The organism is Maribacter sp. (assembly GCF_016744255.1).
Classification (GTDB): Bacteria; Bacteroidota; Bacteroidia; order Flavobacteriales; family Flavobacteriaceae; genus Maribacter_B.
Genome location: NZ_JADGES010000002.1, coordinates 1 through 57,671 on the forward strand (window position 1 = coordinate 1; position 57,671 = coordinate 57,671).

At 33.4% G+C, this 57,671-nt stretch carries 55 protein-coding genes (1 of these 55 running past the window's edge); 9 read left to right on the plus strand and 46 right to left on the minus strand.

Going from position 1 to position 57,671, the window contains the following annotated elements; all coding sequences use genetic code 11:
* Nucleotides 1-72: 72 nt before the first annotated feature.
* From QZZ51_RS00585 to QZZ51_RS00665, 17 genes are all read right to left on the minus strand, one after another.
* A complete protein-coding gene (locus QZZ51_RS00585) occupies nt 73-393 on the minus strand; it encodes an ATP-binding cassette domain-containing protein (protein ID WP_291864443.1) in 321 nt (106 codons plus the stop codon).
* 432 nt (nt 394-825) lie between these two features.
* Nucleotides 826-2,115 (minus strand): AMP-binding protein, encoded by a 1,290-nt coding sequence (locus QZZ51_RS00590; protein WP_291864445.1) that lies wholly within the window; start codon nt 2,113-2,115, stop codon nt 826-828.
* Nucleotides 2,112-3,854: a C45 family peptidase gene (locus tag QZZ51_RS00595; RefSeq protein WP_291864447.1), complete on the minus strand. Its 1,743-nt coding sequence runs from the start codon at nt 3,852-3,854 to the stop codon at nt 2,112-2,114. The genes QZZ51_RS00590 and QZZ51_RS00595 overlap by 4 nt, the downstream gene beginning before the upstream one ends.
* A complete protein-coding gene (locus QZZ51_RS00600; RefSeq protein ID WP_291864449.1) occupies nt 3,854-5,398 on the minus strand; it encodes an NAD(P)-binding protein in 1,545 nt (514 codons plus the stop codon). Before QZZ51_RS00600 ends, QZZ51_RS00595 begins: the two co-directional genes overlap by 1 nt.
* On the minus strand, nt 5,395-9,081 hold the full coding sequence (locus tag QZZ51_RS00605; RefSeq protein WP_291864451.1) for a 1-acyl-sn-glycerol-3-phosphate acyltransferase: 3,687 nt from the start codon (nt 9,079-9,081) through the stop codon (nt 5,395-5,397). The genes QZZ51_RS00600 and QZZ51_RS00605 overlap by 4 nt, the downstream gene beginning before the upstream one ends.
* Complete coding sequence (locus QZZ51_RS00610) at nt 9,074-10,270, minus strand: DUF2062 domain-containing protein (RefSeq protein ID WP_291864677.1); 1,197 nt, start codon at nt 10,268-10,270, stop codon at nt 9,074-9,076. The genes QZZ51_RS00605 and QZZ51_RS00610 overlap by 8 nt, the downstream gene beginning before the upstream one ends.
* Before the next feature lie 76 nt (nt 10,271-10,346).
* Nucleotides 10,347-10,832: a hypothetical protein gene (locus QZZ51_RS00615; RefSeq protein WP_291864453.1), complete on the minus strand. Its 486-nt coding sequence runs from the start codon at nt 10,830-10,832 to the stop codon at nt 10,347-10,349.
* A 1-nt stretch (nt 10,833) separates the two neighbouring features.
* Nucleotides 10,834-11,202, minus strand: coding sequence for a 3-hydroxyacyl-ACP dehydratase (locus QZZ51_RS00620; RefSeq protein WP_291864455.1), 369 nt, complete (start codon nt 11,200-11,202; stop codon nt 10,834-10,836).
* Between the two features lie 3 nt (nt 11,203-11,205).
* A complete protein-coding gene (locus QZZ51_RS00625) occupies nt 11,206-11,793 on the minus strand; it encodes a porin family protein (protein ID WP_291864457.1) in 588 nt (195 codons plus the stop codon).
* A gap of 1 nt (nt 11,794) precedes the next feature.
* On the minus strand, nt 11,795-12,403 hold the full coding sequence (locus QZZ51_RS00630; RefSeq protein ID WP_291864459.1) for a hypothetical protein: 609 nt from the start codon (nt 12,401-12,403) through the stop codon (nt 11,795-11,797).
* A complete protein-coding gene (locus tag QZZ51_RS00635) occupies nt 12,384-13,007 on the minus strand; it encodes an outer membrane lipoprotein carrier protein LolA (protein WP_291864461.1) in 624 nt (207 codons plus the stop codon). Before QZZ51_RS00635 ends, QZZ51_RS00630 begins: the two co-directional genes overlap by 20 nt.
* A complete protein-coding gene (locus QZZ51_RS00640; protein ID WP_291864464.1) occupies nt 13,000-13,776 on the minus strand; it encodes a polysaccharide deacetylase family protein in 777 nt (258 codons plus the stop codon). The genes QZZ51_RS00635 and QZZ51_RS00640 overlap by 8 nt, the downstream gene beginning before the upstream one ends.
* Nucleotides 13,770-14,834 (minus strand): beta-ketoacyl synthase chain length factor, encoded by a 1,065-nt coding sequence (locus QZZ51_RS00645; protein WP_291864466.1) that lies wholly within the window; start codon nt 14,832-14,834, stop codon nt 13,770-13,772. Before QZZ51_RS00645 ends, QZZ51_RS00640 begins: the two co-directional genes overlap by 7 nt.
* Nucleotides 14,834-16,030 carry a beta-ketoacyl-[acyl-carrier-protein] synthase family protein gene (locus tag QZZ51_RS00650; RefSeq protein WP_291864469.1) on the minus strand — a complete coding sequence of 399 codons (1,197 nt, stop codon included), beginning with the start codon at nt 16,028-16,030 and terminating at the stop codon, nt 14,834-14,836. The genes QZZ51_RS00645 and QZZ51_RS00650 overlap by 1 nt, the downstream gene beginning before the upstream one ends.
* A gap of 52 nt (nt 16,031-16,082) precedes the next feature.
* Nucleotides 16,083-16,340, minus strand: a complete 258-nt coding sequence (locus QZZ51_RS00655) for a phosphopantetheine-binding protein (protein ID WP_291864472.1) — start codon at nt 16,338-16,340, stop codon at nt 16,083-16,085.
* A 5-nt stretch (nt 16,341-16,345) separates the two neighbouring features.
* On the minus strand, nt 16,346-16,963 hold the full coding sequence (locus QZZ51_RS00660) for a 3-oxoacyl-ACP synthase (RefSeq protein ID WP_291864474.1): 618 nt from the start codon (nt 16,961-16,963) through the stop codon (nt 16,346-16,348).
* Nucleotides 16,964-18,016 carry a methyltransferase gene (locus QZZ51_RS00665; protein ID WP_366511930.1) on the minus strand — a complete coding sequence of 351 codons (1,053 nt, stop codon included), beginning with the start codon at nt 18,014-18,016 and terminating at the stop codon, nt 16,964-16,966.
* On the opposite strand from QZZ51_RS00665, the gene QZZ51_RS16610 reads away from it, so the two are divergent.
* Entirely contained in the window at nt 17,998-18,045 is a 48-nt protein-coding gene (locus QZZ51_RS16610) for a hypothetical protein (protein WP_366511931.1), read from the plus strand. The genes QZZ51_RS00665 and QZZ51_RS16610 overlap by 19 nt on opposite strands.
* Nucleotides 18,046-18,055: 10 nt before the next feature.
* Here the strand turns inward: QZZ51_RS16610 and QZZ51_RS00670 are convergent, their stop codons facing one another.
* Genes QZZ51_RS00670 through QZZ51_RS00745 form a run of 16 tightly spaced genes read right to left on the minus strand, consistent with a single transcriptional unit; the run spans nt 18,056 to nt 31,802 of the window.
* The gene (locus tag QZZ51_RS00670; protein WP_291864479.1) at nt 18,056-19,198 is read right to left on the minus strand and encodes a beta-ketoacyl synthase; all 1,143 of its coding nucleotides are present in this window, start codon (nt 19,196-19,198) and stop codon (nt 18,056-18,058) included.
* Entirely contained in the window at nt 19,191-19,640 is a 450-nt protein-coding gene (locus QZZ51_RS00675) for an acyl-CoA thioesterase (protein WP_291864481.1), read from the minus strand. The genes QZZ51_RS00670 and QZZ51_RS00675 overlap by 8 nt, the downstream gene beginning before the upstream one ends.
* Entirely contained in the window at nt 19,618-20,886 is a 1,269-nt protein-coding gene (locus QZZ51_RS00680; RefSeq protein ID WP_291864483.1) for an ABC transporter permease, read from the minus strand. Before QZZ51_RS00680 ends, QZZ51_RS00675 begins: the two co-directional genes overlap by 23 nt.
* Entirely contained in the window at nt 20,879-21,622 is a 744-nt protein-coding gene (locus QZZ51_RS00685; RefSeq protein ID WP_291864485.1) for an ABC transporter ATP-binding protein, read from the minus strand. The genes QZZ51_RS00680 and QZZ51_RS00685 overlap by 8 nt, the downstream gene beginning before the upstream one ends.
* A gap of 12 nt (nt 21,623-21,634) precedes the next feature.
* Nucleotides 21,635-22,630: a BtrH N-terminal domain-containing protein gene (locus QZZ51_RS00690; RefSeq protein ID WP_291864488.1), complete on the minus strand. Its 996-nt coding sequence runs from the start codon at nt 22,628-22,630 to the stop codon at nt 21,635-21,637.
* A 5-nt stretch (nt 22,631-22,635) separates the two neighbouring features.
* Nucleotides 22,636-23,037 (minus strand): hypothetical protein, encoded by a 402-nt coding sequence (locus QZZ51_RS00695; RefSeq protein WP_291864492.1) that lies wholly within the window; start codon nt 23,035-23,037, stop codon nt 22,636-22,638.
* Between the two features lie 2 nt (nt 23,038-23,039).
* The gene (locus tag QZZ51_RS00700; protein ID WP_291864494.1) at nt 23,040-23,489 is read right to left on the minus strand and encodes an ABC transporter permease; all 450 of its coding nucleotides are present in this window, start codon (nt 23,487-23,489) and stop codon (nt 23,040-23,042) included.
* Nucleotides 23,490-23,496: 7 nt separating this feature from the next.
* Entirely contained in the window at nt 23,497-23,934 is a 438-nt protein-coding gene (locus QZZ51_RS00705; protein ID WP_291864497.1) for a hypothetical protein, read from the minus strand.
* On the minus strand, nt 23,935-25,068 hold the full coding sequence (locus tag QZZ51_RS00710) for a beta-ketoacyl-ACP synthase III (protein ID WP_291864499.1): 1,134 nt from the start codon (nt 25,066-25,068) through the stop codon (nt 23,935-23,937).
* Nucleotides 25,065-25,994: a dialkylrecorsinol condensing enzyme DarA gene (locus QZZ51_RS00715; RefSeq protein ID WP_291864502.1), complete on the minus strand. Its 930-nt coding sequence runs from the start codon at nt 25,992-25,994 to the stop codon at nt 25,065-25,067. The genes QZZ51_RS00710 and QZZ51_RS00715 overlap by 4 nt, the downstream gene beginning before the upstream one ends.
* The gene (locus tag QZZ51_RS00720) at nt 25,991-26,878 is read right to left on the minus strand and encodes a lipid A biosynthesis acyltransferase (protein ID WP_291864505.1); all 888 of its coding nucleotides are present in this window, start codon (nt 26,876-26,878) and stop codon (nt 25,991-25,993) included. The genes QZZ51_RS00715 and QZZ51_RS00720 overlap by 4 nt, the downstream gene beginning before the upstream one ends.
* Before the next feature lie 7 nt (nt 26,879-26,885).
* The gene (locus QZZ51_RS00725; RefSeq protein ID WP_291864507.1) at nt 26,886-27,128 is read right to left on the minus strand and encodes an acyl carrier protein; all 243 of its coding nucleotides are present in this window, start codon (nt 27,126-27,128) and stop codon (nt 26,886-26,888) included.
* A gap of 3 nt (nt 27,129-27,131) precedes the next feature.
* Nucleotides 27,132-28,352, minus strand: a complete 1,221-nt coding sequence (locus QZZ51_RS00730) for a beta-ketoacyl-[acyl-carrier-protein] synthase family protein (RefSeq protein WP_291864680.1) — start codon at nt 28,350-28,352, stop codon at nt 27,132-27,134.
* Nucleotides 28,353-28,364: 12 nt separating this feature from the next.
* Nucleotides 28,365-29,117 (minus strand): 3-oxoacyl-ACP reductase FabG, encoded by a 753-nt coding sequence (gene fabG / locus QZZ51_RS00735; RefSeq protein WP_291864509.1) that lies wholly within the window; start codon nt 29,115-29,117, stop codon nt 28,365-28,367.
* A 21-nt stretch (nt 29,118-29,138) separates the two neighbouring features.
* Nucleotides 29,139-30,269 carry a WG repeat-containing protein gene (locus QZZ51_RS00740; RefSeq protein ID WP_291864512.1) on the minus strand — a complete coding sequence of 377 codons (1,131 nt, stop codon included), beginning with the start codon at nt 30,267-30,269 and terminating at the stop codon, nt 29,139-29,141.
* 6 nt (nt 30,270-30,275) lie between these two features.
* The gene (locus tag QZZ51_RS00745; protein WP_291864515.1) at nt 30,276-31,802 is read right to left on the minus strand and encodes an aromatic amino acid ammonia-lyase; all 1,527 of its coding nucleotides are present in this window, start codon (nt 31,800-31,802) and stop codon (nt 30,276-30,278) included.
* A gap of 104 nt (nt 31,803-31,906) precedes the next feature.
* On the opposite strand from QZZ51_RS00745, the gene QZZ51_RS00750 reads away from it, so the two are divergent.
* On the plus strand, nt 31,907-33,151 hold the full coding sequence (locus QZZ51_RS00750; protein WP_291864517.1) for an NAD(P)/FAD-dependent oxidoreductase: 1,245 nt from the start codon (nt 31,907-31,909) through the stop codon (nt 33,149-33,151).
* A 51-nt stretch (nt 33,152-33,202) separates the two neighbouring features.
* Here the strand turns inward: QZZ51_RS00750 and QZZ51_RS00755 are convergent, their stop codons facing one another.
* The 7 genes from QZZ51_RS00755 to metG all read right to left on the minus strand — a co-directional run bounded on the left by QZZ51_RS00755 (nt 33,203) and on the right by metG (nt 41,153).
* Nucleotides 33,203-33,808, minus strand: a complete 606-nt coding sequence (locus tag QZZ51_RS00755) for a hypothetical protein (protein WP_291864519.1) — start codon at nt 33,806-33,808, stop codon at nt 33,203-33,205.
* Between the two features lie 84 nt (nt 33,809-33,892).
* Nucleotides 33,893-34,732 carry a phosphatase PAP2 family protein gene (locus QZZ51_RS00760; RefSeq protein WP_291864522.1) on the minus strand — a complete coding sequence of 280 codons (840 nt, stop codon included), beginning with the start codon at nt 34,730-34,732 and terminating at the stop codon, nt 33,893-33,895.
* Between the two features lie 39 nt (nt 34,733-34,771).
* The gene (locus QZZ51_RS00765) at nt 34,772-36,889 is read right to left on the minus strand and encodes a Tex family protein (RefSeq protein WP_291864524.1); all 2,118 of its coding nucleotides are present in this window, start codon (nt 36,887-36,889) and stop codon (nt 34,772-34,774) included.
* Nucleotides 36,890-36,972: 83 nt separating this feature from the next.
* Nucleotides 36,973-37,674, minus strand: a complete 702-nt coding sequence (locus tag QZZ51_RS00770; protein WP_291864527.1) for an OmpA family protein — start codon at nt 37,672-37,674, stop codon at nt 36,973-36,975.
* A gap of 28 nt (nt 37,675-37,702) precedes the next feature.
* The gene (locus QZZ51_RS00775) at nt 37,703-38,173 is read right to left on the minus strand and encodes a lipocalin family protein (RefSeq protein ID WP_291864530.1); all 471 of its coding nucleotides are present in this window, start codon (nt 38,171-38,173) and stop codon (nt 37,703-37,705) included.
* A gap of 364 nt (nt 38,174-38,537) precedes the next feature.
* Complete coding sequence (locus QZZ51_RS00780; RefSeq protein ID WP_291864533.1) at nt 38,538-39,056, minus strand: ferritin; 519 nt, start codon at nt 39,054-39,056, stop codon at nt 38,538-38,540.
* 30 nt (nt 39,057-39,086) lie between these two features.
* Nucleotides 39,087-41,153, minus strand: a complete 2,067-nt coding sequence (gene metG / locus QZZ51_RS00785; protein WP_291864535.1) for a methionine--tRNA ligase — start codon at nt 41,151-41,153, stop codon at nt 39,087-39,089.
* Nucleotides 41,154-41,331: 178 nt separating this feature from the next.
* Between metG and QZZ51_RS00790 the strand changes: the two genes are divergently transcribed.
* A complete protein-coding gene (locus QZZ51_RS00790; protein ID WP_291864538.1) occupies nt 41,332-41,508 on the plus strand; it encodes a hypothetical protein in 177 nt (58 codons plus the stop codon).
* A 64-nt stretch (nt 41,509-41,572) separates the two neighbouring features.
* Here the strand turns inward: QZZ51_RS00790 and QZZ51_RS00795 are convergent, their stop codons facing one another.
* Together QZZ51_RS00795 and QZZ51_RS00800 are read right to left on the minus strand one after the other, a co-directional pair.
* Nucleotides 41,573-43,312 carry a DUF1501 domain-containing protein gene (locus QZZ51_RS00795; protein ID WP_291864541.1) on the minus strand — a complete coding sequence of 580 codons (1,740 nt, stop codon included), beginning with the start codon at nt 43,310-43,312 and terminating at the stop codon, nt 41,573-41,575.
* Between the two features lie 11 nt (nt 43,313-43,323).
* A complete protein-coding gene (locus tag QZZ51_RS00800; protein ID WP_291864542.1) occupies nt 43,324-44,826 on the minus strand; it encodes a DUF1800 domain-containing protein in 1,503 nt (500 codons plus the stop codon).
* 180 nt (nt 44,827-45,006) lie between these two features.
* Here QZZ51_RS00800 and QZZ51_RS00805 point away from each other — a divergent pair, with 180 nt between their 5' ends.
* Together QZZ51_RS00805 and QZZ51_RS00810 are read left to right on the plus strand one after the other, a co-directional pair.
* A complete protein-coding gene (locus QZZ51_RS00805) occupies nt 45,007-45,366 on the plus strand; it encodes a YraN family protein (protein ID WP_291864544.1) in 360 nt (119 codons plus the stop codon).
* A gap of 52 nt (nt 45,367-45,418) precedes the next feature.
* Nucleotides 45,419-46,078, plus strand: a complete 660-nt coding sequence (locus tag QZZ51_RS00810) for an aspartate kinase (protein WP_291864547.1) — start codon at nt 45,419-45,421, stop codon at nt 46,076-46,078.
* On the opposite strand, the gene QZZ51_RS00815 is transcribed toward QZZ51_RS00810, so the two are convergent.
* Nucleotides 46,079-47,401 carry a thioredoxin family protein gene (locus tag QZZ51_RS00815; protein WP_291864550.1) on the minus strand — a complete coding sequence of 441 codons (1,323 nt, stop codon included), beginning with the start codon at nt 47,399-47,401 and terminating at the stop codon, nt 46,079-46,081. It lies immediately after the preceding gene.
* Nucleotides 47,402-47,475: 74 nt separating this feature from the next.
* Nucleotides 47,476-50,838, minus strand: coding sequence for a transcription-repair coupling factor (mfd, locus tag QZZ51_RS00820; RefSeq protein WP_291864552.1), 3,363 nt, complete (start codon nt 50,836-50,838; stop codon nt 47,476-47,478).
* Nucleotides 50,839-51,009: 171 nt separating this feature from the next.
* Here mfd and QZZ51_RS00825 point away from each other — a divergent pair, with 171 nt between their 5' ends.
* On the plus strand, nt 51,010-51,441 hold the full coding sequence (locus tag QZZ51_RS00825) for a TerB family tellurite resistance protein (protein ID WP_291864554.1): 432 nt from the start codon (nt 51,010-51,012) through the stop codon (nt 51,439-51,441).
* Between the two features lie 52 nt (nt 51,442-51,493).
* Here the strand turns inward: QZZ51_RS00825 and fbp are convergent, their stop codons facing one another.
* Complete coding sequence (gene fbp, locus QZZ51_RS00830) at nt 51,494-52,501, minus strand: class 1 fructose-bisphosphatase (protein WP_291864557.1); 1,008 nt, start codon at nt 52,499-52,501, stop codon at nt 51,494-51,496.
* Between the two features lie 197 nt (nt 52,502-52,698).
* Here fbp and QZZ51_RS00835 point away from each other — a divergent pair, with 197 nt between their 5' ends.
* The 3 genes from QZZ51_RS00835 (at nt 52,699) to QZZ51_RS00845 (ending at nt 56,379) form a co-directional block, all read left to right on the plus strand.
* Nucleotides 52,699-53,181 (plus strand): GNAT family N-acetyltransferase, encoded by a 483-nt coding sequence (locus QZZ51_RS00835; protein ID WP_291864559.1) that lies wholly within the window; start codon nt 52,699-52,701, stop codon nt 53,179-53,181.
* A gap of 41 nt (nt 53,182-53,222) precedes the next feature.
* A complete protein-coding gene (locus tag QZZ51_RS00840; RefSeq protein ID WP_291864562.1) occupies nt 53,223-54,473 on the plus strand; it encodes an aspartate kinase in 1,251 nt (416 codons plus the stop codon).
* An 85-nt stretch (nt 54,474-54,558) separates the two neighbouring features.
* On the plus strand, nt 54,559-56,379 hold the full coding sequence (locus tag QZZ51_RS00845) for a lysophospholipid acyltransferase family protein (RefSeq protein ID WP_291864564.1): 1,821 nt from the start codon (nt 54,559-54,561) through the stop codon (nt 56,377-56,379).
* A 556-nt stretch (nt 56,380-56,935) separates the two neighbouring features.
* Here the strand turns inward: QZZ51_RS00845 and QZZ51_RS00850 are convergent.
* Nucleotides 56,936-57,671 carry the 3' portion of a glycoside hydrolase family 71/99-like protein gene (locus tag QZZ51_RS00850; RefSeq protein ID WP_291864567.1) on the minus strand. Its footprint extends 632 nt past the window's final position, so the window shows 736 of its 1,368 coding nt (coding positions 633-1,368); the start codon falls outside the window, past its right edge; its stop codon occupies nt 56,936-56,938.

The following is a 57,671-nucleotide window of genomic DNA, read 5'->3' on the forward strand; positions in this document are numbered from 1 at the left end:
TGTGGAAATGCACCCCAAAACTAAATATATTCATGTCGGTTATTTTAACATAATTTACGAAATATTTATCAATTATGAGTATTTACGGACAATCAATAAAAGATTAATCAGGAATTTTATTTTTACGTTTTTAGGTAAAAAATTCTCTTGTGGCAGATAATTTAGAATACTTCTTCCTTGTGAAATATTTTGAATGACTTTCTTTCCAACTCTAACAAACCTAGAATCTGCATTTTCTACCCCAAAAATAATTTTTAACAAGGTAGACTTACCACAACCATTTCTTCCCAACAATCCTTTTATTTCTCCTATTCCACAAGAAATAAAAACATCACTTAACAAGACTTTATTATCAAATGACTTGGTTATACTATCTACGTGTAATCTTTTCATAGTAGTAAGAGAATAATAATATTAAAAACTCCAACTCCCATCGTAGAAAACCACAATATTGTTTTACTAAACCCTAAGTTATAGTAATAATAATATTCCTGCTGGCACTGAAAATCATAAACATAGAAATGTACTAATGGAGCTGCTACTAAATAGCAAATTGCAATATTCAATAAAGTCCCTCCAAATAAAATTCCAATAGGAATCGAAATTAAGAGCGTACCCAAAAATATCTTTTTTTGAAATAGTAGTATGTTTTTTATAAATCTCAGAACAACATTTTACATCTTGAGAATTACAATATGTAACTTCAATCCTTTAAAAATAGATTAAATAACGTGCGATTACGCATAAAGAAATGCTAATTCTTTTGTCAAATTTAAGATTACGAAAATATGGTTGTAAAAAATATATCTATCAATTTTTTAATAATTACCCTCTTCTATCTATAACTGTAACAGGTTTTCTTCCCAACATAGAAGCTCTTAGTTTTTGAATCTCTGCATTATCGCAATATTTAATTCTTGGAGCTACTCTAAGTTTAGATCTAAAGTGATCTCTAATTTCGTTTTCTAGCTCTTTAGATTCGTCTTTAGAGGCTATTTTAATAAGAATTTCATCGGTACCAATATCATTGTGGTAAATTTCAATAACGTGACTCTCTACGGCACTAAAATCGTTTAAGAGGTTGTCCATTGCTGGCGGATAAAGGGTAGTTCCCTTATATTTCACCATTTGTTTTTTTCTGCCAACCAATGGGCCAATTCTAACCGTATTTCTTCCACATCCGCAAGGCGAATTATGTGCTACTACAATATCTCCTGTTTTAAAACGTAAAAGAGGCATTGCTTCTACGCCAAGTGTTGTAATGGTTAACTCTCCCTCTGCTCCTGCTGCCACAGGCCGATTGTTTTCATCTAAGATTTCAACTATAATTAATTCTGGATGTTGGTGCCCTCCTTGTTTTTCAGAACATTCTGTAAAAGCAGTACTCATTTCTGTAGATGCGTAGGTAGAATACAAATCTATATCCCAATTCTCCTTTATTTTATTCCCTAAAATATTCAAAGAAAAATCTTGATTACGTAAAGACTCTCCAATACAAACTGCACCTTTAATTCCTGAATTTTTATAATCTATACCATGCTCCTCTGCATACTTAACCAGTTTTAATAAAAAGGAAGGAACAACAATAAGATAGGTAGGCTTAAATTTTAAAATAGTATCCCATTGTAATTCCGGTATACCCGCACCTACTCTTATAATACCTGCTCCCAATTTTCTTGCTCCTAAGAAATAAGCAAGTCCCGCAATAAAACGGCGATCTATAGTTGTGGTTAATTGTAAAACATCTTCTTTTTCTATTCCTGCACAAGCAAAGGAAATAGATTCATTATACGCTAAACGTTCTAAATCTGCATCAGTTAATGCTATAGTAACAGGATCCCCTAAAGTACCAGAAGTAGTAACGTAGTCTATTATTTCCGACTTAGAAACACATAAAAAATCGGCATTGTATTTTTGTAACTCCTCTTTAGTTGTCGGTGTAATTTTAGGCAAATCTTCTATGCTCTTAATATCTTCTGGAGCTATTTTATGACTCTTAAACAACCGCCTATAGTATGGAGAATTTTCCTGTAAATAAAGAATAAGCTCTTGTAATTTTTCTTCTTGGAAAGCTTTTATCGAGGCTGTGTTTGCTTTTTCTATTTCAGGAATCATAGGTTTATTTTCCGTTTTATCTTGCGAAGATAATGGTCTACATTTTCTTGGTCTACAAGTGTGGTAATTTCTTTAGTCTTTGCGGTATTAAAAACCTCAAAGGCTGCTCTGTAGTAGTCTTGTTCGTATAAGTATTGTCCGCTAATATAATATGCTTCCCAATAATTAGGATTACTATCTTGTATATCTTGAAGCACTTGTAAATCTAGCTTTTTTTCTTTTTTAATTGCACTCTCAATGCTACTCTTTAGGGACTTATAGGTTTGGTAATCCCTAAAAGCTTTAGTGTATTGAAAAGAATCCTTTTTAATTCGTAATGCATTACTCGCTAGGCCCTTCGGGTTTTTAACTATTTCCCCTTTATTAAAAATGGTATTTAAATCATAGGCAACAAATTCGCCCAATTGATATGGATTAGAAGAAACCCAAACCAATAATTCTTCTGGTTTAAACACTATACCATGATGCGCTAAAAGTTGATTTAATGCCTTTTCATTACCATAACCAATCTCTTTATTACCTAAACCTTCTTTATTCCTAAGAATACCAACTGCTACTTCTGGAGTTACTTTAGGGTTCTCCCCTAACAACTCTTCCATACGCTCATAACGATACTGGGAATGACTCTCTAAAATATGCTGTTTATTTTTTTTATCTTCTGCATAGGCGGCACTTTGAAAATGATTGGAACAAACCAACGTATTCTGATTTTCTACCTTATAAACTCCAAAATTTTTGGGAGACACTTCTATCAGAACCACTTCTTTATCCTTAGCACTGCCAACAAAAATGGATTCCGACACAAATACTTCTCTCTTCTTGGCAATTGCAATAGCCTCTTCAATAGTACCTGCATATTGTAGAATCTCTCTTGTAACCAAAGAAATAGGTGTCTTTGCTACCAAAGGAAATTTAGATTTTCCTGCATTGATGGTAACTGTTATCCCTTGGTTATTCATTCCTGAAACTACACCGAGCATTCCACCCCAAGTAACAGACATAAAAGAATGCCCTTTATCTGGCTCTACAAATGCTATTATTTTATCTTCCGCAAAAGTATCGCCAGCGTAGAAATCTAAGTTCCGACCAATAATAAGTTCACCATCTTCTGTTTTATCTCCCCAAGCGGCAAAAGAAGAACAACCAACTAAAGCCAAATCTTGTAAGGCATGCCCAATATCATGCGCGCCATGCAAATACAATATTCTTGGATAAGGTTCTGCTATATGCTGGTATTTTGAAGATGCATATTGCGACAATCCATAGATCTCTGATTTAAAATCTTCCTTAATGTTGAGATACATTTTACGATTAAACCAAGCTAAAAATTTACGTAGTAAATATTGTTTGGTTTTAGAAGGCACCAATTCATCTACTTTAGACAATAATGCATTTTCTTGCTTATGAAAAAGCTCTTGTGTTAATGCTCCTGTATGTAAACCAAGCTCCATAGGGTTTCCCTTTACATAAAGTTCCCATAGGCCTTGTTTATTCTTTGCTATAAAACCATTCTCCGTAGTGTAACTAGAATCGGCCACCTGTATTCTTTCTGGTTTTTCTAAAGAATAGTTACTAATATCTGGAATGTTCTTTAAAGATTTAGAAACACCGCAAGATACTGCTCCAGTTAAAATAAAAAGACACCCTAAAACCTTAACAAACGACCCTGACCCAAGAATGCGAGGTAGAGGTATTAAACATAAATTGGCTATCATCTTACGATTGAAATATAATCTCATTATCTAACTTCTATATTTTCTTCTGCCGTAGGTTCTATTATCTTATTTAATAAATACTCACGACCCAAAATTTCGGAGCAGGTAACAATTCCGCTAATAGTAACACCCAGAATTCCGTGCATGTTTAAACTTTGCCCAGTAAACAATAAATTGCTAATTTTTGTTCTTGGTGATAAAACAGATTTTAACGGGTTATTTACATCTTTTACATACCCATACATAGAGCCTTCATTACAGGCTATATAATCTCTATAAGAAAGGGGTGATGACGTATAAACCGTTTGAACACACTCTCTTATATTAGGAAATTTCTTCTCTAATTCTTTAAGAAACTGTTCTGCTTTTATTTTTTTAAAATCTTCATACGTTTCTCCTCTTTCATTTTTCTGGGCAACGGTATTAAATGTATCGTCCCAGGAACGTACTTCATCATATTGCATATAGGTAATAGCGGTTAATTGGTCTGCCCATTCTCCTAAGCCTTTTTTAACTCCCATAGAAACCATATATCCTAACGGCCAATTTTCTTGGGTATAGTTATGGCAGTTCCAAACAGCATCCGGCGTTTTATAATGGTAATAGTTTTTATTTAGATACTTCACCATTTCTGGTTTTAAAACCAAATGAATACTAAAAGCAGATACCGTACTTTCTATCCCTTTAATTCTATTACTATAGGCTTTTCTAAAATTAGTTTCGCCAACTAATTTTAGGGTAACTTTTGGTTCTATATTTGATATAAAAATATCCCCCTCAACTATATTCCCATCTTTCGTATGTGCCGCAATTATTTTTTTATCCTTGTATTCTAATTGCGTTACTTCTTGATGTTTATAAGCCTCACCTCCATTTTCTATTAATTTTCTAATTAACAACTTGGTTATTTGGCTACCGCCATTTACACAACGATAAGAACTTTCTATGTATGAATTCACAGAAAGTGCATGTACATAAAAAGGAGTTTTTTCAGATTCTCCGGCATACAACAGATTAGAACCCGCTAATACTGCCTGCAATTTTTTATTGTCTGTAAAAGAATTTATGTGTGATTTAGCAGGAAGAGAAAACAAGTCCGTATCATCATAATATGGCTTCCCTAATTTTAAATTATAAAGCGGAAACTTAGCACAGGTTTCTTTTAATTGTGTGCAATACGCTTGGATACCTTCCTCCTCCTCAGGGAATTGTACTATTAAAGATTGTTGAAAATTCTCGTACCCTTGTGCATGGCTATATTCGGCTTCATCACCATCGAAAGTGATAATATCAAAACCGTCGACATCCATTTTTTTTAGGTTTAAACCATCATAAATGCCTAAATATTTAAAATAACGATATAGATTCTGTCCTTTAGAAAGTCCTCCTAAATAATGAACCCCTGTATCAAAAATAGTTTTTTCTCGAACAAAGGTTTGTAAATTACCGCCATACTGGTTGTTTTTTTCTAAAACGCAAACACTCTTACCTTCTTTCGCTAAAATAATAGCAGAAACAAGGCCTCCCATACCACTCCCAACAACTACAACATCATACTTCTTGTTCATATTTTAACGTGCCTTTTTAAAAATAGGGCTTGTGATATTTCTTTATCTATCTTGAATCCGTTCTCCAAAATATCTTCTATCTGTAAAGACTTACCTTCTTTTAATAGGATTAAGATAGTAATTTCAGACTTTAATAACGATATCTTGTCTTCCGAATCTAACAACGCTAAATTTACAATAGCAACATTTGCTATATCTGTAAAAACGCCTTTTACCCGACTAGGGAAATTCATTTTACCATAATTATAGGCAATGTAACTATTTGCAACAACTTGCCTTACATTAGTATCTTTAAGGTATACGTTTATTTTTCGGTCAGGAGCATCTAACTTTAATAAAAAATCTAACTGCCCAAAATCTTGGGATAGGTGTAAAATAGTCGCTTTAGAGTCTATATAATCTAAAACCTCTTTATAGACTAAGGCATTGGTTTTTAAATCTTCTTTAATAGCATTATGTAAAACATCTCCTTTATACCTATACTCCAATAATACCAAGGAATGAAAGTACAAGGCATCTTCTATTTCTCCCCGAAGTATTTTAAATTCATCCCTAAAATAAGTGCTTATTTGTTTTGTTTGCTCCCTTGTGTTCCTGCCAAAAGAAATATCATTCCCCGCTATCTTATCTAATATCTTAACGGTTAAGCTCCCATCTCGTATTACAGAGCTGCCTTTGGGGTTCACCTCGGAATTCCCATGGATAAGAATGGGAAGAATATGTAAATTTAATTTCTCTGCCAAATGAAAAGCTCCCTTATGAAACCTTTTTATCTTATTGGTTGTAGAACGTGTACCTTCTGGAAATGTAATAAGGGAATATCCTTGTGCAACTTTAGTACGTAAATGCGCTTCTCCATTTTCTACTCCATTAGTAACCGGATAAAAACCTGCTGCCCGCACTGCCCTACCAAAAACTGGGGAATTATATACCCAATCATTTACCAAAAAAACAATTTTTGGATGCAACATTCCTATTGCCAATATATCTAAGAAAGAGGTATGGTTCGCAATAATCATAACAGGCTCTTTGAAAGTCTCTTTTGTTAGGTTGATTACTTTCTTATCTAGAAACCTATTCGTATACAAAACAGACCCCATAAGTTTAGAAATAACTCTATGGAACCAACCCATTTTTATTTTCTTTGGCAATGGAATTATTTCGATGATAATCCCTAAAAGAGAAAGAACCAATCCTCCCAAACCAAAATACCCAAAAGACAAGGCTGAGTGAATAAACAATCGGAAAGAAACTGGTCTTTTGGTCTTATTCCCTATAAATAATTTAAAAAGCAAAGGTTGTATGGCAAAAGCAATAAGCACTGCCGACAATATACCCACCAAAGAAACCACAGAAATGGTATACAAAGCTGGGTGCTTTGCAAAAACAAGAACACCAACTCCCAAAATAGTAGTGATTACAGATAGTAAAATAGAAGTTTTATGCGTAGGCAAAACCTTCTCTCCTGTTCTGTTTTCTGCTAACAGACCATTCGTAATAAAAATACTGTAGTCTACTCCCAATCCAAAAATAAAAGTAGAAATAATAATGTTGAATATATTAAACTCTATATGTAACAATCCCATTACCCCTATGGTTAAAAACCAGGTTAAAAAAATAGGAATACCCGTTACTAAAGTAACAGAAAAGCTCTTGTAAAAAAGAAGCAATAGCACTAAAACTACCAAAACAGAATAACCAATTAACTGGTTGAAATCATTTTTAAGATTCCCCAAAAAAGCTTCATTCATTCCCTGACGGTCTATTAGAATAGTCTGGTCATTACTTAGCTTTCTTTTAATTGTTTCGGCATCTTCTGGCGTATCTACTTTTATTAAAGAAGTTACGGCTGTAAAACCTTCTTTGGTTCCAATAAAATCTGAAATAGACAATACATCAATAGCCTCATAATCTACCAAAGAAAGGGGTGTAAAGTCTTTCTCTAATACGTTGTAAAAAGCGTTAAATGTATATGGTTTAAATCCAAAAGTTTTACCTGTCTCAATTAAATCATTTTTAGTCTGCAAAGTTTTTTTCGCATTCCAAAATTCTTTCCAACGTTGAATTTTTTCTTTTTGCTTTTTTTTAGACGCTACCAAAGCTCCGATAGAGCTGAAATTTTTAAGATTACCCTGAAGCTTATTTTCTTTTAAAACGCTGTATATACTATCATTAATTTGCAAAGCTGTTTCTAGATTACTGCCGTATGCCGCAGCATAGATAGATTTAGAACCCAGATCGGTTAGCTTCTCTAAATTATTACGAGCATCTAAAAGTTCTTTAGGCTCGTAATTCATTTTAGCAATATCGGTATTAAAGATTACTTTATTATAGGTGAAAATGCTAATGAACAATGCCAATGCAATTCCCGAAAGCACTATTTTATTTTTATGAATTTCATAGGAAGCTAAACGATCTAGTATATTGTTTTTATCCGTTTTACTTTCTTTAGAACTATATATTTGCGGAATTAATAACAATGCAAAAACAGATGCCCCTAATACGCTAATAGCAGCAAAAATACCGAGATCTTGTAGTGCCTGGGATTTTATAAACAATAGACACAAAAAAGCACTTGCCGTTGTTAGGCTACTCATTAAAATAGACGGTGCTACATCTACATAAAGACTTTCTATACTTTTATTGTTTCGTATATGGGTTAATATATGCAACGAATAATCTAATGTTACTCCTAAAAGTACAGAACCAATTCCTAACGAAATCGCAGAAATGTTACCTCGTAAAAGATACAGAATGGCAACAGATAACAATCCCCCAAAAAGGGTTGGTAAGAAAAGTACAATAGGAACCGTAAGCTTACGGTAAAAAAATACTAGAATAACCAACAGCAACGTCAATGCAATACCTACTGTAAATTGAATGTCGTTTTTAATTTGATTAGCATTTGCGACCGCAACTAAAGCTGCTCCAAAATATTCACTATTTACCTTGCCTTTATATTGCGTATTTAATTCTTCTTGGATTTTATATAAAGCAATAGAGAAATTAGTGTTTTTATCCGTTTCACTAGATGGGTATTTAGGAGTAATAAAAAGAAGAATATGTTGCTCATCTTTGGTCAGTAAAAAACCATCTTTCAGAGTAAAATCGTCTCCGACACCCAAACTTTGCAACTTTTTCATTGCTATAAAAGAAAGCCCTAACGGGTCTTTTAGAATGGTCTTTTTAGCAATTATTCCCGTGGGAGAAATAAGGGTATTATAATTCTGCTTGGTGATACTCACTAAACTATCTCTAGTAGTTTTTTGTTCTAAAACAGCATAGTCTGATCCCTCTAAAAACAGGGGTAAATTTTCATATACAAAATCAATAGTATTAAAAACTACATCATCGGAAATTTTACCTTGAACGTCTTCTACATAATCGGACTGTTTAACCAAACTATCTAAAAAAGTAGTTGCATACCCAGTAATATCTGAAACTTTGCTATTGGGTTCTCTTTGTATGTTTACAATAATTTTATCTGTAAACTTTACCGTCTGCAATACTTTTTGATAATCAGCATTCTCTGTACTTACAGGAATAAGTTTGGTAATATCTTCCTCAAAAGTAATTTTGCTAGCCAAAGCTCCAAAGCCAATTACTAGAACAAGTAATGCTAGTAAACCAGCTATTTTTCGCTCAGCTATTTGTTGATATATTTTATATAAAAAATTACCCATTTTGCCCTATCATCTTTCTTTTCTCGAAAACAGTTAAAAATAGATATGTTGAGAACCCTATTACAATTGCAGAAACAGCGGCAAGGGTTAAGCTACCCACTATATAAGTTTTTAAATGTTTTAAGACTTCAAAATTAGTTGTCATATCGTCCAAAGTATACGAAATATTTTCTCCTAGAATAAATTGTCCAATTTTAGAACTTGCATATAAAATAAAAGGAATAAATGGTGGTAAACTTACATTAGAGAAAGCAAAAGCTATGGCTTTATTTAACTTTAAAAGAATAGCTAAGGAAAAAACCAATACCGTTTGCAAACCCCATAAAGGAGATAGGCCTATAAAAACACCCAAAGCAATAGAAAACGCTTTTTTTCTAGGGGAATCATTACTCTGTAAGAGATCTTCTTTTAAAAATCGTCTAAATCCTTTTTTCTTAAACCGTCTGTATAAATCTCTAGGTTTAATATAGAATAAAGCAATTAATACTAACCAGGTATTTAAAATACTTATCCTCGTAAAGTCTTGAAAAGGTCTAAAATGAGATACTCTTTCTTCTTCATTGTAAGTAACTCGTACTGGGAGGTTTTTCACTAAAGTGCCTTTCCACGCAGCTCTTACTATAATTTCTATTTCGAACTCGAACTTAGGGGTGTAAAATTTTAAACCTTTTAATTCCGTGATTGGGTAAAGCCTAAATCCACTTTGGGTATCTTTTAAGGAAATACCTGTCTCGAACCAAAACCAAAAATTAGAAAATTTATTCCCGAAACTACTCTTTTTGGGAACATCTGTCTGCTGCATATTACGAGCACCAATATAAAGTACATTTTTCGTGTCTTCTTGCTGTAATGCATTTATAAAAACGGGAATATCCTCTGGGAAATGTTGGCCATCGGAATCTATCGTAATTGCATAAGAAAAACCTAATTCTAATGCTTTTTTAAAACCTATTCGTAAGGCATTTCCTTTACCTTTATTATCTTTTAAATCTACACGAGTAACTTGGGTAAATTCGGATAAAATACCTGCCGTATTATCGGTAGAACCATCATTGATTACAATAATATCTTTAGTGTAGACAAGAACACCTAGAATAACTTTTCTTATGGTTTTCTCATTATTATATGTAGGGATAACTACACAACACTTTAGTTGTTCTATAGATTCCTGAATAGATGGTGTATTTATTGGCAAAAATATAAACGTATTGCAAGGTCTTTTTTACAAAGACTTTGGTTTTTAACAAAGATAACAATTGAAGGTACTAAAACAACTTCTTTTCAGTAGCATCAAAAAGGGAAGATTGTAAAACATAGTCTTTAACAAATTTCTTTACTGCTGTATCGGTAGTTTTCTGAAAATTATCTATTAAAAATTGCTTGTCTTCTGCTATATTTTTTTTGTATTTTAAAACTTTTGGGGAATGCTCCTGAACACTTAAACGCAAGCAACGTATCTCTATATTCTCTGAGGCTTTCTCTATCGAAAAATCTAAATACCCTGCCCCTTCTTTAAAAAAACTCTTTTTTTGTTTTACCCCTTTACTGTGTTTGGCTTTTAGTGTAGATGCGGCTCCCTTATAAGCTACCAAAATAGGCTTGCTTTCTTTCGTTATATTCTCTAAAGTATTATATAACTTTTCAGCAATTTCCTTGGTCTCACTTGCCTGTATAAAGTTCTTTCTAATTTCTGATAAATTAGGTCCTAAAAAACTTATAACCAATAATACAATTCCAAAAAAAGACTTCATATTATTCTACAATTTTAAAAGTTGCACTTAATTTCAATGCCAATGTATCCTCAAAAAAAGTGGTATTCTTTACTTTATAAGCACCCTCTATTTCTGTAATTGCCAAAGTAAGCTGTAGTATATCATTTTTTTCAGGATTAATAATCGCCATAAATTTTATATTAGACGACACGGACAAGAACAACGGCTTTCCTGTTGCTTTCTCTGTTAGTTCTTTTATAATCTGTATCATGCAAACTCCAGGCATCACCGGGTTACCAGGGAAATGCCCTTTAAAAATGTCGTGCTCTTTGTATATTTTTATAGTTGCTTTTACAGCACTATCTTCTTTAACAAAATTTTCTACGGTATATAATCCTTCTATTAGCATATTTTAAATCTTGAATTTATAAGCAATTCCTACTTGAAAAACGGTATTTAAGCTTGTGTTATTTTCTTGGTTATCGTCAAAAAAATCATCAAACAAATCTATATTAATTAACCCTTGCTTGTAACGTGCTTCTATAATTAACCCAAAAGGAAACTCATATCCTATTCCAAAAAACAAAGCTAAATCTATTGGAGTAACATCCGAATTATTGGTATCATTAACTATATTAATAAGGTTATTATCGAAATCAATATCTATACTAGGCCCCACAATAAAATGCAATCCTTGTTTAGGAATTACAAAAAATTTACTAACCGCCGCAATAGATATATAATTTACATTTAAATCTTCCCCATTAAAGGAGGACTCTCCGCCTTGACTAGAAAAAGCTATTTCGGGTTGTAGAGCATAAAAATCTGTAAACCTAATATCTGCAAACACAGCTCCATTAAGACCTATTTTATCCTCTAAATTAGTGTTAGAAATATTAGCACTATTTAAACCCAAACGTATTCCTGGCCTTACTTTTGATTGTGAAAAAGCTTCTATTGAGAAAACAAAAAATAGTAGTACTACAATTACTTTTTTCATGTTATATTCCTTTTAATTTTATTTTTAATTGGATATTCTTATGCTCTATTAAAATACGCTGTGCAATATTATCTTTTATTTCTAAAAAATGATATACTACCTTTTCTTTTCCTTTTCTTTCCCTCACAATTTTGGTTAACCCAACATTCTCATAAAAATAAAAATGTCTTTTATTCCCCACCTCAGCCTCTTTTACATTTAAGCTTTCTCTACTAAATGTTCGTGTGCTTGTATTATACTCTTTTAATAATGTAGTAAAATCTCTTTGCAAGATATTTAGAATAATCTTCTTGTCCATATCTCCCAAAACATAATTCACTTTAAATTCATTCTGATGAAAGGAAAAATCGAATATTTTATTCCCCATTTCCGTAGCAAACACCAATCGGTGTTCTTTCTCCGCAATTTTTTTTATTATTATTATTCCAGAGAATTTTCTTTTATAAAACTGTAAATCTGCCTTATAAACATAATCTTTAGCTTCGTTAGAAAAATACGGATTATAAACCTGCACCGTATTTATTTGTTCTTTTACAAGTGCATTTTTTTTAGAATAGCTAGCACAAGAAATAAGGAACAAAAAACAAATACTACTGAGCAAATACCGCATCTGGAATTGCTTTATTAACCTTGCGCTTGGAAAAAACTATTTGCGTATAGTCGTTAGACGGCTCTATCATTTTAACTTCCATAACATCCCCTACACTATTAAATGTAATCTGAAATGTTTTAATAAATTCTGCTAAATTCGCGTCTTTTGGAGCAAAATGCACTTCACTATTTTTTGCCTTTTTAAAGTAGGTTATAGAAAAGTGCTCTTCCTTAAACATATCTCCTCTAATACTAGAAGTAACAAGGGTATTAAGCTCCTTAAATAATTTATTAGAGCCCATATCCACATTACTCTTATCTCCTTCGTTATTAATATATAACGTTTCCCCTTTAAACAAAACAGAGTAAACAAAAGGTTTTACATATTCCCATTTAACTGTATTCGGTGCTTTAAAAGACAGTTTTCCTGTAGATTCTATATCATTAGACAAAAAATCTAAATGTTTGTATTGTGTAAAATCACTAGAAATGAATTGGGTTTTATCTGCTCTAGCTTTTACTTTACTTTTTAAAACCGCTGCTTCTTGTGTACTCATTTTTGTCTGAGCCGTAACCCCTCCAATAAAAGCGATAAAAAAAAGAAAATATAGTATCTTATTCATAGGCTGAAATATCTAGCAATTCATTTACCGTTACCGATTGCAATTTTTCTTGCTGTAAAAATAGCAATAACTGTTCCAAAACCGCGATGCTTTTAGCACTAGTATCGTGTAAAAGGATGACATCTCCCTTTTTAAGGTTTTTTATTGTTCTATTTAGTATCCTTTTTTTAGACCTCTTAGTGGTGTCTAAAGAACGAATACTCCACCCGACAGGCACTAAGTCTATGTCCTGTAAAACCCTCTTAATTCTAGGGTTTGTAACTCCAAATGCTGGCCTATATAATCGTAAACCAATATTAAAATATTTTTTAGCAATAGCATTTGTTCTCTGTAATTCTTGTTTCACTTTTCCCGTGCTTAAAAACCCAAAATTTCGCGTGTGCGAATAGGTATGATTACCTATTGTATGTCCACCATCTATTATTTTAGATACAATAGATGTATACGCTTCCATTTCTTTTCCTATACAGAAAAAAGTAGCTTTTGCATTGTATTTTTTTAAAAGATCTAATGCCTTTGGTGTAAATTCTGGATGCGGGCCATCATCAAAAGTAATAGCAACTTTGTTCTCTTCTATATTTGTATTTCTATGATAAGATGAAAAATGATAATTCCACTGTATAAAGAAAGAGCCACAAACGGTTAGTGAAAACCAAATAAAACCAATGAAAACATATAAATAAATGGGCATAGACAACCAATAATCTGCCAGTAATAATAAACTGAAAAGTGCAATTACAATTCTATTTATAGAACCAAAATTTAGCATTTTTTAAGTAAAGTGAAGCTGTGGTTTTCTCCTCTATACTGATTATATAATAAAACGGTTTTAATAGAACTGGTCTGTTTTTGGTTTAGCTTAACTTCCTTAGGAATAGACTGCGTTTTTAAAATCTTAGCTCCTAACCAAAAACCAAAAGAAGAAACGGTGTTAAACTCCCCACTTAAATGCTTGTAATACACTTGTTGTGTTTCTGCAAAAGTACCTTCAGTAAGTAGATTATAATACCCATCAAAATCTACATCGCCATTATTCCCTAATACAATAACATCTAGATCTGACAAGCTAGAGTTATTATCCTTTAAAAAGGATACTATTGCGTTGTCTAAATTTTCTTTAGATACTGTATTTAGAGTTTCTACCCCAATAACCTCGGCATAAGAAGATTCTTGATTTTTAGTAGAAAGCGTAAAAAAGTTTGCTCCTTCACCAAAAATAGCACCGGAAGTATTGCTTTGCAATAAAGAAAAAGTTTCTGTATTCTCTGCTTTTATAAACCCAATTAATTTATGAATATTAATCGTGTAAGGGGCATTTTCGTCTACACCACCAATAAGTATATTTTCTTCTTCTCCTAAGGATAACTGTAATTGGGCATCTAACAAGGCTGACTCAAAAGACACACTGGAATGTACATAGGTGAAATTATACCCTGTACACTGTATACCCAAGGCTATTTGCCCGCCCACCGTATTATGTGTAGACTGTATAAATGAAGTTGGCGTTAAAAACTGCTCGTTATTATCTATTAATTTACTTAAGAATTTTTCAGAATCTAACAAGCAACCCATTCCCGTACCAGTAATAATTGCATCTACAGATTCTAATTGCGCTTCTTGCATAGCAAGGTTAGAGGCTACTACTGCCATTTTAACCCCTTTAGCCATTCTACGAGCAGCACCACCAGAAATAAAATCCTTATATACAGGGTTTACCACAGGCATAACTCTATCATTATATGTAGTTATCTCCTCTAAAAATGTATCGTTATCAAAGGTTTTTTGAGCAGAAATAACACCACAACCGTTTACAAAAACTTTCTTCATTATTTAGAAAATATTAGTGTGGAACAGTTCCCTCCAAATCCTAACGAATTAGATAAAACTGTATTTAATTCCGTTTGTTTTAATTCCGTTTGAGGAGTTATAGAAAACTCCTTCATCGGTGTCTTAAAATTTAAATTTGGAAATATAACATTATTCTGAAGTGCCAAAACAGAATACACTGCTTCTACACCACCTGCTGCTGCCAAGGTATGCCCTGTGTATGGTTTGGTAGAACTAAAATTGGGTATATTATCTTTAAAAACACGAATTATGGCTCTACCCTCGGATAAATCGTTGTTACCAGTAGCTGTACCGTGTGCGTTAATATAATCTATATCTTTAGCTTGTAAATTAGCAACTTTCAATGCTTTTTCCATTGCTAAAGTGGCTCCATCTCCATTTTCTGAGGATGCTGTTTGGTGGAATGCATCATTAGCATTTCCATACCCCTTTACATAAGCCAACACCTTTTTATTCTCTTTAGCAACTAAAACATCAGACTCTAATACCAAAAAAGCCGCTGCCTCTCCTAAGTTTAATCCTTTTCTATTTTCATCAAAAGGGGTGTTATGGGTGTCTGATAATATCATTAAGGTTTTAAAACCATTAATGGTAAATTTAGACAAGCAATCCATTCCACCAACTACAACACGATCTAGCTTTCCAGATTTTATAAGTCTGGCTCCGTACATAATAGCATTTGCTGCAGAAGAGCAGGCTGTACTAATGGTCGTTACCAAACTCTCTTGTATCCCTAATTCCTCAGCGATTTTTTGAGTAGAATCACCTGCATGATGTCCTTTTATGTATTTTCTATGCTCGCTAGTTTCTAAATAATCGTAATAAAATTTTTCTGTCATATCCATTCCTCCAACGCTAGTTGCAGAAATTAAACCTGTTTTATGTTCAGAAATATCTATAATACCAGCATCTTCTATTGCTTGCTTAGCCGCTACTACTCCTAATAGAGCTGTTCTAGAATAATTGTTATCTGGCGATAATCCCAATTGTTCTTCTAGCTCTTGATTTGTGAAATTAATCTCACCAACCATAATAGCATCTTTATGAATAGTATCTATTTTAGAAATTCTAGAAATTCCTTTGTTGCAAGAAATTAAGGAATTGTAATTTTCTTCCACATTGTTCCCAATTGCAGAAATAATTCCCATTCCGGTTATTGCAACTCCTTTTTCCATAGATTATCAAAAAAAATAATAAAACACAATCCTTTTTATATAAACAAGAAACCTATTTAGGGCTGTTTTCCGTAATATAAGTTGCCATTGTCTCTATAGATTCAAAAATCTTTTTCCCTTCTTTAGGGTCCGACAATTTAATTCCGTAATCCTTATCTAACATTACAATAAGCTCTAAAGCATCAATGGAATCTAAACCTAAACCTTCTCCAAATAAAGGGTCGTTGTCTGCAATTTCATCAACTGAAACATCTTCCAAGTTTAGTTGTTCAATAATTTTATTTTTTAACTCGTCTTTTAATGCTACCATAATGTTCAAAATCTACTATTTATTTCTTTTATTGTATGGGAAATTGATCCTTCTTCTTTTGTAACTAGGTATAGAAAAGCTGTATAATCTTCTTTATCTATATTTACCCAACCACACAAAACTTTTTCCGCTTTATTTTCTTCCATTAAACCAGAGCTATATGCATGCAGATATTCTGGATTAAAGTCTTCAAAGATAAAGAAACTATTTTCAGAATACAGTTTATGTTTAATACTAATTTCGCCCATACAAATATTAGGCAAGGTATAAACAAATACAGCAGGACTTGGATAGAAGCTTTCCTTATCTTCTATTGATTCCTGGTATTTTCTATCTGTATCTAAGCTAGATGCATTGTTAGAAAAAACAAGAGCAATATTCTCCTGTTTTTCTGGCTGAACATTTTCATGTTTCAACAAAACATCTGCTCCTAAAAATGCCAACTTACTCAAGTTATCCATCTTAAAAAATTTAGCATAATTTGTGTCTAAATTTTTATAAGCCGATTTTATAAAATCTGAAAAAAATTCTTCTTTCTCACCATGATACAACAATGTTCCATTTAAGGAAACGGCATTGTTTTTTATATGGCAATAGCTCTTTATAAAAGTTTTAGAATTCAATTATACTTGTCTTTTTTTACAAACTAATATGGTGTGGTATTCTCCTATTGCAATGTCTTCTTTAATATATAAACCAGCTTTTTCTGCCAATCTAATCATAACCTCTGCTTTATACATTTTACTGTTACCATTAGCCAATACGGTAAAATACAATGAGGTTGCTTCTAAAATAAATTTAGCATTATCAAATCTTTGTCTATCTGTAAAAGTTTCCATAATGAGTAACTCCGTATTCTCATCCATTCCTTCTACACAAGTAGATAATATTTTTACAATTTCATCTTCAGAAAAACAATCTAGAAATTGACTCATCCAAATAGCATCTGCTCCTTTATCTATTTTTGGATTATCCGCAAGCCAATCAATCTCTTGTCCCGAGATTCTATGGTCTAAATTATTTTTCTTTGCATTGTTTAGTGCAACATTAAGTTGCCCTGGCAAATCATAAATTTTAACTTTAACATCTTTATTATAATTACAACAAAGTATTGCGCATTTCCCTGTATTTCCTCCAATATCAAAAATTTGCTTTGGATTATTTCTAAAAAGCACTTTTAAAGCTTCTTCAAATGCACCATCTGAATAATGATGATCAAAATCGAACCATGATTTTCTAATTTCTTCAGGAAGTTGAGATAGTCCTTCATAAATCGTATCCCATTTACCTAACTCTTTTAAACCAGAAGGTTTTCCTGTCTTTATAGAATCGTTTAAATGATACAATCCTTTAAAACACACATCATTAGTGAAATTCATATTAACCCGAGCCGTCTCATTAAATGCCAAGAAGTACCCAACTTTAGTTAGCTCATATTTCTCCTCTTCATTTACATATACAATATCCGAGCTCTCTGCCATTTCTAGCAAAACACCTAAACCATATTCACTAACTTTTAAGTCTTTAGATATTTCCTTAATAGTAGTCCCTCCTGCTTTGTTTTTTTCAAAGATATAATCTAGAACTCCAAGTTTTTGAAGGGATACAGATGTTTGAAATACAAATGGTGCCATAGCAATTTTCTGGGCTTCCTCTAATGCATCAATTGCTTTTATGTGTTTTTGTGGCATTTATTTATTTTTGAATAATTAGTGTTATACTTTTTTGAAAATTGCGGCAGTATTACAACCCCCAAAACCAGAAGCCGTTTTTAGAAAAATATTAAGATTTTTTTTGGTGGCTTTTTTTATAATGTTTAGTGGTTTACTAACTCCTATTTCGTCAAAACCTAAGGAAGCAAAAAGCATGTTCTGATGTACAGAATGCATACCGACTATAGTTTCTAATAAGCCCGATGCGCCTAGAGTATGCCCAAAATAACCTTTGAGGCTGTTGAGCGGTATTTTGCTCATCTTTAGCCTATTAAACGCTATAGCTTCCATTTCATCATTAAAAATGGTTGCTGTTCCATGAGCAGAAATATAGTCGATATCCGAAGGGAGAATATCTGCTTCCTTTAGCGCCGAATTTACACTCCGAACTAAACCTTCGCCAGTTCTTGATGGTCCTGAAATATGATTAGCATCATTTGCAGTGCCATCTCCTAAAATTTCTACAGCTTCTTCTGCTAGGTTAGCACTTGCTTTAGTAACCAAAATACTAGCAATAACCTCCCCAATATTAATCCCTGTTCTACTTTTGCTAAATGGTTTACATGGCTCGGTACTCATGGCTTGAAAAGAATTGAAGCCAGAAAGAATAAACTTGGTAACCAAATCGCCGCTTACAATGAAAACATCATCAAATAAATCTTGATTTATCAATCTTTTAGCTACTGATGTAGCTAAAACGCCAGAAACACAAGCATTAGATAAAACCAAAGGCTCCATTGAAAATCCAAAAAAATTCTTAATTGCCTTACCCAATTCGGATAAGTATGCTTTCTCTTCTTTAAACGGAGAGTCTAATTCTAAAGCGTCAATATTTCCTTTGGTTGTAGAAACAATTAATCCCGACCGATTTGTAATTACAGAATTGCTAGCCACAATGACTTTACTTAAAGAAAGTATCATCATCTGCTCTAGAGCAGTAAATTCTTTTTTTGTCTTTAAACTTTTAAATTCTTCAACCAAATCTCTTTTATCCACCATGGAAGAATAAAAAGGTTTCGGCATTAAATTTTCTTCCTCTACTAGTTTTAAACTTGAAATCTCATTCTTAATTTTTTCAACAGCACTGCTGCTATTAAAACCATAGGAAGAAATTATATTATTATGTGAAAGGTAAATTCTACTCATCTAACAAACCTACTTTTCTTTTCCACTTCATAAAAAAATCTGGAATTGTTAATGATAGTTCACCTCCTAATTCTACAAAAACCTGAACCGTTTCTCCTCTACAAACAATTTCTCCTGCTGGGTTAAATATTTCATACTTAAACATCATTTTAGCTGCTGGAGAATCTACATACGTTGTTTTAACCGTAGCAACATCTCCATAACGCAATGGTAATTTATGTTCGCTGCTAGATTTTACTATTGGCGTTGAAAAATTATAATCTTTCTGATCTAAATAAGAAATACCATGGTGTCTTCCAAAAGCCTCTCTTCCATCTTCAAAATACTGTATATAATTACCATGCCATACAATCCCTAAAGGGTCCGTTTCTACAAAACGTACACGAATTTCGCTAGTAAAGTGAATTTCTTTAGAAGGTTTAGACGGCATTTTTTTTCTCATTATAAAGTATAGCTATCGTTGTGGTGATTATAAAAAATAAAAACAAGAGTGTAATTTCTGGAATAATTTCAACAAAACCTACATTTCTTAAAAAAACGTCATAAAATGCATTTAAACCCCAATTCATTGGGGATACATTGGAGAGAACTTGCATAAAATTGGGCATTGCAAAAACAGGAACCCAAACTCCGCCTAATGCCGCAAGAATAACCACCAAAGTGGCTCCAAAAGGAGCAGATTGCTCATGTGTTTTAAAAACTGTCCCAAGCAAAAGGCCTAAACCAATTGCTGCAAGACCTGCAAAAGAAGCCACAACTAATAGCATTGGGAGTTTTCCTGTAACATCAATTTCTGGAAGAGATATAATAGGAAATAAATACAGCCCCACCAATAGCATAAGTATAAACTGAGTTAAACAAACCCCTAAATATACTATTGTCTTACCTCCTAACACTGTAGCGTAAGAAACAGGATTTGTTCGTAACCGAACAAAAGTACCTTGTGACTTTTCCTTTACCATGTTAATTGAAAGAGGAAGTATAATAAAGAAAATAGCAAATAGTGCCCATGCCGGAATGTTATGCTGACTAGCATTAGGTATTGCATTTTGCGCACTCTCTGGAACTATTTCTTTAAACGAAATAAAACTATCGGTAGCGAAAATTGGCTCCTCACTAGACTCCTCTGTTAATTGCGCTTCAAAGGCCTTGTATATACTTTGAATTTCTATACCAGAAATTACTTTATCAATCCCATTTTTAACAGAACTCTTAAAGGATTGCTGCGTAGCGGGGTCAAAATAAAGCCTAACCTCTTTCTTTTTAACAGCCTTTGGAACATTAGAATCTAATTCTTCTTCCAGCCCAAATTTTGCCAGAATGCCATCTACATTTTCGGTTACTTTTAATTCTAAATCCAAGGATAAATTCTCTGGAATGACAATTGCTAATTGATAAACGCCCTTAAAAACTAGCTCCTTAGCCTCTTGTTCTGAAGATTTTTTTATAACCTCAAAAGCATTCGTACTAGTAAGTCCATTATTTATCTGTTCCGAAACGCTTCCCTGATCATTATCAACAAGAAGAATAGGGATTTTTGAATCCTTAAGTGTTTTAAATGTGTTATTTTGAATTAGAGTAATTGTTATTAACAAGACTAACGGCATAATAAAAAGAATAGCCAAGCCCCCTATATCTCTTATAAGAAGTAAGAATTCTTTGTATGTTGAAACCCAAAGTTTATACATAATCCCTAAGTTCTTTTCCTGTCTGTGCTATAAAAACTTCCTCTAAATTACGAGCGCCGTCTTGTTGCAAAATTAATTCTGAAGGCCTCCCTTTACAAACAAGTTTTCCGTGATCTATAATACCTACTCTGGTGCAAAAATGCTCGGCTTCATTCAAATGATGCGATGTATATATTATAGTTGTACCGTTTGCATTTAATTGTTTTAGATGGTTTATTATGACGTTCTTAGATTGCACGTCTACTCCTACAGTGGGTTCGTCTAGAAATAAATATTTTGGCTCGTGTAGAATACTCCCTATTAGATTAACTCTTCTTTTCATTCCTCCAGAAAAATGAAGAATTTTTTTATCTAAAAAATCCGTAAGACCTAAAATCTCTATATGCTTCTTTATTAAAGATTTAAGCTTACTTCCTTTAAGCCCATACATACTTCCCAAATAAAGAAGATTTTCATAAGCGGTTAACGAAGGGTATAAAGCATATTCTTGGGGAACAATACCTATAATTTGCTTCAGCTTATTTTTATCTTTCTTATACGTAAGTTCATTTATTGAAAAAGAGCCTTCTGTAGGCTTAATTAAAGAACTAAGCATAGAAATTAAAGTGGTTTTACCCGCTCCATTAGGCCCTAGAAGTCCAAAAATTTCTTGATCATCTATAACCAAATCTATATTCGATACTGCGTAATTTTCAGCGCCTTTATATTTCTTAGACAATTGATTAATGGTTATCATGCTTCAACTTAATTAGACAGCTTTCTTTAATTTTTTAAAAAAGGCTTCTTCTTTATCTGCAATTGCCGCCAATTGATCTGCCACTTTGTTGTAACCATCCTCAGTAGCACTACGATTTTTATATATTCGCGATGCATCTACGGCAAAATCGCGCCATAAATCTCCAATTTGTGTAATTTCCTTTGATAAGACTATTAGCTCATCGTTATTTAATATTTTACTAGCTTCCTGTAAAAAAGCACCATAAATATATCTAAAACCACCTCCGCCAGTGCCAATTTCTTCTTGCATACGAACAATCTGACCAAGATAATGATTGGCGGTTTTAACCCCTTTTTTAATTGGCCACTTACGAATTAATTTGGCTATTTTACGAATAGCTTTTACGCCAACGAGTGGAATAGGAGCTGTCATATCTTTACAGGTATGTTTAATCCCTTTTACTATCGCTCTTTTTAATTCTAACTCTTCTGGAAATTCAACAGGGTAATATATATGGCCCTTAGGAGCAAACGCTCCTTTAGCAAAACGAACTTTTTCTAATTCTTTTTCTGTTAATGAGGTAACATCTTCCATAACAGGATCACTTATTAAATAAGCTCCCTCTTTTTTCCCATAGACAACCATGTTATGGGCATTAAAATGAAAACGATATTCTTCTGGAAAATACCCTAAATTATATACCCCAACCTGCAAACCAACGGGGTTATTATTTTTTAAATTTTCATCTAATCTAGCTTGCGCCTTCTCTGGACTACTAAACTTCTCTCTTTTCACTTTTACACCAACACGTTTCGCAAAACGATTAAAAATAACCCCAGGCATTACTCTATAAGTAACTACTGGTGCATGGTTTACTTTTAAAAAAGGGAGATAACTAAAAAGTAAGCCAGAGCCTATGCCAAAAACCATAGGTTCACTTATCTCAAAACCATTAAAGCGCATTAGGTTTGATACTACTCCGTTTTCACAATGAGCAGATTGTTTATGAGTAAAATTTACTTCCATGGATTTTATTTATCAATATGCCTTAATTGTTCTACAGAAACATCAAAAACATCCGCATATTTTTGAATAGTTTTTGCATTTAATTTTTTAAAAACAGAAGGTTTAAAATGTCTCTTAACTCGCCATGTCCATATACCTACATAACTCGCTAAAATACCTATATCCATTTTATGAAGTTCCATGTAGTATTCTATAGGACTTGTACTATTATTTAAAACTTTTTGCCTGGCAATTTCTGTTCTTTCTTCAATATCCTTTATGGCGTTATCCAACGCAATTGTTTTGGGGCTCCATCCTGTACTTAACTCTGTAGTATATTCCCCGTTTTCATCCACAGCATAATACATATCCTTAATATTAGCTGTCTCTAGATTACTCTTATCCTGAGGCACTTCGTTTTTCTTCATCTCTATATTTCGTGAATTAGAAAGTTAAGAGTACAAGCTACAATTAATTCATCATTATTAAAAATAGCACCTTCAATGGTGCAAATACTAACTCCTTCGGTATCGAATCGGGAAACTAATTTGGTTTTTGTAACAATTACATCTCCAACTTTTGGAAGTTTCTCTATAGTTACTTTTTTTATAGCACTTATGTAGCCTGTAATATTATTACTATTACCTTCTAAATCCCCTTTTTCAAAAAAACTTTGACCTACAACCGCTGAACTAACCTGTGCAGCATTCTCAATAAGACCGGGCTCTTGCAACCAACTATCTTTTACAAAAACACAATCGTTAGTTATATGAAATTCTCCTGTTGCCGAAGTATCGTCTATAGAAGTAATATAGGACACCATGAGCATTGGGTCCCTATGAGGTAGAAAGTTTTTAATCCCAATCTTCTTCTTGCTCAATTATTTTTTATTTAGCTAATACGGTTTTCATTTCACTAGTTGCGACTATTTTTCCTTCGCACTGAACCTCTACTTTGACCAATGTTACGCCCATTATATCATGTAAAATTACAACTGTTGTTTTAAGTTCACTATGTACTTTTGGAAGGTTAAAAATTTCGGCTTTTTTTATAGAACCAATATAACCAGTAGGAGCCTCTTTATTTTTAAGAAAATAAGAATATCCAGTGTGCAAAGCAACTGTCTGAGCCATATTTTCTATTAACCCAGGACCTTGAAAATAATTATTATCCGTGAATAAATCATTAGGTTTAATAGCAAAACCAGAAACTATTTTTTCATTGGAAAAATAAAACAACTTATCGACCATTACAAATGGCCATTTTTGCGGAATTAAGTTTTGAATAAAACTTTCATCTGTAATTGGCTGCTCTACTAAATTCATTTAGCATACAGTTAAATAAGCATACGTATATGAAAAACGAGCGCTCTCTGGAACATGAAGAAGTATTCTATCTCCTTTTTTAAGCTTTCCAGAAACAACTAACTCTTCTAACATTACATATATAGAAGCCGCTCCTACATTACCTACACTCTCCAAATTTAAGAACCATTTTTCCCATGGTATTTCTACCCCTTGAAGTTTCAGCTCGTCATATAATCCTTGCTTAAAATAATAAGACGAAATATGAGGTAAATAGTAATCTACATCATCGGGGCCAATATTATGTTTTTCAAAAGCTTGTTTTAAACTATCTACCCCTTTTACTAAGATATTTTCACCTAGTAATCGGGTATCTTGTTTCATGGCGAATAAAGATATTTTACCCCATTCTTTAGCTGGAAATTCGCTCCATGGCTTTAGATTGCCATCTTCTAGCTTATCTGCTCCAGCATACATACACGCTTCTATTTCATGTGCATAAGAGTAACCTTCCATCCATTCAACTTTCAATGGAGTATTTCCTTTAGGCTCACTTTCTAACAATACCGCGCCAGCACCATCTGACAACATCCATCTTAAAAAATCTTTATTAAAAGCCAAAATAGGGCTATCTTCTAATTCTTTAAGTTGGTTTATTTCATCTTCAAAAACATCTGCACGCATCCAGCTAGAAGTTCTTTCTGAACCAGCACAAACAGCATTTTCTACTTGACCAGTTTTTATAGAAAGAAAGCCAAACTTTAAAGCATTCATTCCTGAGCAGCAAGCGCCAGAAGGAGAATTAATCTCCATATTACCATTCTTTAAAAAACCATGTACCATAGCTGTATGAGAAGGCAAAATTTGATCAGGACTAGATGTACCACAAGATAACAACTGAATGTCTTTTGTGGTAAAATTAGCATCACATAAATTTTCCACAGCCTCTTTTGTTAGCTGCGCATTATTATGTGTTATCTGTCCTTCTTCATTAATGGCGTAATATCTAGTTTTAATTTTATTATTTCGCAAAACAATACGCCTTGCTTTTGATGTTTTTCCACCAATCATCCCAAGCTTTTCTTCCATTTGATCATTGTCAACTGGTTTATTGGGTAAAAATTTAGATATTCTTGTTATATATACTTCTTTCATGAATTTTCCTTTAAATAAACTGAAGAAAAATATTCTCTTTCTCTCTTTCTTTTAAGGCTTGTAGGCAAATAAGTGAACAAAAATACAATAAAAACTATTGGCGCAATGACCCAAATTGCAAATAATAAGTAATACTTAAAAGCTTTAATGGTTTTCAACCTTTTAGCCTCTCCTGGCTTGCCTTTTTTTATAATATGGTTTGCCCATTTAGAAAAGATAACATTCCCTCTCTTGTCCGTCATCACCAAATAAGGGTTTACAATAACACCTCCAAGTTTTATAAATGTTTCTTGTAAAGTTGAAAAATCATTTTTCAAAACAGCCTCTTTAATTGGTGGCGCATATTTGTACGCTTCCGCAATATCTTTATCAGACACGCCTGGTTTTGGAAAAATACCTAGATAGCGATCTTTCTTACCCGAAAGCATCCAATATTCAATGGTAACAACACTAATATGGTTAATATGTTTGTCTACAAATGCAAGATGCCCAACTAAATTAGCATCTGCATCTACCAAAAGTCTCTTTACTTTTTCCTGTGCCTGTAACCACATATTTCTACATGCAACAACAGTAACAACAGGCGTGTTGTTCAAAAGTTTTTTGGCTGCATTAGATTTTAAAAAAGAATTAATCGGTACGGAAGGTGTTAAAAACCAAACTTGATATCCTAAAATTACCAAATCATAATCTTTGTTTAAAATCTCTTCCGGAGGCGTCTCTACTTCTGAAGGTATTTGCAAAAAAGTCTCCGGAAAAACGTCATAAAAACTATCCTTTCCCCAAGGAAATTCAAAAGGTTTTATAGGCTTTATTTCATAATAGGTAACATGGACACTTTCCTTAGAAATTGGTGCAACCATATTTTCGAGGATAGTTGTCAACTGCCCTGTCTGAGAATAATGTATAACTAGTACTTCTTTCATTCTACTTCTTTAGGGTTCCAAAATTTAAAATAATTAAACCACTGCAATGGGTATTTCCCCAACATCCACTCCACACTCTCCGTATACTCCTGCAACAACCCTTGTGCATCTCTATTCTTAGCCTTAGCTCTTCTGGCATATAAATGATAGTGCTTATTCGTTTCTTTCATTACGTAAACAAAAAGGACAGGAACATTTAACCTAGAAGCCATTAAAAATGGCCCGGCAGGAAACTCTGCTTCTTCTCCTAATAATTTCTGTGTTAACGTTTTATTTCCTTCAAAATAACGATCCCCAGTAAAACAAACTAAGCCTCCCTTATCTAATGCTGCTTTTATCTCAAAAATGTGTCTTAAATCTTCATTAACCAATATAAACTTGATCTTGGATTTTCTTGTAACACTTTCTAAATAAGATTTTATCTGTTCATGCTCACTATCTGTAGTTACAAGGTGAATCTGTGAGGCGTGATCTATTTCATCAAAAAAGAAATCTGCAATTTCAAAATTACCTACATGGGCACTAATTAATATACCTCCTTGTTTTTTTCTTAGAAGATCTGTTATGTTCTCTTCGCCATTAAAGGCATACGTAAACTTATCTCTTAACCCACTAGAAATAGCTATCTTATCTATAATTGTTTGCCCAAAAACATAGGTGTTTTTAAGAATACTTCTTACGCTTTTTAGTTTGGAATATTTTAGACGGTTTTTAAAATAATCGTAACTAGCAAGGGTTCCCTTTTTTGAAAAGAAAAAATAATAAAGAACAACAAAGTTTAATATAAAATATGCTGATGACAGCCCTAAGAACTTTATAAAAAAAACAAATATTTTATACCCTAAAACGGTTCCTTTAGATTTTCCCTCCCACTTTTTTGCCATTGCAAGGTTATCCTAATTTTTGCTCAATAAGGTTGTAAAAATGTTGTAACGTAGTAACGTTGATAAAGTCTTCACCAACTAGTTTTACTCCAAAATTAGATTCAACAGCAACCACAAGGTCTACAAAATCTAAGCTATCTAATTCTAAAGTATCTTTAAGATTGGCCTCTGGATGAATATCCTCTTGCTCTACCTCAAATTCGTCTATAAGAAAGTCGTTTATCTTTTCAATGATAACTTCTTTATTCATGTATTATATTGTTTTTATTACCAAAGCAGAGTTAGTTCCTCCAAACCCAAAAGAATTGGATAAAAATACATCAATTTTTTTATTTATGGTTTTGGTTACTAAATTTAATTTAGCGGAGTCTTCATCTGTATTTTCTAAATTTATGTTTGGAGCAACAAATGAGTTTTGCATCATAAGCATGGAGTAAATTACCTCACTCGCACCTGCCATCCAACATTCATGGCCTGTCATTGACTTTGTAGAGCTAACACAAGGACGGTGCTCCCCAAAAACTTCGTGAATTGCCTTTGCCTCATTAGCGTCTCCTACAGGAGTAGATGTTGCATGAGCGTTGACATAATCTATTTGTGAAGCATCCATTTTAGCATCTTCTAGAGCTTTTTTCATTGCTCTTGCCGGTCCATCTACATTTGGTGTTGATATATGCCCGCCATTAGATGAAAATCCATACCCTACAACTTCGGCTAAAATTGGAGCTCCTCTTTTTACTGCAGATTCATAACTCTCTAATATTACTGTAGCTCCACCACCACTTGGCACAAGTCCGCTCCTGTCTTTATCAAAAGGACGTGACGCTTTTTCTGGGTTTTCGTCATTTATAGCAAATACACCAAGACCATCAAAACTAGCCATCGCAAGAGGGTTAATCTCTTGGGCGCCACCAGAAATGATACAATCTTGCATTCCACTCTTTATTAAATGGTACGCCATACCAATTGCATGCGAACCACTAGCGCAGGCTGCGCTTATTGTAAAATTAATACCCTTCAATTTAAATATAGTAGAAAGGTTCATTGTTATAGTAGAGTTCATTGCTTTAAAAATAGCACCCGAACCAACAAGAGTAGTATCTTTCTTCTCTCTTACCGTATCCATAGATTCTATAACGGATTTTGCAGTACTGTCGTTACCATAAATAACTCCTACTTCATTTGCATCTAAAAATTCTTGTGAAATTCTAGCATTAGCCAGAGCTTCTGCAGTTGCAGCATAGGCATAGGTACCTTCTTGCCCAAGACTAATACGTTGCCGCCTAGAAAGAACGCTTTTAAGGACTGGCGGATCTACTGCCCCTGTTAAACTAGACCTATACCCTAAATCTTTCCTTTCTTGATCAAAAACGATTCCAGATTTGCCCTCATATAAGGAAGTTTTTACCTCCTCCAGATTTTTACCTATACAAGAATAAATACCCATTCCTGTTATTACTACTCTTCTCATTATCTACAAACTCTTTTAAGAGTATATGCCTCCATTTATATTTACTACTTCTCCTGTAATATAGGAAGCTTTTTTAGAAATTAAAAACGAAACTAAATCTGCTACTTCTTGGGGCTCTCCAAACCTATTGGCTGGAATCATTTTTTTTAACTCCTTTTCATTAAGCTCTCCGGTCATATCTGTTTTGATAAAACCTGGAGCAACAGCATTTACTGTAACGTTTCTTTTAGCAACTTCTTGCGCTAAAGCCTTAGTTGCAGCTATAATTGCTCCTTTTGCTGCAGAATAATTGGTTTGCCCAGGAGTTCCTTTAAGTCCAGATACGGAAACCATATTAACAATCCTTCCATATTTATTCACTAATAATTTTTGAATAAGATGGTTGGTAACATTAAAAAAGCCGTTTAAACTTGTATTAATAACACTAGACCAATCCTCTGGTTTCATCCACATGAATAAACCGTCCTTAGTTATTCCAGCATTATTTACTATTGCTTCGATAAGAACATTCTCATTTGCTTCTTGCCAAGCGTCTAATTTTGCTCTTACCTCTTCTAAATTTCCAACGTTAAATTGAATAATTTCTCCCGAGCCGCCTACATTTTCAACTTCCTTCAGCGTTTCTTTAGCCGCCTCTTCATTGCTATTATAATTTATAAGAATTTTATAATCCGAATCTTTTGCTAATTGGATACATATGGCTTTTCCTATTCCTCGAGAGCCACCTGTAACAAGGGCATACTTTTTAGGTGTAATTTTCTCCTTCATTTATTTGATATGCTTTCTAAATTATTTATTGGTGTCGACAAAATTTTCAGCGTTCTGAAACCATTTACCTGCTAGAACTTCTCCTTTTTCATTAATAAAACCCCAGCCTTTTTTTGATTTAACTTTAGCCAAACCATCAATAAAACCTTTTTTAAATCCAGACATTACAAATGAAAATCCTCCAGAAATATCATATTCCATAGGAATTACTAAGGTTCCTGATTCATTTACAAATCCCCATTTTTTATCTCTTACAGGAGCCAGTCCTTTATCTCCAAAAATTTCAGCATCTCTATAATCAAAAGGGATTACTTCTTCTCCTTTCTCGTTAATATAGCCCCATTTTTTGTTTTTTAAAACCGGAGCAAATCCATTAACAAAGGCTTTTGTTTTATCAAAAGTTGGCTGAATAACCCACTCTCCTTTTACATTAACAAAACCCCATTTTTTTCCTCTTCTAGCATAAGTTAGCTTCGATGAAGAATGAAAATTTGCTATTTTAGTTGCTCCAGAAACAACTTGTAATTTACCATCGGCAAAAATTCCAAAATCCTCTCCTTTTCTTCCCCATATTCCATTAGGACTATATTTTCCCATTTCCTGATACTCCGCTGGTATTACTAAGTCTCCTTTTTGGTTAATCAACCCCCAAGAATCACCAACCTTAACTTTAGCATGACCCGCCCAAAAGTTCTTTATTGCCGCAAATTTAGGTTCTAATATAAGTTTACCGTCTATTCCTAACAAACCTATTCTATCTCCTTTCTTAAATAAAGCTACACCATCCTTAAAATCATAATACTTATCTGGCACAGGAGTTTCTAATTGCTTCCCTGTTCCATCCACGTATTTCCATACATCATTACTAAAAACTAAAGCGTACCCAGAATTAAACCGCTTTACCTTATCATATTCAGCAGGGATTACCCATTCTCCTTTTGCATTAATATAGCCCCATTTATCATTTTTCCTTACCGCCGCAAAGGCTCCCGAAAAACTTGCTGCTTTTTCAAATTGAGGCTCAATTACATATGCTCCAGATTTGTCAACATATCCAAATAAATCATTCTCTCTAACCAACGCAAGTTCCTGCGCATAAAAGGAAGAGACCGATAATAAAATAGTTAAAATGAATAAAAAACCCCTTTTCATAATGTTTTAATTTTCGTTGTTAATAATAAAATCTTTTACTTGATTAACATAAGGATACATAATTAAATCCTCTTTAAACGGGGGAACAATTTTTCTTATTTTGTCGTAAACTTCTTTTGTTTTAGAAGATACTTTATCCTGAACACCTAAGTATTCTATTGCTTGTGTTATTGTTATTAACTCTATTGCCATTACTTCAAAAGCATTCTCAATTACCTTTTTAGTAATTAATGCCGCATTTGTACCCATACTAACAATGTCTTGATTGTCATTATTATTAGGTATACTATGCACATACATAGGGTTAGATAGCATTTGGTTCTCTGCTGTTGTAGATGTCGCAGTGAATTGAACACCTTGCATTCCAAAATTTAAACCTAATTTTCCTAGGTTAACAAATGGAGGTAAAATATCATTCAATTTAGAATTCATTAAATAATTTAATTGCCTTTCTGCAAGCATACTCATTTTAGCAACAACTATTTTTAGTTTATCCATTTCTAAAGAAACATAATCTCCATGGAAATTTCCTCCATGATAAACATGCTTTCTCTTTACATCTACAATAGGATTATCATTGGCAGAATTAACCTCTTCTATAAGTATTTTTTCTACTCCGTTTAAAGTATCTAAAATCGGCCCTAATATTTGTGGTACACAACGAATAGAGTAATATTCTTGTACTTTTTCTTCAAAAACAGAAACATCATCATTATTAGTATATAAATGATGTTCTCTTTTTCTTGTAAGCGTACTATCATTTAAATGACTACGCATAGATCGAGCAATCTCTCGTTGCCCTTTATGCTTTTTAGTCTGGTTTAGTTCTTCGGACAAATGGTCATCATAAGCCTCAACAATTTCATTAATAGCAGAAGAACAAGCTATCATCCATTCTAATAATCTACGCGTATAAACTGTATTTACAATACCTATACCCGTCATTACAGAAGTTCCATTTATAAGTGCTAGTCCTTCTCGTAATTCTACTGAAATAGGAGCTAGACCCTCTTCTTTATAAACCTCTTGTGTTGGTCTTCTTTTTCCTTTATAAAATACTTCTCCTTCACCAATAAGAACTAACGCCAAATGAGCTAGTTGCACTAAATCTCCACTAGCACCAACACCTCCATGCTCATATATAAGCGGAGTAATATCTTTATTTATTAAAGAAGTCATTAATTCTATTACCGATATATGCACCCCAGAGTTACCTAGACTTAAAGTATTTAATCTTGCTAACATTGCCGCCTTTACATATTGCGGCGCTATAGGGTTCCCTGAACCTGAGGCATGACTTCTAATTAAATTATATTGAAGTTGAATTCTTTCTGAATCCTTTATTTTGTATTGTGCCATGGGGCCAAAACCCGTATTAACCCCGTAAATAACTTTGTTTTTAGAAAATTCTTTCAAAAAATCAAAACTTTCTACTACAGTCTCTTTTACTTTTTTATCAATTTTTATTGGGTCATTTTTAAAAATAACGCTGTAAAACTCCTCTATTCCTAACTTTCCTTTAATTTCTGGCATGTATGGTTGAATCTATCTTAAACAAGTGGCAATTTATAAATAAAAATAGCTAATTTGGTATGCAAATTTATAATATTTACTAAATATTTAATATTAATTGCAGGATGAATCAAGAAAATGTTGAAGTATTAATAATTGGGGCAGGACCATCTGGCTCAGTAGCAGCTTCATATTTACATAATAGTGGCTTTAAAGTTAAAGTTGTAGAAAAGAGTATATTTCCTCGATTTGTAATAGGAGAAAGTCTTCTGCCACGTTGTATGGATCACTTTGAAGAGGTAGATTTATTACAACCTTTAAAAGATTTTGGATTTGAAATTAAATCTGGAGCACGATTTATGAGAGGTGAAGAGATTTGCAATTTCGATTTTGGAAAAAAACATGGAGATGGCTGGGATTGGACATGGCAAGTACCAAGAGCCGATTTTGATTCCGTACTAACGGATACGCTTATAGAGAGAGGAGTTGATATCGTTTTTGATCATGCAGTGATTGATGTTAATATCGAAAAAGAGAAGTCTATAATTACTATAGAAGATAGTAAAGGGAATACAAGTAAAATTACAGCTAAATTTATAATTGACTCTAGTGGATATGGCAGGGTATTGCCGAGATTATTAGATTTAGAGAAACCCTCGCCTTTACCAAAACATTCTTCCATATTTGCGCATGTTAATGATAAGAATAGACCAGAAGGAGAGGAAGGAACTTTAATAACTTTTGATGTTTTAAGTCAAGAAACATGGCTGTGGGTTATTCCTTTTTCTAACGGACACACGAGTATAGGTCTTGTTGGTCCAACCGAATATTTAGAGTCTTTTACAGGGTCCAATGAAGAAAAAATAAAACAAATAATAAAACTCTCGAAGTATTACAAAAATCGCTTTGAAGATGTAAGTTTTGATTTTGAACCTAAAATGATAAAAAATTATTCCAAATCTGTAAAACAAATTTATGGTAAGGGATATGCCTTAACAGGAAATAGTGCAGAATTTTTAGATCCAGTATTTTCTTCTGGAGTAACATTTGCAACAGAATCTGCTCTTTTAGCAGCAAAATTAGCGGCTAAAGAACTAAGAGGAAATCAGGTCGATTGGGAGAAAGAGTACTACGACTACATAAAACAAGGGGTTGCTGTTTTTGCTACTTATGTAAAAGAGTGGTATACTGGTAATTTGCAGAAAATATTTTTTCATAGACCCGAAAATCCTGAGATAAAAAAGCAAATCTGCGCAGTACTCGCTGGCTATGTTTGGGACCAAACCAATCCGTTTGTAAAGAACCATAACCGTTTGGTAAAAACAGTTGCCAAAGTAATTGATATGGAAACTGCAGAACAAAAAGCATAAAAAAAGGGAACCTTACTGAAGGTTCCCTTTTTTTATGCTTATTTTATATTCTTATTTTAAAGCCTTCTTTTTAAGAAACCCTGCAAATGATTTTGCTGCTTTAGCGTAACATTCTGATATTCTATAACCAGAGTTATAATCATAGCCCATAGCACCATAACCTTGTACTTTATAAAATTTCCCAGAGAATAAAACGTTCCCAGGATTGCTAGTTTCATATACGCTAATAGTTACATCTATTTCTGCATTTTTTCTTACAACACCAACATTGTATCCTGCGTATATTTTATTAGAATGAATTTTCATGGTATACTTAGCATCCGAATTATCTTTTCCTACAGAAATTCCTTCCTCTTCAAATCTTTTATTAAAAGACTCTATAAATTTAGGCTCATAAAGTTCTTCTCTATCCGAAAACCAAGATGCTTTAAACTTTTCTCCTGCCCCTGCTTCTTTCTCTTCTCTTTTCTTCATTTTATCCGCTAAAAAATCCTCTTCCGAATCATATTTAGGAATTTTTACGTCAGAATAATCAAACTCAAGAGCATAATTTTTAATCTCTTTTAAATCTTTTGGACTACCATCTATTTCTTTTAATTTTTGGGCTTGTGTAGCACCAGAAACAACTAGCATTGCGAGTAATAATACTTTTTTCATAGGTATAAATTTTAACACTTCTTAATTATGATTACTTTTCTATTTATGAAAACGATTAATAAACTTACAAAGTATATTTCTTCACTAAAACCTTCCTACGACTCCTATCTGCCCTGGAGCAAAATTTAGGTTCCAAGATATTTTTTTACTGCCTTCGTTATACTTTTGGTTATACCGAGAATCTAAATACCTATCTATGGATTCTACGGTAAAAATACTTATTGCTACTCCCAAAGCAACATCGGATAACCAATGCTTACCCTCCCACAACCTAGAAACTGCAGGAATAGAACCTAAAGTATAAACTCCTGTTTTTACCCATGGATTTTTAAATTGTTTTGCAATAGCGTGTGCATTTGTCATAGCCAAAATAGCATGACCCGAAGGAAAAGAATGATACTTCTTACTCCCTCCCCAAAAAGGCTTAAACGTATCTTTAGATTTTCCACTTAATGGTCTTGCTCTACCCACCACCGATTTAACCACTTGTTGCAAAAAACCCGCTGAAGTTGCAGAGGCTATTAATAAAACCCCTGTTCTCCTTAATTTTTCATCTTTTAAAGCTAAACCTGTTACGTATATTGCACCAGTAATTAAATAATTATTACTTGGACTACCAACATTAAAACCATACTCGCTAATTCCTTTTGGGACATCCTCTTTTATAGCTATAAAAGAATCAGAAACAGGTTTATCTACTAAATGAAGTAAACTTGTCCCTGCCAAAGTATACCCTACAGTTGCCCACTGATCTCCTTTCCAATGCAACGGTCTTGCATAAGAATAACCAACTCCTTTAAATATATTTCCAAAATCATAAGTAAACATTTGCCATCTACTATCTTCTAAATCTGTTTTTATTTGTTGCGATTTTGCAAACAGAGCGGATAAAAGAAAAATTCCAAGAAGTACTTTTTTTATCATGTGATTATATCCTGTATTAAATACTAATTAAAATAGCTGTTATTCCTGTAATGCTAATTGAATACGTTTTCTACTAACATCTACCTCCATAACCTTCACTACAATTTGTTGATGTAACCGTACATGCTCATTGACATCCTTAACAAAAGAATCGGAAAGATTAGAAACATGAATTAGTCCACTCTCTTTAATACCGACATCTACAAAACAACCAAAATTGGTAATATTATTTACTATCCCTGGCAAAAGCTGTCCTTCACTTAAATCTGTAATAGATTTTATATTTTGATCAAAAGTAAAGACCTTCGCTTTTTCGCGTAAATCTAAGCCAGGTTTTTCTAATTCCTGAATAATATCTCTTAAGGTTGGAAGACCAATAGCATCGGTTATATATTGATTCAAGACAATACTTTCTAAGTCTTTTTTATTGCCAATAAGGCTCCCAATGGAAACACCCTTATCTTTTGCCATTTTTTCTGCAATGGAATAACTTTCTGGGTGTATTGCAGAATCATCTAAGGGGTTTTTTGCATTTTTAATGCGCAAAAAAGCCGCCCCCTGCTCAAAAGCCTTCCCCCCTAAACGAGGCACTTTTTTTATAGCCGCTCTACTCTTAAACGGGCCATTCTTATTTCTATGCGCCACAATATTCTCTGCCAATTTGGGGCCAATTCCAGAAACATAGCTAAGTAATGATTTACTTGCCGTATTAATATTTACACCAACATAATTTACACAGCTCCCCACTACCGTGTCTAAAGATTTTTGCAGTTTAGTTTGATCTACATCGTGTTGGTATTGTCCTACTCCAATTGATTTAGCATCAATCTTTACCAATTCTGCTAGAGGATCTGCTAATCTTCTTCCAATAGAAACTGCACCCCTAACAGTGACATCGTAATTAGGAAATTCATCTCTCGCTATTTTAGATGCGGAGTAAATAGATGCTCCTGCCTCACTAACTACAAATACTTCTATAGCATTTGTAAAATCTATGCTTTTTATTAATTGCTCTGTTTCTCTAGAAGCGGTGCCATTACCAATAGCAATAGCTTCTATTTCATAAGCATCTACTAACGAATTTATTTTATGTATAGCTCCACTACTATCGTTCTGTGGCGCATGTGGGTAAATAGTGTCATTATGCTCTAAGTAGCCCTGAGCACTTAAGCAAACTACCTTACAACCCGTTCTAAAACCAGGATCAATAGCTAGAATTCTTTTTTCTCCTAATGGAGACCCTAAAAGGAGTTGCTTTAAATTTTTAGCAAAAACAGTAATCGCAGATTCATCTGCTTTTTCCTTTGCTAGCTTTAATCTTTCATTAGATAAGGATGGCAGTAACAATCTTTTGTAAGCGTCCTTTATGGCTACCGAAATTTGGCCACTACATGCATTATTACTTTTTATAATACGATCTTCTATTTTCGACAAAGCTCTTTCATCATCAATCTCAATTTTAACTCTAATATAACCTTCACTCTCGGCCCTTAGTATAGCCAACAATCTATGCGATGGGCAACGACCTAAAGACTCGCTCCAATCAAAATAATCCCTATACTTTTGAGCTTTTTCTTCTTCTTTTTTTACGGCAATTACTTTGGTGGCAATTTGCGCAAATTTTTCTAGTTGATACCGCACTTGATTCCTAATATCCGATCGCTCATTTATCCACTCTGCAATTATATGGCGAGCCCCTTCTAAAGCTTCTTCTTCGTTTTGTATGGTATTATTTAAAAATTTGGTGGCCGCAAACTCTATTTCATCATTGCGTTGTGCCATGATAATTTTCGCTAGAGGCTCTAGCCCGTTCTTGCGAGCAGTTTCTGCTTTGGTTTTTCTACTCTTTTTATACGGAAGATAAATATCCTCTAAAGTGGTAAGGTCCACTACTGCATTAATTTTAGCTTGTAATTCCTGCGTTAAAACGCCTTGTTCTTCTAGCGCCTTTAAAACGGATTTTTTGCGTTTTCCTAAAGCTTCATATTGCTCTTTAAATTTTACAATCTCTCCTACCTGAACCTCATCTAAATTCCCGGTATGTTCTTTTCTATATCTAGATATAAATGGGATAGTACAATCCTCATTTAAAAGTTCCACTGTATTTTGGATACTCTTTTCTGGTAGCTGAGTACGTGCTCTTATATATTTTATCATAAAAAAGACCTTATAAAATTATTTATAAGGTCTCTAATATATTTAACTCGATTGATTATATCGAATTTATAAGCTAAAATTTTCTAGTTTTCTCCAGATTGTGTTTTAGCCTCATTAATCATCTTCTCATTTGGCAATATTGCCACATTTACTCTTCTGTTTTTTGCTCTTCCGTCCGCAGTACTATTATCATTCGTTGGTTGGTTTTCTCCAAACCATTGTGTTGTAAATCTACCTGCAAGCAATCCTTTTCCGGTAAGATAGCTAGTTACAGCACCCGCTCTATTTTTAGACAGGGTCATGTTATACTCTTCAGCACCTACACTATCCGTATGCCCTACCACTAAAATATTTGTATCTGGATACTCCTTAAAGACTCCTGCCAATTTATCTAAAGAATTTTGTGAGGCTGTATTAATATTATACTTATTAGTATCAAAAAAGACACCACTATTTTCATCAAAAGTAATTACGATACCGTCGTCTACTCGTTCCACACGTGCTCCTGGTATTTCTTCTTCTATTTTTTGGGCTTGTTTGTCCATTTTGTTACCAATAAGAACACCTGCTCCACCACCAACAACACCGCCAATAATAGCTCCTAATTCTCCGTTTCCGCCTTTGCCAATATTATTACCTAATATTGCTCCTATAATAGCTCCCCCTGTTGCTCCAATAACAGCTCCTTTTTGTTTGTTATTTGCATTTTGCACCGTTTTACAATTGGTAAAACTGATAACGATTACCAGTGCTAATGCAAAGGTTAGTATTTTATTAATTTTCATAGATTTTAAATAAGGGGTTATTTTTTATTTATTGTTTAGCAAAAACCATACTAATTGTAAACGGTTTTTCATCTACAGTTAAAGTTTGCTCCCAGATCATACTGGTTTCTGTTAACTGGGTAAGATTTAATCTAAAACCAACATTATTTTGGCTTTTATTTTTTTCATCTGTAGGTTTTAATAGAAAATTATACAAGCCTGTTGCTTGATTAATTTCTTTAATTGTAAAAATAAAATTACGATTACCAACAGCGCAGCTAACATTATTTATAGCATACATTCCTGTGTTATTATTTGGTATAAACTGCCACGTACTTCCTTCAAAACATACTTTTTCCACATCATTTAAAAGTGTAACATTGTATGTTCCAGACTCACTGTAATTCACATGGTTTAGCATCCAATTCCCTTTAATAACTTTTTTAGAGACTCGTACAGTTTTAGAACCTCCACAGGAAAATAAACTTACCGAAAATAGTAGTACTAGTAAATGTTTCATTCGTTTTCTTTTATATACGCATCACCCAATAATTTAGACTTTAAAAAAACTATTATTCCTTATAGCCTTTTTTACATCTACGTATTCATCTTGTAAAATTAAAATATTGAATTAAAAATTAGGCTGTAGAAGGTTAAGCTACTTTTTTTAGCAAATCGAAACATGGGCATTTTTTACAACGCTTGTTCTCTGATTTTTTATACTTTTTACAACATTTATTTTTTACCTTATCGGGCACTAAAGAAACCGACTTAGATAATTTTTTTAATGCTTTTTTCTCCTTCTTTTTTTTACCCAAAACAAATTGCTCTTTGCGATGGGTAAATATACTTATTTTTATTTAATCTAAATAAAATAGTTATTTCTACTGAGGACTGTCCATTGAAGCGGAAGTAACCGTTAATTGCTCTATATCTCTATCGAACAAATACAATCCTCCTTTATCATTACCTATAAGATTTATTTTATCTAGTATATTCCGTGCTACTGCCTCTTCTTCTATTTGCTCGGAAACGTACCATTGCAAGAAATTATGTGTAGCATAGTCCCTTTCTCCTAAAGTAATATGTACTAAATCATTAATACTACTAGATACAAAAACCTCATGCTCTAACAATTTTTCAAACATTTCTTTAAAGGAATTAAAAGTAACATTAGGAGCAGTTAACTCTGAAATCTGTGCATGCCCACCACGTTCATTTACAAATTTTATAAGTTTTAACATATGATCTCTCTCTTCTTGAGATTGTTTATACATAAAACCCGCGACCCCTTCTAAGCCCTTAACCTCAGCCCAACAAGCCATTGCTAAATAAATCTGGGAAGATTCTGCTTCTATTTTTATCTGACTATTAAGTGCTTCTTCTATTTTTTTTGATAACATGTTCTTCTTTTTTTTAATAAAATTACAAATTTAATTGATAGTCTCTCCGTTAGAAACCCCATCTTCATCTGGGTTAACAAAAACTAGTTTACCATCTGCATTTTCTGTCATTAATATCATTCCTTCGCTCTCTACCCCTCTTAAAGCTCTTGGCGATAAGTTAATTAATACCGTCACTTTTTTACCTACTATTTCTTCTGGTTTAAAGCTTTCTGCTATACCAGAGACGATAGTCCTTACATCTAAGCCTGTATCTACCTTTAATACCAATAATTTTTTGGCTTTAGGCATTTTCTCTGCTTCTATAATAGTCCCTACACGCATATCTAGCTTAGAAAAATCATCGAAAGTAATGGTGTCTTTTTGCGCTACAACTTCTTTATTCGCGTTTTCGTTTGCTTTTTTAGTGGCTTCTAACTTATCTAATTGCATTTGCACTTCTTTATCTTCTATCTTTCTAAAAAGCAATTCTGCTTTATTAATTTGATGTTTTGGTGCTATTAGCACATCTTTCAGAGCTACATCTTCCCATGCTATGTCATCTAATTGTAAGATTCCTTTTAATTTGGCAGATGTAAATGGCAAAAATGGTTCGCTAAGTATCGCTAAAGCCGATGCTATTTGCAACGCAACATACATTACTGTTTTTACGCGTTCTTCATCTTGCTTTATAACTTTCCAAGGTTCCTCATCTGCTAGGTATTTATTCCCTAAACGTGCTAAATTCATAAGTTCCTGCCCTGCTTCTCGGAAGCGGTATCTTTCGATAGAACTAGAAATTATTCCTGGATATTTTTTCAATTGCGCAAGGGTTTCTTCATCCACATTGGAAAAATTCCCTGCAGGTGGCACCTGCCCATTGTAATATTTATGTGTTAATACAGCCACACGGTTTACGAAGTTCCCGAAAATGGCAACTAATTCGTTATTATTACGTGCCTGAAAATCTTTCCAAGTAAAATCGTTATCCTTTGTTTCTGGCGCATTTGCTGTTAAGGTATACCGTAACACATCTTGCATATCTGGGAACTCCTCTAAATACTCATGCAACCAAACTGCCCAATTTTTAGAAGTAGATAATTTATTCCCTTCTAAATTTAAAAACTCATTTGCTGGTACGTTTTCTGGTAGAATATATCCGCCATGTGCCTTTAGTATTGCCGGGAATATAATACAGTGAAAAACGATATTATCCTTCCCAATAAAGTGTACCATTTTAGTATCATCCGATTTCCAGTATGGCTCCCAATCTTTACCTTCACGAGCTGCCCATTCTTTGGTAGATGATATATACCCAATAGGAGCATCAAACCAAACATAAAGAACTTTACCTTCTCCCCCTTCTACAGGTACTGGTATACCCCAATCTAAATCTCTTGTAACTGCTCTTGGTTTTAAACCATCGTCTATCCAAGATTTACATTGTCCGTATACATTAGGTTTCCAATCTTTTTTATGACCTTCTAAAATCCATTCCCTTAAAAAGGCTTCGTGTCTATCTAATGGCAAAAACCAGTGTTTTGTTTCTTTTAAAGTAGGAACTGCTCCTGTTATAGTAGATTTTGGATTAATTAAGTCGGTAGCATTTAAAGTAGAACCACAATTTTCGCATTGATCTCCGTAAGCTTCTTCGTTTCCACATTTTGGGCATGTACCTACAACAAAACGATCTGCCAAAAACTGCTTAGCCTCTTCATCGTACAATTGCGCTGTGGTTTCTTCAATAAAATCGCCTTGTTCATTTAATTTTATAAAAAAATCGGATGCGGTTTTATGATGAATCTCGGAAGAAGTTCTAGAGTAATTATCAAAGGTAATTCCAAAATCCTGGAAGGATTTTTTTATAATCCCATTATACTTATCAATTACATCTTTTGGAGTTATTCCTTCCTTTTTTGCCTTCATTGAAATGGCAACACCATGCTCATCACTACCACAAACAAAAGCCACATCATTATTAGTTAAACGCAAATAGCGCGCATAAATATCTGCTGGCACATAAACCCCTGCTAAATGACCTATGTGTATAGGCCCATTAGTATAAGGCAATGCTGCTGTAATAGTATATCTGGCTGGTTTTTTTAGTTCTGTAGACATGTATAAAATTAATTAAGAAACAAAAATACAGATTTTGCTCCTAGTTCGTAGCATTCGGTATTAAATGAATTCAAATTCTATAATAACAGAAGACCTATGTGTGCAGCTTATCGAATATTTATACGAAATCCTTAAATATTTAGTTATTTATAAGACATATCCTACAAAAAATAATGCTATGAGTATAGGAAACCCAAAAAAGTTTACGCTTGCAGAAGATTTAGCAAAAATAAAAAAGGAAGAAAAAAATAAGAAGCTAGAAGACTCGGTTACTCGAGTGTATAAAAAGAATGACCATAGAGTAAAAAAAGAACTTACCTTTTCTACTAAAAAAAGTAAATCTAAACTCGTTTAGAATAACAAAAAAGCCTTCTTAGCACAAAGTACACAAGAAGGCTTAATAAATAGTGGGGTTATTTTTAAGCTACCATTACGGATTTGCTCATTTTCTTATTTTGTACATTAATTCTATAAATATATTTACCCGTAGCCAAATGTTGAGGCATACGTTCTCTTATGTTTATTTCTGTGGATCCCTCTGACATTCTTTCGCTATACACCGTACCCACATTCTGTCCCATTATATTATATAATTGAATTTCTACAATAGCAGAAAAAGGCATTTCTATATAAATATGAGGTGTTTCATCCGTTGGATAAAATGGTTTATGTATTATAGCATTTAAGAGTTCTGGACTGAACGGGGTCTCACTGTCTGGTCCTGGTTGTGTTGGCAAAGTTGGCTCCCCATCACTCATAGCAATATCTGGAAATACGGTCTCTGCATGGCATTGAAAACCTAAATCTACAGGGGTATAATTATAACCCGCTATGTTCGTAGGGTTTAAGTGCTCATTTACCGTTGTTGGATCTACACATAACCATTCCGCAAGGACAGTACCATATAAATCTCTAAAATCCATAGTATATTCTAAGTTTCCTCTCCCATCTGGGTTATCTAAAGTGGGGTGCTCCCCAACAAAAGCACTTCCTTTTAATCCAGACCCAAAGAAAAGGGTTGGAGCAGCCTTACCGTGATCAGTACCATTAGAACCATTCTCAAAAATTCGTCTTCCGAATTCAGAAAAAGTCATACTTAATACTTTTTCATCTTGTTGCGTACAGGCCAAATCTTCATAAAAATTATTAACTGCTACAGAAAGATTCGTCATTAACCTTTCGTGCGCTAAAGGTTGATTACCGTGGGTATCAAAACCTCCCATAGAAATCATATATACTTTAGTTCCTAAGTTCCCTTTTATTAGCTTAGCTAAAAGCTCTAATTGTCTTGCAAAAGAATTATCTTGATATTCCACGCACTGTAGTTTATCACCTCTTAAATAAGCTTCGTGGATGGTACCCGCATATTCGTTGGTAACATTAGAAACGCCTCTTAAAAATCGTAACTGATCTCCGTACATACAATCATCAAAAAGAGCCTCATCTACTGGGAATTGCACTCCAGTTTCCGCTATCTGTTGTAATTGATCTACATTATTGGTAACAAACGCATAATTGGTTTCTTCTCCTTCGAATACCAAATTACCATAACTCCCTATTTGTATTGCTGCAGGACCTTCTGGTCTGCTTCCTGGAAAGTCAGAAAGATAATCTGGATACAAATTTTCAAAATGTCTACCCATCCATCCTGTATCCGTACCACTAAAACCAGTAGTACTTAAATCTGTATTTGCAAAAATATCGGAACCAGTAAAATGGGAAAGACTTTGCCCCTCATAACCTACACCGTGGACGGCTTTAAACTGACCATCTCCCCACATAGACTCTAAAGATTTCATATAGGATGGAACCCCATACTCGTCTGTAAGCTTTAAAATTTTACTTTCAGGTATATATATGTTAGGTCTTGCTGTGGCATAACTATCATACTGATTAATGGGTATCACGGTACTAAGACCATCATTACCGCCAGAAAGACGAATTAAAACTAAGATATTATCCGTTTCGGCATCGGCTACTGCTGTTGTTAATCTTGACGGAGCAGATGCACTTAACATGTTTGAACCAAGCATCATGCTTCCAGAACCTGCAATTCCTAATGTTTGTAAAAACGAACGGCGGCTCCAGGTGGCATGTTCTTCATTATGGCCGTCATGCTCTTTGCCTTTGTGAGGAGAATTATCGTGAGTATCACACATAGTTGTAGGTTTTATTTTAGTTGAAATTCAGGTTGTCTACCAAGGTGTTGTAATAGTAGGTATACTTGGTTATGCGCATTCGGCAACATCATATTCCATGAAAAGTTACTGGGATCAGGACTATCCTCATAAACACCATTATCTTCATAGGGATCTCTAAAAATACCTATTGCGGTATCGTAATCCGCTGTTGTTAATAAGCCTTTTGGTAAAATTTTATCAATAATGGCTCTAGCGACTTCAGCTGGATCGTTTGTAGTAGCACCATTTGGCGCTGCAACCTGAACACCAAAATCTCTAAATTGTTCTTCATTGCTTTGGTAAAATGCCAATAAAATAGATTCAACGGTTAACCAACGGCCAATCATAAAATTGGTGTTAATCCATGACCTATCTCTTTGCCAACCAGCAACATCGAAAGGATCAAATAACGTTTGTCCTAATAAAGAGCTATAATTAATAACTTCACTTATGTTGGTATCGGTAGTAGTGAAATTCGTTTCTTTAAATAAGTTGTAGTAAATATCAAAAGGACTCTTTATAATTACACCTATGGCGTCATCATCGAAAAAATGTTGGCTCTTGAATAGTTGACGCAAAACTGGAGCAATTTCAAAATTATTAGTAATAAAAGTGCTTGCCATACCATCAATTATGGTTTGTGCATTACCCGCTTGGTCTTTAGAATCTGGGTGCACAAAAAACTCATATAATTTTCTACATATAAACCCAGCTATTTCATTGGGGCGTTGTGCAAAAAGAATATCGTGTACATCTTGGTAATTCCAATTTCCAGTTTGTCCGAATATCGTTTTACTACCTGCATCATGTTTTGTTGCATCAAACAGAACAGCTTCGCAGCCTATCTCTCCTCTTTCTACATAACCCGTAAGGGCTTTAGCGGTTTCAATAACATCCTCTTCTGTATACGCATTACCTTCGCCTAAAGTAAAAAGCTCTAGTAACTCTCTTCCATAATTTTCATTAGGATTGTTTCCATTATTATAAACACCGTCTAAGTAATATAACATGGCACTTGTTAGACCAATCTCTTCTACAAAGGTCTTAAAGTTTCCCAACGCATTTCTTTGTAAACAATTTACGTAATGGTATAAAAAAGAATTACAATCGTAAACATCTATTTCCGTAACAAAATGATTGCTCCAAAAGAAACTAAGTCTGTCTCTTAAATTATTATTAAGCATATCATTAGCATATGCTAACCCCCATTCCTGTCTTTGAGTTCTTCTCAACTGACTAGCCTGGTCATCATCGGCAGGATAGTTACTGTTGTTCCAATCTGCCCAAGAAGGTGCCGTGGTTGTTGTGGCATTTAAAGCTTGATCTACTAGAGAATCTACCAAAGTATTAGCTGTTTGATTAACAGCTGCATTAATGGTATCCACAGAGGCACTGAAACCTAGCCTCCGGTATAAATGAGCTGCTTTTTGCTGATCCAATGGAACAGTATATACAGCTAATGAAGAAGTATTACAATTAATGAAATATTCCATAGCGATTTAGGCATTAGTATTTTTAGTTCTTAGAGTTGGGGCTCTATCTTAACGCAACGAAATTTGGTATAGTATTATTATACCGTTATTTTCGTTACAATTTCGAATTTACAATGTTTTCATTATAAAAACGGTGAACGACTTATATTTTCGATGAAACGCACAAAATAGCCTGAATTTATGGGGACACATAACGATTTTGGAAAAAAAGGAGAACAACTTGCGGCGGATTATCTTCTTAAAAAAGGGTATACCATAAGATATAAAAATTACAGGCACCTAAAAGCCGAAGTTGATATTATTGCCCAAAAAGGGTCTATTTTGGCTATTGTGGAAGTACGTTCTAGGAGTACGGACTTTATTGAAAATATTGCGGACACGATTACTAAAAAGAAAATTCAGCTACAAGTATTAGCTGCAGATCATTATGTTACTGATTTAAATTTAGATGTAGATGTACGGTTCGATGTGATTACAATTCTTAAGAATAAACACACTTTTGATTTAAATCATATAGAGAATGCATATTATCATTTCTGACAATTTGTTTTATTTGTAACAGTTTGTTATATTTGCACACACAACGTATGCAATGAAAACAATATCTTCCGTAGTAGAACAATACATTAAGAAAAAACCCTTCCTGCAAAGTGCTCTTGCACAAGGAATTATAAACCTAACTTCTCTTTCTAGAATTGTAAAACCAGAGATTGAGGACGAACTAGGAAAAGACGTTCGTAATGGTGCGATTGTTATGGCTCTTAAACGCTTATCTGATGATTTAGAGTTTCGTGCTACTCATAAGATAATTAAAGTACTAAAGAATATTGGTGAAATTACGGTACGTTCTTCCTTAACGGATTATACCTTTTTAGCTTCGGATACTATTTTAAGACAACAAGCCAAACTCTTAGAAGAAATAAATACTAACCAAGATGTTTTCTACACTTCGTCTAGAGGTGTAAATGAAATTAATATTGTGATAAGCAATTTAATGGATAGTGTTGTTGAAAATCTATTTGTTGGCGAAAAGTGCACTCAAAAAGCACAAGATCTATCTTCTATAACGGTTAAATTACCTGCTGAAAATGTTTCGGTTCCCGGCATATACTATTTCATCTTTCAGCGCTTAGCCTGGGAAGGTATTGTTCTATACGAGGTAATTTCTACCACCAATGAGTTTACTATTTTGGTTGATGACGCACAAGTAGACATAGCTTTTAAGACCATCAAAGATTTAAAAACCTTATAATTAATTATTAATAAGGAATTCTATTACTGCTTTATCATCTTCTGGCTTTGCTATAAAACGTTTATCCTTATCTAAAATAAAATAGGAAGGTGTTTGGTTTATAGCATATAACTTTGCGTATTTCCCCTGCCATTTCCCTAAAGCAAGTGCATGCTCGAAAATCGGGAATTTTGCAATCTCAATTTTCCAATTCATAGCAGCATCTTCAATACCAACAGCTACGACTTTAATATTTGGGTGTTTTTTTAACTCTTTATGTAGCGCCGGCAGCTCTTTTAAGCAATGAGAACAGGTGCTACTCCAAAATACCAGAACATAGTTAGTACTCCCTTCCAAAGTACTTAGTGTTTTTTCTTCTCCCTTTTCCCCCCAACTTATATCTGGAGCAATAGCCCATATGCGCAATCTATTATGTAATTCTATAGCATCTATTATATCTTGCTTTCCTTCTTCTACAGCCAGAACTTTTAAATAGTCTGTATATATAAAATCGGATAAATTATTCAATTTACTTGCTGCAGCCTGTGACCATAAATTATAATATAAATGAAGTTTGTATCCTTTAGAAACAGTTTGTGTATAATAATCTACTTTACGAACATTATTTTGCATTTCTTTCTCTGTAGCCTCCTGAGAAATTGTCTCTAACGGAAGTGCCGTAAAAACGTAATTAACAACCTTATCCGTTAAAAAACCAGATGCTTGCAAAGTGGTGTTTGTAAAATTTAACCCATTAAAATAATTCTTCTTTTTGTTTGATATATAGTCCTGAATAGTCTCGTATCCAGAAGGAATATAGGGTTGATTTCCTTTGATAAATTTCCCAGCTATTAAGCCTTTCGTTTTTATTTCATAATTTGTTTGGACTGCTTTTACATTCTTAAAAATTGCATTGTATTCTCGTACGTTAGTATTCCCAGACGTATAATACGTAATAATTCGACGCTCTAAATCATTTAACTCCTTAAAGTAAGAGGTAAAAAGAATATTTTCTTTGGAGCTTATAAAAGCTACTCCATTATCTGTAGTAAAAGATAATTCTACATTTTCCTTGCCATTATACAACACATCAAAATAAAACTCTTCTTGAGGCACAGCATAAACCAGTCTATAGGTTCCTGCGGGAGAATTGGCTGGCATATTTAAAGTAAACGCCCCATTATTTATTGCCGTATCTGCCACATAAACTTGTGTTCCTGGTTTTAACCGATAAGCAATTAACCAACTATAATCTTTGGCAGGCTTAAAGGTTCCCGAAATGGTGTTTTGTGCGAAAATTACGCAACTAAATAATAATACTAAACCAAGAATAATTTTTTTCATATCCATTATGTTTTCCTAACCGAATGTAATTGGTGTTTATAGACTTTCAAAAACAGTACCAAAACCAAAGTTTCTTAAAATTTTAAAGGCTGCATAACCCGTAATGCCTTCTCTACTGTATTTACGTTTTCAAAAACCAATAATAATCGCAGTCCATTTCTTGTTTGTTTTTCTTTCATTTTACAAACCTTAGTATGGGCTTGTACAAATTGAAGCACTCGGGTAAAAGTTGGACTTTGATAAAAATCGGATTGTTGGTCTGCAATAAAATAGCCTATGAGTTTCTTTTGCTTCATTACCACTTTCTCTAGTCCTATTTGATTGGCTATCCATTTTATCCGTACCGAATTTAATAAATCTACAGCTGGTGTTGGCAATTCTCCAAAACGATCCACCAATTCTTTCTCATATTTCACTAAAGCTTCTTCATCTTTAAGAGCATTTAAATTGGTGTACAATGTTAGGCGTTCTGTTATATTATTAATATAATCATCTGGGAATAGAAGCTCAAAATCAGAATCTATCTGTGTTTCTTTTACATATACCTTTTCTGCAGGGCCTTCTACTTCTTCATATAAATCTTTAAATTCATTTTCTTTTAACTCATTTATGGCTTCTGAAAGAATTTTTTGATAAGCATCAAAACCTATTTCGTTTATAAAGCCGCTTTGTTCTCCTCCAAGAATATCACCTGCACCACGAATTTCTAAATCTTTCATGGCTATATTAAATCCGCTTCCTAATTCTGTAAACTGCTCTAGGGCTTGTATTCTCTTTCGTGCATCATTAGTCATTACTTCGTAGGGTGGGGTTATAAAGTAACAAAAGGCCTTTTTATTACTTCGCCCAACACGGCCACGCATTTGGTGTAAATCGCTCAATCCAAAATTATTCGCATTGTTTATAAAAATGGTATTCGCATTGGTAACATCTAATCCGCTTTCTACAATAGTTGTAGAAACCAAAACATCGAACTCACCATTCATAAAAGAAAGCATTAAAGCTTCTAATTTTTTACCTTCCATTTGCCCATGACCAATACCAATTTTAGCATCGGGGACTAAACGTTGGATCATACCAGCAACTTCTTTTATATTCTCTATTCTGTTATGAATAAAAAAAGATTGCCCACCTCTTTGTATCTCATAAGAAATAGCGTCTCTAATAGTTTCTTCAGAAAAACGAATAACTTCACTTTCTATAGGATATCTATTTGGTGGCGCTGTATTTATTTGTGACAAATCTCTTGCTGCCATTAAACTAAACTGCAAGGTTCTAGGAATTGGTGTAGCTGTTAGTGTTAAAACATCTACATTTTCTTTGATGGACTTTAGTTTGTCTTTAACCGCTACTCCAAATTTTTGCTCTTCGTCTACAATTAATAAACCTAAATCTTTAAATTTTACACTCTTATTTACCAATTGGTGTGTGCCTATTATAATATCGATCTTGCCAGCTTCTAAACCCTCCAAAGTTGCTTTTCTTTCTTTGGCAGTTTTAAATCTATTTAAATAATCAACGGTTACGGGCATTTCTTTTAATCGTTCTTTAAAAGACCGCGCATGCTGAAAAGCTAAAATGGTCGTTGGCACCAATACTGCAACTTGTTTACCATTATCTACTGCTTTAAAAGCTGCCCGTATGGCCACCTCTGTTTTCCCAAAACCTACATCGCCACAAACCAAACGATCCATAGGACGTTCGCTTTCCATATCTTGTTTAATATCGGCAGTTGCTTTACCTTGATCAGGTGTATCTTCGTATATAAAAGAAGCTTCTAACTCATGTTGCAAATAACTATCTGGAGCATATTGAAAACCTTTTTCTAATCTTCTTTTGGCATATACTTTTATTAAATCGAAAGCTATTTTCTTAACTCTAGATTTTGTTTTTTGTTTTAGCTTTTTCCAAGCTGCAGAACCGAGTTTAAAAATCTTTGGCGGATTACCATCCTTACCCGTAAACTTAGATATTTTGTGTAGAGAATGAATACTTACATAAAGTATATCTCTTTCTCCATACATTAATTTTATAGCCTCTTGTTTTTTACCTTCTACATCAATCTTTTGTAGTCCTCCAAACTTTCCTATGCCATGGTCTATATGGGTAACATAATCGCCAGTTTCTAGTTTTGTAAGTTCTTTTAAGGTAATTGCCTGCTTTTTAGCATAACCATTTTTTAAATGGAATTTATGATAGCGCTCAAAAATTTGGTGATCCGTATAACAAGCTATTTTAAGGTTATCATTAATAAACCCTTGGTGCAAAGAAAAAACTATGGTTTTATAATGCACCTCTTCTTCTACCTCATCAAAAATATCATGAAAACGCTGCGCTTGTTGGTCCGTTGCACAAAAAATATAGTTCGTATACCCTTTGGCTTTATTGGTATTTAAATCTTTAATAAGTAAATCGAACTTTTTATTAAAAGACGGTTGGGGCTTTGTTTTATAAACCACTTCTTCTGCTGGCTTTGTAGACAATTTTGTTAATGCGGTGGCATTTTTCCCAAGTGTTACTAATCTAAATGCTGCCAGTTGTCCTTTAAGTAATTTTGCATTAACAAAAAGTTCTAATGGCTCGGCATGTTTTATGTCTTCGGATAATTTTGCAAATGCTGTTATGGCCTTTGCAAAAAAGGTATCTAACTGATCTAAAAGAAAGTCTATATTTTTTACAAAAATAACCGTATCCTTAGCCACATAATTTAAAAAACTTTCTCTAGTTTCTTCTGAAAATTTATTCTCAACATTAGGAATAATAGTAATTTTACTGATTTTCTCGGTAGAAAGTTGTGTTTCTACATCAAAAGTCCGAATACTATCAATTTCATCTCCAAAAAACTCAATTCTATAGGGCTGGTCGTGCGAAAAAGAGAATACATCAACAATACCACCCCGAACAGAAAACTCTCCTGGCTCGGTAACAAAATCTACTCTTTTAAATTTATATTCAAATAAAACTTCGTTTAAAAAATCTAAGCTTAAGGTGTCATCTACCTTTATTTTTAATGTATTTTTCTCTAGTTCTTTCCGGGTAACTACCTTTTCGAAAATTGCCTCTGGATAGGTAACAATTACAGCAGGTTTCTTTCTGGAATTTATTCTATTTAAAACTTCTGCTCTTAAAAGTACGTTAGCATTATCCGTTTCTTCAATTTGGTAGGCTCTACGGTAACTTCCTGGGTAAAAAAGCACCTCTTTTTCACCAATAAATTGTTCCAAATCATTGAGGTAGTATGCGGCCTCTTCTTTATCATTAAAAATTAAGAGAAAAGGAGCTTCTGCTTGTTTAAATACATCTGCTATAACAAAAGACAAAGCAGAGCCCATTACTCCTGTTAAAGCAACATTTTTTTCGGATTGAACAATAGTATTTTTCAGTTTCTGCGATTGCGGAGACTGTGCAAAACCTTGTTGAATAGTAGAATAGGTCAACGGTATAAATTTATGCAAATATAACTTCTACTGTCATTGCTAACAAAAAGGAACCCTATTTTTTATTACAACTAATTACCGAAGTAATTAAACATCTAATCAAAAAAAAATAGAAGAATCTAAATAGTTGTTTTAAAAAATTATATTTGTAATCTTAAACAACAAGAATTTATGTCAATTTCAGATTTATTTGATAGCGGATTTCAAAAAAGAAACCAAGATCATTTTGCAGCCATTGTAAAAGTAGCAATGAGCGATGGAGTAATTACAGACGATGAAAAGGCTTTTTTAGATAGATTAGCAAAAAAATTAGATATCTCCGAGCATGATTATGCTGAGATTTTAAAAGATTACCAAGGAAAGCCAATTAACCCTCCTACCAGTTACGATAGCCGCTTGGAAAGGTTATACGATTTAGCTCGTATGGTTTATGCCGATAACGAATTAGGAGCAAAACAAACAGTTATGCTACAACGCTTAGGTGTTGGCTTAGGATTTTCTCCAGGGAACGTAGCCTATGTTGTAGACAAAGCTTTAAAATTAGTAGATGCAGGAGTTGATTTGGACAACTTTATAGAAGAAATAAAGAATATGAATCGATAATCCATCGGAATAAAAATAAAAAAGCGGTCTTTGAAAAGACCGCTTTTTTTATTTACGCATGTTTAGCAATACATTCATGCAATTTCTTCACCATATTTTTACTTCCACAAAAGAAAGGTACCCTTTGGTGTAATTCTGTTGGCTCTATATCTAAAATACGGCCAAATCCGTCACTAGCTAAACCATTAGCTTGCTCTGCTAAATAAGCCATAGGGTTACACTCATATAATAAACGAAGTTTTCCGTTTTCGGCTATATTACTTTTTGGATACATATAAATACCTCCCTTTATCATGTTTCTATGAAAATCAGAAACTAAAGAACCAATGTACCTAGAAGTATAAGGTCTATCTCCTTCTTCCTCTTGGCAGTATTTTATATAATCTTTTACCCCTTGTAAAAAATGCACATAATTACCTTCATTAACAGAATATATTTTACCAGATTCTGGAAATTCCATATCTGGGTGCGAAAGATAAAAAGTACCTAAAGCAGGGTTTAAAGTAAATCCGTTTACACCAGCACCAGTACTATATACTAACATGGTAGATGTACCATACACAATATACCCTGCGGCTACTTGCTCTCTTCCTTTTTGTAAAAAATCTTTCAACTCTACAGGAGTACCTACAGGAGTTATCCTTCTGTATATAGAGAAAATAGTCCCTACGGAAACATTTACATCGATATTAGAAGAACCATCTAAAGGGTCTATTAATACAACATATTTATTCTGATGGTTGTCATCACTACTATTAATTGTAATAAAATCATCTTCTTCTTCAGAAGCAATTCCACAAACAATCTCTCTGTTTTTTAATGTTTGGATAAATTTTTCATTAGCCATAACATCTAATTTTTGTTGGTTTTCACCCTGTATATTAGTGTCTCCGGCTGCACCCAAAATATCTACAAGTCCTGCTTTGTTCACCTCATGGTTCACAACTTTAGCAGCTAATCGTATCGCATTTATAAGTTTAGAAAGCTCTCCAGAAGTATATTGAAATGCAGATTGGTTTTCAATAATAAACTCTCCTAATGTTTTATGTTTTTTAAGCATTGTACTGATTGTGTTTATTTGATTACAAATATCGCCAATTTTGTGAAACTATAACGTTATCGATATTATTTCATTTTTAAATTTATAACTATGTGTTATATTTGTAACACACAATTAAAAAATGTAATTAGGGGCAATTAATAGCAGAACGCCTTTTTTATTTTAGAATTGTATTAAATACTTAAAATATTAAACCAATGAGCTTTACTATTAGAGATAGCAAAATAACAGATGTACCAGAGATATTATCTTTGATTAAAGAACTTGCCGTTTTTGAAAAAGAAGAAAACGCAGTAGAAGTTACAGAGCAACAGTTGGCAGTTGATGGGTTTGGAGAAAACCCTCTATTTCATTGTTTTGTTGCGGAGAGTAAGTCCAAAATTGTCGGTATTGCTTTGGTTTACCCTAGGTATTCTACATGGAAAGGCCCTATCCTTCATTTAGAAGATCTTATGGTATCAGAAAAATTTAGAGGTACTGGTTTAGGAAATGCCCTACTTACTTCTGTTGTAAAGCATGGCAATAATTTAGGTGTAAAAAGAATCTCTTGGGAAGTAATAGATTGGAACGAAAGAGCAATAGCCTTTTACGAATCTAAAGGAGCTAACGTTATGAGAGATTGGGATGTTGTTCATTTAGACGAGCAAAGTATCGCAAATTTTTTAAAGAATAGTAATTAAAGTCTTTCTTCCTTTTGGGGAAGAACTAAAAAATAGTTTTAATGAGAGTTTTTAAATTTGGAGGAGCGTCTGTAAAAGATGCAGATGGTGTAAAAAATATTGTAAAAGTATTACAAGAGGTAGGTTATAAAAACACCCTAGTAATTGTTTCCGCAATGGGTAAAACTACCAACGGTATGGAGGCTATTGTCAATGCATACTTTAAAGACAAGCCAATTTTATCTTCTAAAATTCAAGAAGTTATAGAATACCACAATAACATATTGAGAGATTTGTTTCCAAATACAGAGCATGTAGTTTACAAAAGAGTAAAAGAATTGTTTGGTGAAGTTCAAGGATTCCTTGCTTGGAATAAATCTCCAAATTATAATTTTGTCTATGATCAGGTAGTTGGTTATGGCGAATTGGTATCTACCAGTATTATTAGCGCCTATTTAAATGAAATTGGCTTACAAAACACTTGGTTAGATGTTCGAAACCTAATTAAAACCAATAATACTTATCGAGACACTAATGTCAACTGGGATAAAACACAAGAACAAATTACTGAAAAGGTTAATAAAAAGGTTCTAAACATCACCCAAGGATTTCTAGGTAGCGATGACAACAATTTCACGACTACCTTGGGTAGAGAAGGTTCGGATTATACTGCGGCAATTTTAGCCTATTGCCTAAATGCAGATTCTGTTACTATTTGGAAAGATGTTCCTGGTGTTTTAAATGCAGATCCAAGGTATTTTAAAGAAACCCAACTTTTAAACAAAATATCCTATAGAGAAGCTATTGAACTTGCTTTTTATGGCGCATCCGTAATTCACCCTAAAACTTTACAACCACTACAACGTAAGGAAATTCCTTTGCACGTAAAATCCTTCCTAAATCCTAAAAATGAAGGTACTACAGTGGGGAAAGGGAATGACATAGAGCCTAAGGTTCCCTGCTTTATTGTTAAAAAAGACCAAGTTTTAATGAAATTATCTTCTTTAGATTTTTCTTTTATTGTTGAAGATAATATAAGTGAGCTATTTAAGCTATTCCATGATTATAAAATGAAGGTAGATTTAATTCAAAATTCCGCTATTAGTTTCTCCGTATGTGTAGATAACCGATTTGGTCGCCTGCAAGAGTTACTTAATACGTTAAAAAGCAGGTTTAAAGTGGTTCACCAAGAAGGGGTGTCTCTATATACTATTCGCCATTTTAATACCGACGCCATAGCATCTTTACAAAACGGATATGAAATTCTATTAGAGCAACGAGCAAAGGAAACCGTGCAATTAGTGGTAAAATAATCATAAAACTCTTCTTCCTAAATCCAAAGGAAGCTCGTTAGAGTCGTTTTTTGTTATATTTACAGTTCCGAAATTTTTTAAATCTATGGGTTTAGTAACTGCAAAGGAAGTAGCAAAAGCTATTAACCTTAGTAAATATGGCTTTCTAGGTACTTCTATTGGATGGTTTCTGATGAAAGTAACCAGAATATCTAGCATCAATAGGTTTTACAATGACCATAAACATTTAGAGGGCATTGCTTTTTTAGATGCAATTTTGGAATATTATGAAATAGACTTTGAAATTCCCGAAGAAGACTTTAGGCGCTTACCAAAAGATGGTTCCTATATAACCATATCTAACCATCCATTAGGCGGAATTGATGGTGTATTACTTATGAAACTTTTGGTTTCTCATCGGTCCGATTTTAAAATTATAGCCAATTTTCTGCTTCATAGAATTGAGCCTATGGAGCCTTATATTTTACCCGTAAATCCTTTTGAGAATAATAAGGACGTTAAAAGTAGTATTGCTGGTTTTAAAAGTGCAATGACCCACATACGTGCAGGGCACCCTTTAGGGATTTTCCCCGCAGGAGAAGTTTCTACCTATAAAGACGGTAAATTAATTGTAGACAAACCTTGGGAAGAACCTGCTCTAAAATTGATTAGAAAAGCTGAAGTCCCTGTAGTTCCCATTTATTTTCACGGAAAAAATAGCTCTTTATTTTATCGCTTATCCAAAATAAGTGATGTGTTTAGAACGGCAAAATTACCTTCTGAGGTTTATTCTCAGAAAAATCGTCCTATAAAAGTACGTATAGGACAACCTATTTCCGTAAAAGCACAAAAAGAACAAGCTACCCTAGAAGACTTTACCGATCTTTTAAGAAAAAAAACATACATACTATCGAATGCGTATGAAAAAGAACGCTTAATAGACCAAATACCAACCACTCTAAAAATTCCAAAAGCCCCAAAAAAAATAGCATCCGCTGTTCCCTCCGAAGTAATGGAAGGAGAAATTGAAAAATTAAGAGAAAAAGACTGCCGCCTATTACAAAGCAAAAATTACGAAGTTTTTTTAGCTCAAAAAAAAGATATGCCCTTTATTCTAAAAGAAATAGGCAGACAAAGAGAAGTTACCTTTAGAGCCATAGGGGAAGGCACAAATAAAGCTATAGATTTAGATGTGTTCGACTCTTATTATTATCACTTATTTCTATGGGATAGCGCAGCAAAGTGCATTGTAGGGGCATACAGAATGGGGATGGGTTCTGAAATATTTCCGAAACATGGTATAGATGGTTTTTATCTTCAGGATTTATTCCGAGTAGAACCAGAATTATACGGAATGATGGAAGATTCTATTGAAATGGGCAGAGCGTACATAGTAAAAGAATACCAACAAAAACCTATGCCACTATTTTTACTATGGAAAGGTATTGTACACACTACTTTAAGGCACCCAGAGCATAAGTATTTAATAGGAGGAGTAAGTATAAGCAATCAATTCTCTAACTTCTCTAAATCGCTTATGATAGAGTTCATGAAGTCTAATTATTGGGATCCATATGTTGCCCAATATATTCATCCTAAAAAAGAGTTCAAAGTAAAACTTAAAGATGCCGATAAAGAATTTGTTTTTGATGAAACACAAGCAGATTTAAACAAGTTTGATAGGATTATTGATGAAGTAGAACCTGGTAACCTACGTCTACCAGTTCTTATAAAAAAATACATTAAACAGAATGCTAAAGTAATTGCCTTTAATGTAGATCCTCTATTTAATAATTCTGTAGACGGCTTAATGTATATTAAAATAGCCGACTTACCAGAAAGTACTGTAAAGCCAGTAATGGAAGAATTTCAGGCAGAATTAGAACGTAAAATGACAGAAGGGTCTATTATTACAAAGCCCGAATAAGCCAACTTAAATCTCTTTAATATTCTACCTTTTCATAACCCTCCACGCCTAAAACTATCTAAATATTAGGTAAGAAAAACACTTTAAATAAATCTACTTCGAATCTAAATATATTTGAACTTTAAAGTATCTACCTAAAATAACATGGAATTTTACCGCCCAAATACGGTACAATACAACTAAGAAAAGAGGTAATCTAAATTATGTTTGGTTCTGCTAAGAATATAATTCCACATAATTTACAAACGAATTCTATTTTTCCTATTCTAAAGAATAGAAACACAAAAATGAATAGAATCATGAAAATCTCCAAAAATAATCTAGTAAATCTACATACCAATTAGTATATCTATCTTAAACCTAAGAAAATAAACCAATTAGAATCTAAAAAATATTACACAACAACAAGATATTCAAGTTAATACAAAATACAAAAACGAAATTATATTTAAATGAAATGTTTTGTAAAAAATAAAAGTTATTCTTTTAAAACTACTTAACAACACATACCGTTTGGTATATAAATGAAAAACCATATTACTACTACTTTTATACCTTAAGAACCATAAAATCTATTAACCGCCATAAGTATAAGTCTAGCCCTATTCATTTTAGACTTTTTTATTTTTCTATAGCTTCTATCTAAGTAATACTGCACCTCATAGTTACCTGTAAATTCTTTCCGAGCCTTGTACAAATCCAAAACAATTTGCAAGTCTTCTGGAACATAAGTAACCCCAGTATATTGCTGTAATAATTGCAAGTTTAAAAAACCATATTCCTCTGTAGGCTCTAACATGGTTCCTTCACCAAAATCGTTCCATGTAACCAATTGTACAAAATCAGCAGCCTCATGATGTGTATAATTAAGTGTTTCCACAAATACATTGCCATTATTGTGAGGTATTCCCCAATCATGTTGTAAACCCCATCCACCGTCTTCATAAAAGCTGTCGAACCCAGGATAACTACTACCTACGGTAACCAAATTATTGTCTAAATACTCCCCATAGTAATAATCATGCGCTAGTAAATGATCTTGCGCCACCCACAAAAATTCTCCAGAGGCACTACTACCAACCATATTTTGCGCTGCCCATAGGGTTAAAAAATAAGGCTCTTCATTTACCGGGAATACAGAAAAAATACTATCCCAATCTGCTGTGTTTGTAATAGTATTTGGGCCAAAAACAAATAATAATTCTTTTCCATTATGGTTAAGAAAATTGGGTCGAGATAAGTAACTGTCCTTTATATACTGAAAATCCATTTGAGCTGCATCTACAACACTT

Excerpts from the sequence above, each read along its gene's own strand:
- QZZ51_RS00585 (WP_291864443.1), bottom strand. The coding sequence starts at position 393 with ATGAAAAGATTACACGTAGATAGTATAACCAAGTCATTTGATAATAAA.
- QZZ51_RS00590 (WP_291864445.1), bottom strand. The coding sequence starts at position 2,115 with ATGATTCCTGAAATAGAAAAAGCAAACACAGCCTCGATAAAAGCTTTC.
- QZZ51_RS00595 (WP_291864447.1), bottom strand. The coding sequence starts at position 3,854 with ATGAGATTATATTTCAATCGTAAGATGATAGCCAATTTATGTTTAATA.
- QZZ51_RS00600 (WP_291864449.1), bottom strand. The coding sequence starts at position 5,398 with ATGAACAAGAAGTATGATGTTGTAGTTGTTGGGAGTGGTATGGGAGGC.
- QZZ51_RS00605 (WP_291864451.1), bottom strand. The coding sequence starts at position 9,081 with ATGGGTAATTTTTTATATAAAATATATCAACAAATAGCTGAGCGAAAA.
- QZZ51_RS00615 (WP_291864453.1), bottom strand. The coding sequence starts at position 10,832 with ATGAAGTCTTTTTTTGGAATTGTATTATTGGTTATAAGTTTTTTAGGA.
- QZZ51_RS00620 (WP_291864455.1), bottom strand. The coding sequence starts at position 11,202 with ATGCTAATAGAAGGATTATATACCGTAGAAAATTTTGTTAAAGAAGAT.
- QZZ51_RS00625 (WP_291864457.1), bottom strand. The coding sequence starts at position 11,793 with ATGAAAAAAGTAATTGTAGTACTACTATTTTTTGTTTTCTCAATAGAA.
- QZZ51_RS00630 (WP_291864459.1), bottom strand. The coding sequence starts at position 12,403 with ATGCGGTATTTGCTCAGTAGTATTTGTTTTTTGTTCCTTATTTCTTGT.
- QZZ51_RS00635 (WP_291864461.1), bottom strand. The coding sequence starts at position 13,007 with ATGAATAAGATACTATATTTTCTTTTTTTTATCGCTTTTATTGGAGGG.
- QZZ51_RS00640 (WP_291864464.1), bottom strand. The coding sequence starts at position 13,776 with ATGCTAAATTTTGGTTCTATAAATAGAATTGTAATTGCACTTTTCAGT.
- QZZ51_RS00645 (WP_291864466.1), bottom strand. The coding sequence starts at position 14,834 with ATGAAGAAAGTTTTTGTAAACGGTTGTGGTGTTATTTCTGCTCAAAAA.
- QZZ51_RS00650 (WP_291864469.1), bottom strand. The coding sequence starts at position 16,030 with ATGGAAAAAGGAGTTGCAATAACCGGAATGGGAATTATTTCTGCAATT.
- QZZ51_RS00655 (WP_291864472.1), bottom strand. The coding sequence starts at position 16,340 with ATGGTAGCATTAAAAGACGAGTTAAAAAATAAAATTATTGAACAACTA.
- QZZ51_RS00670 (WP_291864479.1), bottom strand. The coding sequence starts at position 19,198 with ATGAGTAGAATTTACCTTTCACATAATAATATAATTTCTTCCTATGGT.
- QZZ51_RS00675 (WP_291864481.1), bottom strand. The coding sequence starts at position 19,640 with ATGAGAAAAAAAATGCCGTCTAAACCTTCTAAAGAAATTCACTTTACT.
- QZZ51_RS00680 (WP_291864483.1), bottom strand. The coding sequence starts at position 20,886 with ATGTATAAACTTTGGGTTTCAACATACAAAGAATTCTTACTTCTTATA.
- QZZ51_RS00685 (WP_291864485.1), bottom strand. The coding sequence starts at position 21,622 with ATGATAACCATTAATCAATTGTCTAAGAAATATAAAGGCGCTGAAAAT.
- QZZ51_RS00690 (WP_291864488.1), bottom strand. The coding sequence starts at position 22,630 with ATGGAAGTAAATTTTACTCATAAACAATCTGCTCATTGTGAAAACGGA.
- QZZ51_RS00695 (WP_291864492.1), bottom strand. The coding sequence starts at position 23,037 with ATGAAGAAAAACGAAGTGCCTCAGGATAAGAGTAATCTAGAGACAGCT.
- QZZ51_RS00705 (WP_291864497.1), bottom strand. The coding sequence starts at position 23,934 with ATGAATTTAGTAGAGCAGCCAATTACAGATGAAAGTTTTATTCAAAAC.
- QZZ51_RS00710 (WP_291864499.1), bottom strand. The coding sequence starts at position 25,068 with ATGAAAGAAGTATATATAACAAGAATATCTAAATTTTTACCCAATAAA.
- QZZ51_RS00715 (WP_291864502.1), bottom strand. The coding sequence starts at position 25,994 with ATGAAAGAAGTACTAGTTATACATTATTCTCAGACAGGGCAGTTGACA.
- QZZ51_RS00720 (WP_291864505.1), bottom strand. The coding sequence starts at position 26,878 with ATGGCAAAAAAGTGGGAGGGAAAATCTAAAGGAACCGTTTTAGGGTAT.
- QZZ51_RS00725 (WP_291864507.1), bottom strand. The coding sequence starts at position 27,128 with ATGAATAAAGAAGTTATCATTGAAAAGATAAACGACTTTCTTATAGAC.
- fabG (WP_291864509.1), bottom strand. The coding sequence starts at position 29,117 with ATGAAGGAGAAAATTACACCTAAAAAGTATGCCCTTGTTACAGGTGGC.
- QZZ51_RS00740 (WP_291864512.1), bottom strand. The coding sequence starts at position 30,269 with ATGAAAAGGGGTTTTTTATTCATTTTAACTATTTTATTATCGGTCTCT.
- QZZ51_RS00745 (WP_291864515.1), bottom strand. The coding sequence starts at position 31,802 with ATGCCAGAAATTAAAGGAAAGTTAGGAATAGAGGAGTTTTACAGCGTT.
- QZZ51_RS00750 (WP_291864517.1), top strand. The coding sequence starts at position 31,907 with ATGAATCAAGAAAATGTTGAAGTATTAATAATTGGGGCAGGACCATCT.
- QZZ51_RS00755 (WP_291864519.1), bottom strand. The coding sequence starts at position 33,808 with ATGAAAAAAGTATTATTACTCGCAATGCTAGTTGTTTCTGGTGCTACA.
- QZZ51_RS00760 (WP_291864522.1), bottom strand. The coding sequence starts at position 34,732 with ATGATAAAAAAAGTACTTCTTGGAATTTTTCTTTTATCCGCTCTGTTT.
- QZZ51_RS00765 (WP_291864524.1), bottom strand. The coding sequence starts at position 36,889 with ATGATAAAATATATAAGAGCACGTACTCAGCTACCAGAAAAGAGTATC.
- QZZ51_RS00770 (WP_291864527.1), bottom strand. The coding sequence starts at position 37,674 with ATGAAAATTAATAAAATACTAACCTTTGCATTAGCACTGGTAATCGTT.
- QZZ51_RS00775 (WP_291864530.1), bottom strand. The coding sequence starts at position 38,173 with ATGAAACATTTACTAGTACTACTATTTTCGGTAAGTTTATTTTCCTGT.
- QZZ51_RS00780 (WP_291864533.1), bottom strand. The coding sequence starts at position 39,056 with ATGTTATCAAAAAAAATAGAAGAAGCACTTAATAGTCAGATAAAAATA.
- metG (WP_291864535.1), bottom strand. The coding sequence starts at position 41,153 with ATGTCTACAGAACTAAAAAAACCAGCCAGATATACTATTACAGCAGCA.
- QZZ51_RS00790 (WP_291864538.1), top strand. The coding sequence starts at position 41,332 with ATGAGTATAGGAAACCCAAAAAAGTTTACGCTTGCAGAAGATTTAGCA.
- QZZ51_RS00795 (WP_291864541.1), bottom strand. The coding sequence starts at position 43,312 with ATGTGTGATACTCACGATAATTCTCCTCACAAAGGCAAAGAGCATGAC.
- QZZ51_RS00800 (WP_291864542.1), bottom strand. The coding sequence starts at position 44,826 with ATGGAATATTTCATTAATTGTAATACTTCTTCATTAGCTGTATATACT.
- QZZ51_RS00805 (WP_291864544.1), top strand. The coding sequence starts at position 45,007 with ATGGGGACACATAACGATTTTGGAAAAAAAGGAGAACAACTTGCGGCG.
- QZZ51_RS00810 (WP_291864547.1), top strand. The coding sequence starts at position 45,419 with ATGAAAACAATATCTTCCGTAGTAGAACAATACATTAAGAAAAAACCC.
- QZZ51_RS00815 (WP_291864550.1), bottom strand. The coding sequence starts at position 47,401 with ATGAAAAAAATTATTCTTGGTTTAGTATTATTATTTAGTTGCGTAATT.
- QZZ51_RS00825 (WP_291864554.1), top strand. The coding sequence starts at position 51,010 with ATGTCAATTTCAGATTTATTTGATAGCGGATTTCAAAAAAGAAACCAA.
- fbp (WP_291864557.1), bottom strand. The coding sequence starts at position 52,501 with ATGCTTAAAAAACATAAAACATTAGGAGAGTTTATTATTGAAAACCAA.
- QZZ51_RS00835 (WP_291864559.1), top strand. The coding sequence starts at position 52,699 with ATGAGCTTTACTATTAGAGATAGCAAAATAACAGATGTACCAGAGATA.
- QZZ51_RS00840 (WP_291864562.1), top strand. The coding sequence starts at position 53,223 with ATGAGAGTTTTTAAATTTGGAGGAGCGTCTGTAAAAGATGCAGATGGT.
- QZZ51_RS00845 (WP_291864564.1), top strand. The coding sequence starts at position 54,559 with ATGGGTTTAGTAACTGCAAAGGAAGTAGCAAAAGCTATTAACCTTAGT.